Genomic DNA, 55,522 nt, shown 5'->3' on the forward strand with positions numbered 1-55,522 from the left:
AACCAACACACCCGCGGTTTTCAACGAATGCATTAAAGCAGCAAAAGAATACCGTTCATCAGCAAGAAACTTTTTAGGCTTGCATTTAGAAGGTCCGTTTCTTAATCCAAAGCGGCTTGGGGCACACGTTCCTGCATATGTGAGGCAGGCATCTCTTGAAGAAATTAAAGCGTTGCTGGATTTTGGTGATGGCGTAATTAAAATGATTACCATTGCCCCGGAATGTCAGAATGAAAAAGTTATCCAGCACTTATTGGATAACGACGTATTGGTTTCTCTAGGCCACAGTAACGCCACCTTTGAAGAGGCAACCAACGCATACAACCGTGGAATACAAACCACAACGCATCTTTTTAATGCAATGAGTCCTATCCACCACCGCGAGCCCGGAATACCTACAGCTGTTTTTAACCACGACAAAGCAATGGCAAGCATCATTGCCGATGGCCAGCACGTAGATTATGAAGTTGTAAAGTTTGCGAAGAAGCTCCTTAAAGAAAGATTATTTTTAATTACGGATGCGGTGACTGCATGCAGCGTGGGGCCTTACCAGCATATTCAAGACGGCGACAAGTTTGTAATGCCCGATGGTACGCTTTCAGGTTCAGCGCTTACCATGTTGCAGGCTGTTAAAAATTGCGTAGCACACTGTGGTATTCATTTGCCGGAGGCTGTAAAGATGGCAACAGTTTATCCTGCTAAGTTGATTAAAAAAGACAATCAAATCGGAAAAGTTGCAGCAGGTTATCAGGCCAACTTGCTCGTTCTGGATAAGGATCTGAAATTAGAAAAGGTGATTTTCAATGGTGAAACGCTATCAATCTAAATAATTACATCATTTGTTAAAAAGCATAGCGGGTATTAAAAAATTGTTGATATTTTTGAGGTCATGAAATACAAACGCATCCTACTAAAGCTCAGCGGCGAATCGCTAATGGGCGATAAACAATACGGTATTGATAATGAACGTGTTAAACAATATGCTGAAGACATTAAAGCAGTACACGACAAAGGTTTAGAAATCGCAATCGTTATTGGCGGAGGAAATATTTTCAGAGGCCTGAGTGCCGAGAAAAGTGGGATGGACAGAGCACAGGCAGATTATATGGGTATGTTGGCCACGGTAATCAATTCTATGGCTTTACAAGATGCCCTTGAAAAAGTTGGTATAAAAACCCGTTTGTTAACGGCAATAAAGATGGAACAAATTTGCGAACCTTTTATTCGCAGGAGAGCTGTAAGGCACCTGGAAAAAGGCCGTGTGGTTATATTCGGAGCTGGAACGGGCAATCCGTACTTCACAACAGATTCTGCAGCTGCACTTAGGGCGATTGAGATTAAGGCTGATGCAGTGCTTAAAGGAACCCGTGTTGATGGCATTTACACCGCCGACCCGGAGAAAGATCCGCTGGCGACTAAGTATGAAGAAATCTCTTTTAAAGAAGTTTACGCGAAAGGTTTGAACGTAATGGACATGACCGCATTTACTTTATGCGAAGAAAACCAGGTTCCAATTATTGTGTTTGATATGAATAAACACGGCAACTTTATGAAAATTGCCAACGGCGAAGCTATTGGTACATTAGTAAAATAGCATTTAAAAATTTATTATTTTTGTAGAAATACACACAATTATGAATGACCTAATACAATTGCAATTAATGGATGCTCAATCTGCGATGGATAGAGCTATCGATCATTGTGAAGCTGAATTAACCAAAATCAGGGCTGGAAAAGCATCTGCAGGAATGCTTGATGGCATTTTTGTTGACTATTATGGCGCCGCTACAGCGCTTTCGCAAGTAGCAAGTATCAACACACCCGATGCACGAACAATTGTAATTCAGCCTTGGGAAAAATCTCTTTTAACAGTTATTGAAAAAGCGATTCAAGTTGCTAATATTGGTATCAATCCTCAGAATGACGGAATTGTTATTCGCCTGGTTGTACCGCCTTTAACTGAAGAGAGAAGAAGAGACCTGGTTAAAAAAGTAAAAGAAGAAGCAGAGCGTGGCCGGATTACTGTTCGGAATATACGTAAAGATGCCAATACCAAAATCCAAAAGCTAAAGGGTGAAGGCGTTTCTGATGATGAAATTAAAACCGGCGAAGCTGAAGTACAGAAATTAACTGATGCATATATTATTAAGGTTGATAAGCACGCTGAAGCTAAAGAAAAAGACGTTATGACTGTCTAATATCTGATGAACATAAATTTTTGAGGAGCAAATTAATTTGCTCCTTTTTTGTTTAATAGCATTTTTAGAAATCCTGTTAAAAAGAAAAAGAGCAACCCATCCGGGATTGCTCAATTAACTAACTTATTATTCATAAAAAATGCTGTTGGGGAAGGAGTCGAACCTTCAAGGGGTAGTTAGCTACAGTTCAAAAAATTAATTGTGGTCAACCCAATAAACTGCGTTTGTCCCATTATTCCCCACCACCGAGACAAGGAGGCGTGTCTGCCAATTTCACCACCCAACATTCTAATTAAGTTTGAGGCTGCAATTTTCAGTTTTCAGCCGGGGCCTTCTACTCATAATCGCGAACTCCAAACTAGCTGTAGGGGAAGGAATCGAACCTTCAAGGAGTAGTTAGCCGTTACCGGTTTCCCATATTCTCCACCACCGAGACAAGGAGGTGTGTCTGCCTGTTTCACCACCCTACATTATGTTTAGCAAATTGTTAAAGAACGTCCCTTTTTCTTACTTGCTTGATACAAATGTAAAGGAACAATCAATATCTTGCAAATATTTTAAACATTTAATTTTATTTTTATAATATTGATAATTTTTATTATATTCGCTTATCAAAATTCGAAAATATGCTTAAAAAAGACAATTCCAATTTAGAAATTGACAACCTGGACATTGACATTTTAAAACAACTGATGCTTGATGCCACGAAACCTTATACTGAAATAGCAAAAGATTTGATTGTTTCTGGTGGCACTATACACGTTAGGATGAAAAAACTGCAGGAAATGGGTATCATTAAAGGCTCACACCTGATAATCGACCCTCAAAAGGCCGGCTATGATATTTGTGCATTTTTGGGGATATATCTTGAAAAAGGCATTCAGTATAAAGATGCGGTTGACCAGCTAAGTAAAATTAAAGAAGTTGTAGAGTTACATTATACAACGGGCGCCTACAGCATGTTCGCGAAGATTATCTGTAGAGATACCAATCACCTCCGCCACGTTTTAAATGAAGAAATACAGGCTGTAAATGGTATTCAAAGAACTGAAACCTTGATTTCGCTTGAAGAAAGTATTAAGAGACAGATTGAACTTGGCTAGAATGATGGCTTAATTGCCTTAGTTGTAACGAAAGCTTTTTGTAAGACTTTTACATTTCACCAATAATATCTGGTTCTGTTTTGCCACTTAGACCCGATTGCAGTGAACACGTAGCCCCAGCCTTTTCTGCTGTGGGCGCAGTAAAACGAAAAGCGGGAAGAGACCTGAATAGTTGCAGAAAATTGCTCTTCGAATAGCTAAAATAAGTTTATTTAAGTATCTGGTAAGCAATTAATGCTGCAAAATAGGCCATGGCGGTCATGTAAACCAGCTGAATAACGGGCCATTTCCAACCTTTAGTTTCGCGGTAAACAATTGCAACAGTGCTCATACATTGCATGGCGAAGGCATAAAACAACATGAGCGAAATGCCCGTTGCGAAAGAATAAACCGGTAAGCCTGTACGACTATTTACCGATGCAGCCATCCTTTCCCTGATGGTAGTGGTATCTTCATCGCCGCCATCTACACTGTAAATGGTGGCCATGGTGCCTACAAATGCCTCGCGTGCGGCAAATGAAGTAATTAAACCGATGCCAATTTTCCAATCGTAACCTAAAGGCCGGATTGCCGGCTCTATCAGATGGCCCAAAATGCCAACATAAGAATTTTCGAGTTTCTCGGTCGCAATTAAAGTTTTAGTATGATCTGCCTTTGTAGAATCGAGCATGGCGCTCTGATACTTTTTATCGATATTTTCGAAACGATTTCCAGGGCCGAACGAGGCCATTACCCATAAAATAATAGAAATTGCGATGATTACCTTACCTGCTTCAAAAACAAAGGTTTTTGATTTCTCATACATGGTGTAAAAAACATTTTTCCACCGAGGCATGCGGTAAACGGGTAGCTCCATGATAAAATATGCCCGTTCTTTTGTTTTGATGATGAATTTCATTACCCAGGCTACAAGAACCGCAGCGATAATACCAACTAAATACATCACCATTAAAGCGAGGCCTTGCAAGTTAAAAATACCTAAAATCGTTTTTGAAGGGATGATGAGCGAAATGATTAAAATGTAAACAGGAAGCCTGGCCGAACAACTTACCAGGGGCGTAACCATTATCGTTATCATCCTATCTTTCCAGTTTTCGATATTTCTGGCAGCCATAATTGAAGGTACAGCACAAGCCAAACCACCAATCATTGGTACCACTGATTTACCATTGAGGCCAACTTTACTCATAATCTTATCCATCATAAAAGTAACGCGGGCCATGTAACCGGTGTCTTCCAGAATGGAAATAAAGGCAAATAGAATGGCGATTTGAGGAATAAAAACGAAAATGCCACCCAGGCCTGCAACGATGCCATCAAGCACTAAATCGGTAAGCATGCCAGCCGGAAGATATTGATGGCCTGTGGCTGTTATAAAACCAAAACCACTTTCTATCCAATCCATAGGATAAGAGGACCATGCAAAAATTGCATTGAAAATGGTAAAAAGAATGGCAAGGAAAATGGCAAAACCCCAAACTTTATGTGTTAAAACTGCATCTAACTTATCGCTGAATGAAAATTTCTCTGCGGTGCCTTTATCCACTACTACATCGGCCAAAACTGTGCCCAAATGCTTGTAACGTGCAATTGTTTCTGCAGCCTGCACCTTTGAAGATTCGAAGTTGTTGGATACCTCGATCTCTTCGATTTCCAGCTGCTCCTTTTCTGTAAAAAAAGTTAAATGTTCGTGCTGATGCAAAACCTGAAGCGCATAGTAATCGTTGCTGGAATTTAGCTTCGATTTGATGGCGTTAATAGCAGCAGGTGCAAGTATGTTAACATCTACATCCTGTAACTGCGTTGGAACTTTATTTGTGTTTCCTATCGCCTGCTTAAGTGTATCTATCCCAATATTGTTCCTGGCCGAAATTGACACCACCTGAACACCCAGTTTCTGAGCTAGCTTATTCAGGTTTATGTCTATTCCCTGTTTGGCTGAAAGATCTATCATATTTAAAGCCAAAACCATTGGAATACCTAAATCAGCAACCTGAGAATATAAAAGTAGGTTACGTTTAAGATTCGAAGCGTCGGCAATCAAGACAATAACATCAGGAAAACTTTTGTTGTTCTTATCTGCCAAAACCTGAAAAACGATGCTCTCGTCACTGCTTTTCGGGTATAGACTGTAAGTGCCGGGTAAATCAATAATCTCCACATCTTTTCCGTTGGGAAGTTTCATATAACCTGTCTTTTTATCGACGGTTATACCCGGGAAATTTCCAATTTTTTGATTTAAGCCGGTTAAGCGATTAAACAGAGTAGATTTACCTGTATTGGGATTACCAACTAATGCAACTTTAATATCCAAAGCAACTATTATTGAATGATAATGACATCTGCTTCGCTTTTACGCAAGCAAAGCTGATAACCTGCAACACGAATAGCCATTGGGTCGCCTAATGGCGCAAAACGTTCCACTTCTACAACTTCGCCAGGCAAACACCCCATCTCCATTAACTTAACAGATAAATCAAGATCTGTAAAAGCCATTATTGTTCCTTTTTCGCCAACTTTTAAGTGTGAAAGTTTCATGTGCTTAATTTGTCTGCAAGTTACCCTTTCTTTAGATTTATTCCAAATAAGACAGTGATAACTGTTAAATTTTAACGCATGATTTACAGGAAAATGATTTTAGTTCCTTCTTCCACCGCCAGCTCCAAATCCTCCGCCCCGGTTTCTGTCGCCCATTCCGTTACTACGCAGATTATTTCTGTTTTTCCCACCCATTCTGTTAAGTGTGTAAGTAAAGGAAAACATGAAATAGCGTTTGAGCACATTGTAACTAACATCCTGAATGGTATTGTTATTTGCCGTTCTGGTAATGCCCTGATTTTCGTTTAGCAAATCGTTAATGGCCGCTTTGAAAGTACCCCGATTTTTGAAAAACTGCTTACTGATGTAAGAATTTACGAGTGTAAACTTCGTGTCGAAGCCCTCTCCTCTCCCGGTATTTTGGTTATAATCGGCATCAACATACCAGCGAATATCTCCGGGAAACATATAACTTACAGAGATATTCGGGCTAAAGGTGTAATACCTGGTGTTCGAGTTTGGCTGAACTGAATAGGTAGATCGGTTAACAGAACCGCTTACACCTGCCGTAAGCTCGAGCTTCTCAAGATTTGAAACCAGCCGGTAACCATTTGTAAGCGACCAGCTGTTGGTAATATTTTTTAGCGAGTTGGTAAAATTTACGTCTCTGTCATAACTGCCATTTGCACTTATCTGGAAATTTAATTTATTCTCAGCCATAATTGGAAGGCTTAAAGATGAAGCGATTGACCCCGTGTAAGTTCCGCTCACATTTACCGGAAGGACTGCAATTTTACCCTGATTTATTCCACTTTGAATTAAGCTGCTGCTATTTGCGATTTTATTTGAGGTTTGTGTAAGATTAAGATTGATAAACAACGACCTATTTTTACCAGCGGTAAAAGTATTGTATGCAACCCTCAAAGTATTGTTAAACTCAGGCTTTAAATCCGGATTGCCAAGCGGAATACTTTGCGTGTTAGTATTGTTCGGAATTGGCTGTAGCTGCTGGATGGTGGGTTGAGTAGTGCTTCCTCTATAATTGATTACGAGCCGTTTGCTATTACTGAAATTATAGCGATACATGGCCGATGGTGTGTAGTTGAATACATTTTGTTTCAGCACATAATGCTGTGTTAAATTATTGTTAGTTCGGTCTGTATTCTGAACCGCCATCCCAATATTCCAATTGTACTTTTTTCCATTTCCATTGAAGCTGAAACCCGCCGAATTTGTTAAAATGGTATTTTCATAAGAGTTACTGTAAGTTAAATCGAGTAAATCATATTGCAGCGTTGCCGGATTGTAATTATAGGTAAACCTATCGGATGTATTATGATTGTAGCCATTCTGGTAGTTAAATTCCAAACTAAGAATTTTAGATATTGGCTCGGTGTAAACCAATCGCGAACTTTGATTAATTGATTCTGACTGCTGATCGTTAAACTGATTGGTTACTTTTTGTGTCGTCGTCACTCCATTTATCGTATTATCAATAATGTTATTGTAGTTATCAGCGTCGTTATTATTAATACTTGTATTAAAGTTTAGCGATAGGGTTCTGCCTCTGCGCATAAATTTTCTTCGAAGCAATATGTTGTTGCTTATTGATGGAGCAGTAGAATGATTGTTTAAAGCCTGTGTTCCGTTCGTTACATAGCTGCTGTAATCTCTGGTGTAAATACTATTATTTAAACTTTCGTTATTGGTGTAGCTTAAGGTAGGTTGAATACGTAGCGATGTTAGTGAATCGATTTTAGTATCAATCATAAAATTTAACCGGTGATTTAACCTATCAGAAACATTATTTTGGTTGTTGTTGAATACAGTTGTGATATCGCCCAAAAGGTTTTGTGTAATGCTGTTTCTTAAAATAAGATTTTCGGTTTTATTGAAAAAGTAACTTGCACTAAGCTGAGTTTGGTCTGAGTAAGTATCTGCGAAGTTAAATCCTAAAGCATTTGTGGTGGTTATACCTGCGCTTCGGCCGCCTGTACCACCGTTGCCACCCAAACCACCGCCAAAATTTTGTTTATTTACATTGTTAAATTGAGCAATAACACTCATTTGCTGGTCTTTATTAAACCGGTTTACGTTCGCGTTCACGTCGTACCTGTCATTAGAGCCGTAACCTGCGCTGCTGTTTCCAAAGTAGCCGTTCTTTTTGTCTTTCCTCGTGGTTATATTAATGATTTTCGTGCGTGTGCCATCATCTATACCGGTAAACTGTGCCTGATCGGAAAGCTCATCAATAATTTGAATCTTATCAACCATATCTGCAGGGAGGTTTTTAGTTGCAAGCAAAGGGTCGTTTCCAAAAAATTCCTTACCGTCCACTTTAACTTTTGTAATGGTTTCACCTTGTGCCTTTACCGCCCCTGCTTTATCAACTTCAACGCCTGGTAATTTTTTAAGCAAATCTTCAACAACAGCATTTTCTACCGTTTTAAACGAACTTGCATTAAATTCTAGCGTATCTTTTTTAACCACGATAGGCGGCACCTCTGCCTTAATTTCTACCGTTTGTAAATCGATGCTTCCTGTGGCCAATATAATATCGCCAAGGTTCACATCTGCTTTATCTGCAGCAACGGTAAAATCTTTATTTGCATTTTTTAAGCCCAGAAAAGCGGCGTACAAACGGTAGCTGCCGGGTTGGAGGTTTTTAAAAATAAACCTGCCATCTGTCGCCGTGGTTGTAGCACCAACAACGCTCGAATCTTTCAAATTTTTAATGGCAACAGAGGCGTAATCTAAGGGTTTCTTATCTTGAGATTGAATAACTCTTCCACTAACCGATCCCGATTTTTGCTGGGCATAAACAAAAGAAAAAGAAAGCAGGAGCAGGCTGGTAAAAAGTATCTTCATTTGGTTACATCGTGTGTTCTTTATCTAAGACCTTAAACTCTGGCGAGGGTTTGTTTAGGTCAGGTAACAATTGAAATACAAAAGCAATTAAACAAAAAAGGCCCGTTCGAATCTCGAACAGGCCTTTTTGTAAGCATCAAGTTTTTTTCACTTAAAACCGAGGACGGCCTCCACCCTGGCCACCCATACCTGGCATTTGAACATCGTTACCGATATTTCTACCGCCAATACGTGTAAGTGAGTAAGTGAATGAGAACATATAATAACGTTTCAAAACGTTGTAATTTAAATCGGTAATTGTATTTGCTGTAGCTGTACGACTAATACCCTGGTTTTGATTAAGCGCATCATTAACGGCGATTTTAAATGTACCGCGGTTTTTAAAGAACTGGCGACTGATGTAAGAATTTACCAGCGTGTAGTCTGTGTTATAAGCATCTCCGCGACCTGTGTTTTTATAGTAATCAAGATCTATTGCTAAGCGAATGTTTCCTGGTAAAACATAAGAAACATCAAAACTCGGTGTAATGGTGTAAAAAGTATTGTTTGAATTGGGTTGTGCAGAATATGTTGCACGGTTATATGTTCCGCCAATTCCTGCTGTAATGTCCCATTTATCCAAATTGGTCACAAACCTATACGTATTTCCTACCGTGAGCACATTCGTGATGTTTTCAATACCGCTGGTAATATTTGTTCCTCTTGAGTATTGTGTAGTTAACGTTGCATTTAAATTCAATTTGTTATTCGGGATAATGGGCTGGCCTAATACAATATTTGCATTGCCACTATAATTTCCGTTAACATTAATATATTGAGAAGCAATTTTGCCATAATTAACATCGTTCGGGTCGGTAACCGCAGATTGACTTGAAGCAAAGGCGTTAAACGTTTGTGTAAGGTTTAAAAACACCGCAAAGAAACGCATTTTTGCGAAGGCAAAATTATTGTATCTAACGCTCAATGTGTTGTTAAAAGCAGGCTTTAAGTTCGGGTTACCGATAATTACTGATTGGGTATTTGTATTATCAGGAATTGGTTGAATCTGATCGATTGTTGGTTGCTGCGTTGTTCCTCTATAATTTATTGTTAATCTTTTACTATTACTAAAGTTATACCTAAACTGCGCAGATGGCGTTAAATTCACAAAGTTTTGAGAGAACACCACGCCAGTTGTAAGGTTAGTGTTTTCTCTGTGAGTTTGCTGACCGGCAACACCAATATTGAAATTGTACTTCTTTTGGTTAACGGTATAACTCAAACCGGCAGCATTTGTAAGCGTTTGGTTTTCGTAGTGATTTGAATAAGTATTATCAACAATATCGAAGTTACCTGTAATGCTGTTAAAGTTTAAAACATTCCTATCAGATGTGCTATTGTTTATTCCATTCTGATAATTCAATTCTAAACTTGTTGTTTTAGACAATGGCTCTGTATAAACAACCCTTGTCGAATTTGTGATGTTATGGCTGTTCAAATCGTTCAACTGATTTGTAAGTTTCTGTGTAGTTATGCCATTTACAGTATTGTTGTCGAGAATATAATTGATGTTGTCAGAATCGCTATCATTTATCGATGTGTTTACATTTAACGACAATGTACGACCTCTGCGTTTGAATTTTTTCCTCACTAAAATATTGTTATTAATCACCGGCGTGGAATTACTTGTTGTGTAACTTTGATTACCAACTGTATTCGAAGCACCGGTAGCAATTACGTTATTTCTAACATAATTATTCAGGCTAAGCCCATCATTTTCAGTATAGGCAATATTTGGCTGAATCTTAATACTTGTAGAAGAATCCAGTTTGGTATCTATCATAAAATTCAACCTATGGTTAGACCGATCACTATTACTGTTTAAGTAATTATTTACATTCTGAGAGGTATTACCCAACAGCGTTTGAGTACTGCTGGTTTGCTCATTAAACACAGAAGACTTATTGAAAAAATAACTTCCCTGAATCTGAGTACCATCTTTGTAAGTATCACCAAAGTTCAAACCAGCTGCATTAGTTGTTGTAATACCGCCACCAGCAGATGTGCCACCGCCACCGCCGCCGCCGCCACGACCGTTACCACCACCGCCAAAACCATTGCCCTGACCGTTACCACCGCCAAAGTTCTGTTTATTTACGTTATTAAACTGTCCGATGAAACTAAATTGCTGATCATTATTAAACTTGTTCACGTTTAAACTCGCATCGTAACGATCATTGGTTCCATAACCAACAGTGCTATTGCCAAAGTAGCCTTTTTTCATACCGCTTTTGGTTGTGATGTTTAAGATCTTGGTTCTTGTACCATCATCAACACCGGTAAATTGCGCTTGTTCGGATAGTTCATCGATCACCTGAATTTTATCTACCATATCCGCAGGAAGATTCTTGGTCGCCAATAATGGGTCACTACCAAAAAACTCCTTACCATCAACCTTAACTTTTGTTACGGTTTCACCGCCCGCCTTAATGCTACCATCTTTCGCAACTTCAACGCCAGGCAGTTTCTTCAACACATCCTCAACCACAGCATTTTCTCGAACTTTAACCGATTTTGCATCATATTCAAGCGTATCCTTTTTTACTACAACGGTTGGCACCTGCGCAGTAACGTTTACGGTATTTAAATCTAAGCCATCATCAGCCATGGCAACATCGCCAACATTTACGGCTGCCTTTACCACAGTTACATTCTTGTTTGTGGTTTTTAAACCAAGGAATGCGGCAATTATTCTGTAATTACCTGCCGGGATATTTTTAAAAGAGAAAGTTCCATCAGAATTTGATTGGCCAGATGCGACAACGCTCGAATCTTTTAAACTTTTAATTGCGATTGTAGCATAATCTACAGGCTTTTTATCTTTGGCATTAATTACCCGGCCATTAACCGAACCAGTATTCTGCGCCTGTGCAAAGTATCCACAAAAAATTAGAACAAGAAATATTGCTCCGCGAACGTAAATTTTCATCAAAATATAAATATAAGTATTACTAAACTATGCTATCAGACTTAAGGATTGCCCAAAGGTTTGTTAAGGAGTGTTAAAAGTTCGGTAACATTTTAAATACAGCGCCAAAATCCAAGGTTATGCTGTAAATTAAACGGTATAATAGTTTATTTGCGGGCAGCAGGGTAAGATTTGTAGTAAACCTTAGGGCAGTTACAGCCTTTTTTAAAAATACCGCAACCATTTAAACCCAACAGGACAACTAAGCAGATTAAACTAATTTTTCTTTTCATCGAAATTTAACTTATGCAGTAAAATGTAGCTAAATACAGCCATAAAACAGCCTAACATGTCGCAGGCAAAGTCCCACCACTCAGCAGAACGATAAGTAAAAACTTTCCATTGCAATAACTCAATTCCTCCACCAATTAATGCACTGATTAAAATGATTTTGAAAATTGTTAAGGTTCTAAATCCAAAATTATTCTGGTATTTTATCTTTCCGTAAAAAAGAAGTACCGATAGAATAAAGAAGAATCCAAGATGGGTCATTTTATCAAAACCCTCAAAAAAGAAACCGCCACTTTTGGTTTCGGGCATTCTGATATTGCAAAGCACTAAAATTACCGCAGTCCAGAAAATGGCCCACTTTTGATGTTTTAGTGCTTTGAACACAGTATTCGAACTAGGCTCCAACTAAAGATTGGTATGCATCTGCAGATAATAAATCTTCCACTTCTGCTAAATCAGATAATGAAACTTTCACCATCCAACCTTTACCATAAGGATCAGAATTTACCAATTCAGGATTATCATTTAATTCAGTATTAATTTCCAAAACTGTTCCGGTTACGGGCATAAATAGGTCAGAAACTGTTTTCACGGCTTCAACTGTGCCAAAAACTTCTTCTTTTGCAACTTCCGAACCAACGCTGTTTATATCGACATAAACAATATCGCCTAGTTCGCGTTGTGCGAAATCTGTAATGCCGATTAATGCTTCACTGCCTTCTACCTTAACCCACTCGTGGTCTTTGGTGTATTTTAATTCTGATGGAAAATTCATTTGTTTCTAATTTGTTTGTTCCAAAGTTAGTTAGGATTTTCAAGATTTCAGTTTTTTAACGCTAAAAATGTTAAGGTTTACCATTTTTAACCAAAAAAGTTATCATTAATTTAAACTAAATCTCAAACTAAGTCCAAAATTACTAAATGAGTATTGAAGGTTCGACCGGTATAAGGCTTTGTAATGTTAGAGTTTGATATTAAACTTCTGATTTAACATAATCAATGCTAAGTCTCAAGGTGATATTTCTAGCGCTAGTTCCGTTTTTTAAAGATAGAAACATATCGTAAATAACTGCGGTCCCAAGTGTCTGCGCTAAGACGCTGTACGCTTCGGTTTTGAGCGTAACTGCGTCGGACTGGCAATAAGTAAAGAGTTCTAGATTAAGCGGCAATTGACCCTCTTGCGAGGTTATTTATTTCTTTAATAATTGAGGCTTGAATCTTAGCGTCATCAACTGGCACAAGAAACCCATTACGCTCTATTAGGCATCCTTTTTCTATGCCATCAATAAATACACGACACTTATCAAGGCCATCTTGAATTTGATTGAGGATAACGACATCCCCATTTACAAATAAAATTCGGGTTTTATATTTCTTAAACATGTTCTCAAAAGTTAGGTTAACCTCTTTTTACAACATGCGTACCATTTTCATTAATAATCTGTCAGCACCTTAAACACTGAAAGAATAAACCTGTTTTAAGCTCCTTAGTGTACATTATACACACTAGAAAAATAAAATATTTTGCTTGAGTATGTTATCGAATAATGCGACAAAAAATCAATATTCATGTCTTTATTTAAAGACACTAAACGTTCAAAATGTAGCTTAACCGACAGCGTTTTGTCATTTGGCGATTGACATATCAATGGCCTTTCAACTGAATTTAATGAATCAGCATTGGATAACGATATTCAAAATTTAAGTATCATGAACTTAAGGAGGAGAAGTTTGAAGGCTTTTCAGCCTTCTGGCAAATTAAAAAATCTCAATTTAGAGCGGACTTCAATTCCTAAAACATATATAAAAAATACATGGTAGCTAGCAATTTCAGAAAATAGACTTTTACAGGATTATTGGTCAAAATAATTTCTTCGATATACTAACAACTGAAGAACCTATGATTGAGCGGAAAGAAGATGAATGACAATTTTTTTCTCACCATAAATATCACCATTAATTTAAAGTAAATCTCAAACTAAATCCAAAATTACTAAATGAGGTATTGAAGGTTTGAGAGGTATAAGGCTTTGTAATGTTAGAGTCGTAGAAAAGTTTGATATTAAACTTTTGATTTAAAACATAATCAACGCTAGGTCTTAAGGTAATGTTCTTAGCGCCAGATGAAATTTCGGCTTCCTCAACATCTGCCCGGTAAATAACTGTTTTGTTATCTCTAATGGCAACATCAAGTTTAAAATCCATATTGTTATCCATCTTTAAACTTTTAAACCAACCAAAAGGAAAACGGAATTTTGTGGTACGATAGCCTAAACCTAACACCACATTATTTTCTGATAACTGTGCGAGCTGGCTATTTGACAAGCTTAAACCCAGCAACCGCGAACGATTTAATTCGAAAGTTGCAGTAAGGTTGTTTTTTAATCTTGTATCTACACCAATTAGTGGCGAAAAGTATTCTGAAACCGTAACCTGAGCAAACTGGAACTGAGGAAGAAAATTATTATTGGCATCTCTTGCGCTCGAATAGCCGTTATTTTCCTGATAGCGAAGCAGCGAATTGTAGCCGTTGATATTATATGCAGAACGATAACCATGTTTAATATCGATTGAAGAAAATCTATCTGCAATAAATGGAATGCTCGTTAAACCGCTATAGGTTAAACTCCAGTTTGGTAGGGGGATTTTAGGGAACGAGTTCATTGAGGATGTGCTAGCATCTTTGCCGGAGTACGCTGCTAAAAATGCCGAGATAACTACATCCTGACTTTCTTTGCCATACCCGTCGGCAAATCCATTTGCTTGTCCGGCTGAATTTGGATTTTGACCACCCAAACGCTGCGAAATTATCATTCTGTTAGACATGAAGCGGTTGTACAATGCAGAAACCGTATTGGCATTACTTTCTTTGAATGCCGTACCCAGGGTGATGTAAGAAATGCTGTAGTCGCCGGTTGTAATTGCACTCAAGTTCTCGAAAGAAGAAACACTGGCAACGTATCTGAAATTGGTCGAGAAATTTCTCGTTTGTGCACGGTTCGCCCTTAACGTAATTCTTAAATCCCTTATCGGCTCCAACTGTCCGGTTAATTGAAAATCTTCCCGAAGCGTGTTCACGTACATTTGCGTTTGCAAAGTATCAGTTGTTAGCCAACCGTTGTTTAAGGCCATGTCTCTTATATCCCGCTGACTGCCAAAAACAAAGCCCAATCCAGGCGCTCCGCTTACATTATCAATACCAAAATACCTGCTTCTTGGCAAGTAACCAGGCAAAAACGTACCCTTTGTTTGCACGTAGTTTATGTTTACATTTTTTAAACTGGTTACCAGATTGATGAAGAAATTCTTTGCTTTACTGCCCCCCTGAATGTTGCCCGCGTTTCTGATGAAACCAAACTTGTTATAAAGGGTAGTTAAGTTTAAGGTGGGGTTTACCTGGATATTTCTGCTATTTTGTATGGTATTACCTAAATTTATATTCGGATCAATAAGGGTTGCCAGAGGTTCAGTTTGCCAGTTAAAGTTTGTTCCGTATTTTGTTAATAAAGTAATCCAGTTTAAACCCGGAATTTTATTAATCGGAACCGCATAGGTAACATTTAAATTGTGATTATAATCTGTCGTACGGCCTAAACGTTTCAAGTTTTCCCAAACTGTATCGCGTTTCAAACCATCAATCCTGCCGTCTGGTTCATCTATAATGGAGTAATTGGTCGCATTAAAATCAAGCTGCAATGAGCGGGTTAAATTCCAGGCAATGCCATAAATGCGGCTCATGCGGAAATTTTTGTTAAAGGTAGTTCCGTAACCACTTTGCAATAATGGAATTGCATTATTAGGATCGTTATTTCTCAACGTATTTTCCGAATAAAGTCGATCTACATCAACCCTGAAATTAATTGCGCTCGGCAAAATACTGAAGTTGAAATCCTTCAATATGGCGAGCATATTCGATTTGATGATTTTTTCAAATGGCGCATAACTCTTCGCTTCCCGCGAATAACTGTATTGCAACGAGCCCCTATACGTGTTTTGAATACTGCTTTGGTTGATAAAGTCGCGGTGATCGTATTGCGTGTAAGCGTAACTGGCAGAGAAATTCTCGATGTCCCAAAGCCTTACCGGCTTGCTATTATTTATACGTTCTTTGCGAACATTGGTAAAATTTATTCCCCTTCTAACCGTATAATCTTGTGCAAAGTTTAAAATCGAATCCTTTTCTGCCTTTGTAGCTTGCTCCAGCGCATTTTTTAATTCTATATCCGGTGTTTTAGGATTATACTGAGGAGTGGAAACCTGCTTTGAATAACTTACATACATCGGAATTTTAACGCCTGATTTCTGAGGTAAAAATTTACCCAATTCTACGGCTGATGACACATCTAACAAAGTATTGTCGGCCCGGTTGCGCTCGCTGACTTTTGAATCTATCGAACCGAAACCTATGGTAGATTTGCTGCCTGAAATATTAACGTCTGCAAAATCGGCTAATTTTAGATTTAAACGCCCGGTTGCAGCCCAGCCACCACGTTCATCAAATTCAGTTAACCTTAACTCATTAAACCAAACTAAAACATTTTTATCCAGCCCATCATCGCCCTCGGGATTAACCTGGCTTCGCAATGGGTTTTTAACACCCAACATATAAACCCGAACCTTACTCATATCTGGCTGGCCTTTTACGATAATCGTTCTTACACCATCAGAATACGTAAACGGTACATTTATTGGCCATGGTGAACCATTTGCCTGCTTTGCCGAATTACGGGCGAGCTTTGCATTTTGAAACAATGTTAAGTCAATGTCTATCTGGTTTGCTGCAGGCCATATCGCATCAGGGTCTGTGGTGCCTGGAGAAGTTACCTTTAATGGTAAAACATATTCGTAGTAATTATCTTGGTTATCCGTTCCGATCCTCAAAAAAGCGGCAACGTCATTATCGTTTAAAACCTGATTGTTCACCGCCTCGGCATGCACAAACATTTCTAAATGCTTATAGGAACGGAAATCGCTATAAGCTGTTTTAAATGCAGCTCTTCCATAGCCGTCTCTCAACGTTTTTACGGTTACAGATAACGATTGTTCATTTAAGCGGGTATCGCCACGGTAATTACTGTAATCGCGTTCGCGGATGATTCCCGGAGGTGTAACATATGGAATTGGAGAACGTTTGCCGTTTTCCTCAATATTAACAGTAGAAACTTCTATCGAAGAATTATCTGGCGTTAATAACGGCAGCGATGGATCTACAATAACCTGGTCGGCTGTATTTGTAGCGTTAAATTCCCGCCACTCGCCTCTAATTAACTGCAGTTTTGCAAAACGCATTACGGTAGTATCGGCGAAGTTGGTCATAAACATCCTGAAAAAACGGATGGATTTAAAATCCTGAATTCCGCCAACTCTTTGCTGGTAATCGCCAATTGGAATTCGAACCTGATACCAGGAAACCGCCTGCGTATTACCATTTGCAAGCCTAACCTGCGAGGTTACTTTATCGGTAATAAAATTCTGGCCTACAACTAAATCCGCCGGGCGCATCGAGAATTTATACTGAAAGTACTCATCGCTCTGCGTCATATTATTATCGCGGTTGATGTCTTCACCATCAGGCAATGATGTTGAAGCTGAATTCTCTATACCCAATTCTTCCTGAGACTGCTGAGCGGTTTTCGAATTCCCTTCCGGACCGTTATATTTTTCGTACCGTTTTAAAATTCCTGCATTCAGCTGATCAAGCGCCGGACCTCTAAAATATGTGTAGTCATCGGATGATGGATCGGCATCTATCATGGCTGCTGCAGCAGCGCTCAACTGTCCTTTAATTAAGTTAATCGCCGCTGCAAATTTAGCCCTTTCGTTTTCATTCGATAAACCATCTAGACCAACGTCTTGCGCCTTGCGGGCATCAGGACTATTATCAAAAGCCTGAACAACCGGCTGCAATTTTGGTACCCGTCCCCAGGTTGTTTCATCGAACTTAGTCGGGTCGTTAGTTGCGGGCAATCCATTCTCCAAAGCTTTCCTGCCATCCTTTAAAATGTCTTCAGAAATATTTCCCAAATTGAAATACAGATCTCCACCCGAAGAATTTGGTTTATAAATAAACGGGTCCATCACCCAAAACTCAATAAAACCAATATTTAAAGCCTCAAAATCGTTTGTTTCTATTTTGCGTTGAAATCCTGCCCAGTTATTTCGCGGGTTTAATAGAGTACCATCTCTGTTAAAGCCAGTTGTTCTAAAATTGTATGGGCCGCGAAGCGTTGGATAATACGCAACATCAAGCGTTGCAATGTTTAGGGCCTGGCCTGTTGCCGTTTGTTTGAACGGAAATACTTCCTGCTCAATTACTTCCCTAACATAGTGATTAGAAAGTTCATTTCGATTGTTACGAATATTTGCAGGCGTTGTAGATGCCGCCGAATTATAAAAAGTTGGGTCTATATTGTAAAAGGCTACTCTAGCCCTGTTGTAGCCATAAGCTAAATCATTTACCAACTGTGATTCGCTAAACAACTGAGGCGTACCAGAAAGTTGCCACGAAATAGCACTTTTTAAATCAATAACCGACCTCGAAGCTTCGAAATCATCGAGATAACTTACACCATTTTTACTCCCTGCAAAATTTAGAGCTTTCGGGTGACCAGGAATCAGTTGCGCAAATTCTCCGTAAAAAGTAACACTTGACGGTGCTTTGGTTGATATTAAAGGCAACTTATCTACAAGCTTGGTTAAAAACCTTGAAGGTGAGCTGTAGTTGATATCAGCACCCCAGATGGTGTTTGATATAGGTTCTTCACCAATATTTACCTTTTGTGTAAGTGGTTTCTCGGTGAGGTTCATAATGGTACCGCCGAGGTTAAGTTTATTATTAAGGCGATAATCTAGCCGCGTTCCAAACAAAGACCTTTGCTGTAAACCAAAAAGTTCGTTGTTTTCTGTCGTAATCCTAATGGGCTGACCAGAAGTTAGAAGCGCCTGGTTTATAATACTTACGCGGCCGCCCTGATAGTCGACTGTAAAATCGACGCCTTCAGTTAGAGGCATGGTACCCGCAAAAACTTTTACAGAGCCTTCGGGAACGTTGATGGCATTTAAAGTAAATTCTGAAGAAACATCAGATTGATAATTACCTTTGATAATGTACCGATTCTTGTTCTGAAACAGTTGTTTAGCAATGGTTTGAGTAGAATCGTAAAGCGCTGTAAAAGTGTATTTATCAACTAACGCTTGTTCGGATGGAAGAAATTTAGTTGCTAAATCTTTACCAAATGGTTCGATAATAGGAAAAATTATGCGACCGTTTGCCGGATCGATGGTTATGTAACCCGTATTGGTGTTCGTAATTAGAGAGGATAATCCTGAAGCGGAAAAGTTTGAACCAAATGTTGCGGAACTGTTTGCCGTATAAGAATTTGTTGCGGAACCGAAAGCATTATTTGCCGGCACAAAGTCGAAAACACCATCCGATTTCCGCTCGTTTTGCTGATTTAACCTATCAAATTCGACCAGTCTTATCCACTGCTTATTTGCGGTGTTCTGCCCTTCCGTCATAACCGGATTTTCCACCCCGGTTTCGTTGTCAATTCTGTAAATATCTAATCTAAAATTCTGGCTGCTAATTTGATAACCTCCAATTGAATAGATGTTTTTCATCATCAAATCCCAGGTTGGCAAATTAATTTTTGTGGTTTCATTCTTTAACAACTTTGCGAACAAAACTTTCGGGTTGGTTGCATCAAAAGTTACATCGGTTGAAAACTCACCCACCTGATATTCTACTCCATTGTATGTATAACGATAGGCAACAGCCAAAACTTCATCAGAATTAAGTGCATTGTTTAATGAAATGTAGCCGAGCTGAGGCTGAAAAGTGAACTCCCGTTCGGTTAATTTTCTCGCGTAAGTAAGCTTCGCAAAGTTATCAGTAGCACCATTTGCCTGGAAATACGAGATTACATCATTTGAGTTGGTAAACCGAGCTCCCGGAGGCAAATTCTGCAATAAATTGTTCGATTGTTGCGTAAATCCCGTTGCGGTCGTTCCGCCGGGTAAGGCAGACCCGCCACCAGTGATTTGGGCAGTATTGTAGGGTACGTTCTCACCTAAATCCAGGAAGCCTAAAACATCTCTCGAATCTGTAGTGCTACCAGATTTATTTGTTATCCAGACCTCGATTTTTGTTATCTGAATTGGAGAGGTAATAACGGGCGCATTTGCGAGATTTTTGTTATAAGTATTTCTGAAATACTGTGATAAAAAATAGTGCCGGTTTGCCTCATAGTTATCAGCGCTCAAACGGAACTCGTTAGATTGTGCACCATTGGTAATTTTAATTTCTCTCGATTGAGATTTCTGCTGCGTGTAAACACTGGTTACATTCAATTTACCAAACTGCAACTGTGTTTTTAATCCAAACAGCGCCTGTGTTCCCGTAATTAAACTTGTATTAAGTGGCAAACTTACGTTTCCGGCCTCAATTTTTTTAATGATATCATCCGGGCCGCCGGTATAATCTAATTTAATCTGGTTCTCAAAATCAAACTGCGCCTCCGTATTGTAATTACTCTTGATTTTCAATTTTGTTCCGATATTTCCAACCAAATCCATTTGAATGCGCTGGTTAAAATCGAAATTGGTTTGAACCCTTTGCCTTTCATTAAATAGTGGATTTTCATTTTTATTTACCCGACCTAAGAAAGTAAGTTCTGCTTCTCCACGAGGCTGAATATCGATAGTCGTACCGCCAAAAAGCTTTTCAAATGCCTTGCTATTTACCTGAATTTTAGGAATAATGCCCGTGTTCCGAAAATCGCTAACCTCCGCATTAGAAATACTGCGCCAGTTTCCCCTTTTAATCTCACTGTTCACCAGGCGCTGGTATTCGTCAACCGTTAAATATTGAGTATTGGTAACGTATTTATCGCCGACTAAATCTTTAACAACATACCGTTTATTTTTGGCATCGTATTCCACCACCCTTTTTAAAACGTTAGGAAGCGGATAAAACGGGTTTGTGGTAGGGCTTAATCCAAGAAGCTGTTTTTCGCGAAGGCTAAAGTTGTTTTTAGACATAGCGGTGTCCGCTTTGCCTGTAACAACCTGTGATATGGCGTTTTCAGAAGCAAATAAAAGTGGGATGAGAATTAGTAGGGTAAATATTCTCTTCAAAGGCGGTTAGATCTATAAATTTTTCAAAGCTTGTTTAATTAGCTGCTCTACCGAAAGCGTTCCTTCTGTTACTTTTAAAATCTGATCGATAGTTTTTTCGGCAGTTTGTTTGGCGAAACCGAGCATTACTAATGCAGATAACGCTTCATCTTTAACGGTATTGTGTTGAGGCATAGAAATTAGTGAATCTACGCCCTCCTTCTTCAGTTTATCCTGTAATTCGAGCACCAACCTTTGAGCGGTTTTCGCTCCAAGCCCCTTAATACGCTGGATTAGCGCATAATCGGCCTTAACAATTGCGGTTTGTATCTCTACCGGCGTAATAGACGACAAAATCATCCGGCCGGTATTTGGGCCAATGCCAGAAACTGAAATCAGGTGTAAAAACAATCTGCGTTCACCTTCATCTGCAAAGCCATACAAAGTATGCGCATCCTCTTTTACATGAAGCCATGTATAAAGTTTGCAACGCTCAGCATCACCCAGGCTGCTGTAGGTATTTAGCGAAATATTAATGTGATAGCCTACTCCTCCGGCTTCTACAACAACGTAAGCCGGGTTTTTAAAAGTTAATTTACCATCAATGTAAGCGTACATCCGTTTTACGGTTTTAAATCTGTGTCTTTATGCTTGTGGGGAAAATCTAAAATCAATTTACTTCTTTGCGGGCGTTTTTGCAAAAATACCTTTGCGTTTTGAAGTTCCGGCGAGGTCTTCCTTAGCCTGAACGTCTACAACTGCTATCGTAACCATATTTACAATTTCGCGTACAGAGCTACCAAGTTGTACAATATGCACCGGTTTGTTTAAACCAAGCAATATTGGCCCAACTGCTTCGGCGCCACCCAACTCCTGTAATAGTTTATATGCAATGTTACCCGATTCCAAGTTAGGAAAAATTAAAGTATTAGCAGGGGCATTTACCAAAGTACTGAACGGGAAATTATCTTTCAACAATTCATTGTTTATTGCAAAATTACCTTGCATTTCGCCATCTACTACAATTTCAGGATGTTGCTTGTGCAGGATATTTACTGCTTTCCGAACTTTTTCAGGCACAACGCCATCATTAGATCCAAAATTGGAGTAAGACAGAATTGCAACCCTTGGTTTGATGTTGAATTGTTTAACAGATTTTTCGACTAACAAAGTAATGTCTACTAGTTCTTCAGCAGTCGGATCTACATTTACAGTTGTATCTCCAAAAAACACTGGCCCTTTCTTGGTCATCATCATGTACATACCAGCTACACGTTTCACCTCAGGATCTGCACCGATAACATGCAATGCAGGTTTTATAGTGGAACCATAATCTTTGGTTAAACCAGAAATCATAGCATCAGCTTCGCCAAACTCAACCATCGAGGCACCGAAGTAATTACGATCTCTGAGAAGTTTAATGGCATCACGCTCAGAAATGCCTTTACGCTGACGCTTTTTGTATAAAGCATTGGCGTATTTTTTGGTTTTCTCAGGCTCCTGCATCTGGTCGATGATTTGAACACCATCCAGCTCTAAAGCATGTCCATCAATAATTGCCTGTATTTTTTCCCTGTTACCGAGCAGTATCGGGATTGCGATTTTCTCATCACGAACAATTTGCGCTGCTTTTAAGATTTTATAATTATCTGCTTCAGCAAAAACCACACGTTTAGGGTCCGATTTGGCTTTATTGGTTATCGAGCGCATAATTGCGTCGTCTAATCCTAAGCGTTTTCTAAGTTCTTCACTGTATGCATCCCAGTCGGTTATTGTTTTCCGGGCCACGCCACTTTCAATAGCAGCTTTCGCTACCGCGATAGAAACCTCAGTAATTAACCTAAAATCTACAGGTTTTGGAATGATGTAATCTCTGCCAAATTTTAAGTTTCTTGCATTGTAAGCTAAATTAACAGCCTCGGGAACGGATTTTTTTGCCAGTTCGGCAATTGCTTTAACTGCAGCAATTTTCATCGCTTCATTAATTGTTGTTGCACGAACATCTAAAGCACCGCGGAAAATATAAGGGAAACCTAACACATTGTTAACCTGGTTCGGATAATCAGACCGGCCGGTTGCCATAATCAAATCTTTGCGGGTTTTAACTGCAAGTTCGTAAGCAATTTCCGGATTCGGATTCGCCATTGCAAAAACGATCGGGTTTTTCGCCATACCAACAAGCATATCTGGTTGTATAACGTTACCTGCAGAAAGGCCGATAAATACATCAGCACCCTTCATTGCGTCGCCAATGGTTTTTATATCCGTTCTAAATGTTGCGAAGCTCATCCGCATATCATCTAAATCAGTGCGGTGAATATCAATTAAACCATTGATATCGAACATTACCAGGTTTTCCCGTTTTACACCGAGCGACAAGTACATTTTCGAACAGGATACCGCCGCTGCACCCGCACCGCTTACCACAACTTTAATTTTATCTATTTTTTTCTTCTGAATTTCACAAGCATTCAATAATGCCGCACCAGAAATAATTGCTGTTCCATGCTGGTCATCGTGCATTACAGGGATATTCATCTCCTGTTTTAGCCGACGCTCTATCTCAAAGCACTCAGGTGCCTTAATGTCTTCTAAGTTAACGCCCCCAAAAGTTGGCTCTAAAGCCTTAACAATTTTTACAAAATCATCAACATTTTTGGTATCGAGTTCCAAATCAAAAACGTCGATATCGGCAAAGATTTTAAATAGCAGACCTTTACCTTCCATCACCGGCTTGCCGGCTTCAGGACCAATATCACCTAAACCCAAAACAGCCGTTCCATTACTAATTACTGCAACAAGGTTTCCTTTTGCGGTATATTTGTATACGTCTTCTTTATTTTCGGCTATTTTTAAACAAGGTTCTGCAACACCAGGCGAGTAGGCCAAAGTTAAATCGCGTTGTGAATTTGTTGGTTTTGTTGGTACTACCTGTATCTTTCCCGGCCGCCCTTGCGAGTGGTAATCAAGGGCATCTTGCTTTCTGTTCGTATTACTCATTAATTGTAACTAACTAGTGACGGTGCAAAGGTACAATTCTTTTACGGAGGGTTGAAATAAATACGAAAATGAATGAAGTGGCGAAGCAAATCGTTTACACAAATCCTTTTTGCATCAGCGCCAGTTTTGGCTCGAAGCTAATATGCTAAAAACTAGCCTTTACTAATCTTCAAAACCATACCAACCTGCAAACCGGCTCTTGCCAATCTGTTATCTCTTTTGATGTTCTGAACCGTAGCACCATCAAACTTTTCAGCAATTTCTGATAGTGTATCGCCACGTTTTACGATATAGCTCGAGTATAAAAGAGGAGCTTTTAGAACAGTCTTTCTTGCGGTATAGATCTTAAGCTTTTGGCCGGGCACAATATTTTTGCTCTTCAGGTTGTTCCAAACCTTTAAATCCTGCACTTCAACACCGTATTTTTCGGCAACAGTATTTAAACTTTGCCCTGGCGACACTTTGTAATAAACAATAGCCGACGAGCTTACAGAAGCAGGTTTTTTCTTTCTAAGTTCTCTAGCATCATCGGTATTTGCCTGGATAACCTGCATTTTATTATCGAGATCTTCATTGTTAAGTACATCGTACATTGCAGCCAAATCGGCGCCTTTTATTTTTGGCAAAACCAACCGCTTTGGTAAGTCTGATGTGCCGTTGACAATTTTCTTTTTGTATGATGGATTCAATGCAAAAAGAGAGGCATCTTCGATATTTAAAACCTTGGCTAACGCAGATAAAGACACAAAGTGATTTACCTGCATGGTATCTGTTTTTAAGAATAAGTTGCAGGCCTGCTCCGTAATCTGATGTTTTGAAGAATAGTTCATCACGTAAACCGCAGCAATAAACGCCGGAACGTAGTTGCGTGTTTCCTTTGGCAGATACTGTCTGATTACCCAAAAATCTCTCGAACCAGCTTTATCAATCGCCCGGGTTACATTTCCCTTACCGCAATTGTAAGCAGCAATGGCCAATAGCCAATCCCCCAACTCTTCAAATGCATCGCGAAAATAAGCAGCGGCAGCATAACTGGCTTGAACAGGATCTTTGCGTTCATCAACAAAATTATCCATTTTAAGGCCGTAAGCTTTCCCGGTACCAAACATAAACTGCCAGATTCCCGTAGCGCCAACTCTGGAAACCGCATGCGGATCCATTTGAGACTCTACAATAGTTAAATATTTTATTTCTTGCGGAATATTATAATCTTTTAATGCTTTTTCAAATATTGGAAAATAGTAATTCGATAGGCCAAGCATTTTGCCAAACATATCTTTACGTTTTGCATAAATGTCAATGTATTGCTGCACATACTCATTGTGCGGCAAAGGAATTGATTTCGTAATTGAATCTAAACGAAGCTTGTAAATGTAATTTTGGCTGAGGAGTAAAGGATTTTCAATAACAGCCGGAACCGTTACCGTATCATTATTTACGAAAATGTTATTTGATTTCTTGTAGAGGCTGTCGACTTTTAAAATTTGCTGTCCAAAAGAAAAAGACACGAATGCGGTTAAAGCACAAAATGTAGTAAAAAGTAGTTTTTTAATCATGGGCCATTTGTTATTAAAACCGCAGCTCACTTTTATGGACGGGATTGAACCAAAAAAGCAGAAAACACAGAGAAGCAATTTTTTAGCTGGCTCCGATTTTATAACGACGGTTATAGTGATAAAAATGCCTGAGAAAAGGCTAGTAACTGCGCTTCCTCAAAATGTTTGGCTATAAACTGAATACTTAACGGCAAATTAGCTTTATTATTGCCTATTGGCAAAGCGATGGCAGGATTGCCGCTTAATGATGGCAAAACTGTAAAAATATCCGCCATGTACATTACCAAAGGGTCCTGCATGTTATCGCCAATTTTAAATGGTGGCGTTGGTGCCACAGGCAATAAAATTAAGTCGTAATCCTGGAATAAAACATCTAGTTTCTCTCTTATCAAGCGCCTAACTTGCTGCGCCTTCTGATAATAAGCATCGTAATATCCGGCACTTAAAACGAATGTTCCTAAAAGAATTCTACGCTTTACCTCTTCCCCAAAACCTTCTGCACGTGATAATTTATACAATTCGGTTAAAGACTTTGCTTCGGCATTGCGATGGCCATAATGCACGCCATCATATCTGGACAGATTTGATGATGCCTCTGCAGTGGTTAAAATATAATAAGCTGGAACCAGGTAATCGAGTAAATCGAACGAAACATAATCGATTACATGTCCCTGAGCCTTCAAACTTTCTATTGATTCTAAGATTGCCGATTTTATTTCCGGGTCAAGCGCTTCGCTTTCCATTGTTTCTTTTAAAACAGCTATTCTTTTAGGTTCTAGCTGATTTAAATTTGCAGAATACGCTGGAACGTCCAAAGGGGAAACCGTCGAATCATTTTCATCTGCGCCTGCCAGAACTTCTAAAAGCAAAGCAGCGTCTTCTACAGACGAGGTAATTGGGCCAACCTGATCGAAAGAAGAAGCATATGCGATAACACCATATCTTGAAATTCTACCGTAAGTAGGTTTCAAACCGATTTGACCACAAAAAGCTGCCGGCTGGCGAACTGAACCACCAGTATCTGTACCTAAAGCGGCGAGGCACATATCTGCCTGAACGGCTACTGCCGAACCACCAGAAGAACCACCGGGAACCAAATCAGGGTTTACTGCGTTTTTTACAGTCCCAAAGTAAGAGGTTTCATTAGAACCACCCATTGCAAACTCATCGCAATTTAACCGACCGATGATTACGGCATCTTCCTGCAATAAACGTTGTACAACGGTAGCAGAATATGGCGAAACGAAACCATCGAGCATTTTTGAAGATGCTGTTACGATATGATCTTTATAGCATATATTATCTTTAATGCCGATAACCATGCCCGCAAGTTTGCCGGCATTGCCTTCCTCAATTTTCTGTTGTACTGCTTTCGCCTGAACTTCTGCCGAATAAAAAAACACCTCGTTGAATGCATTGAGGTGTTCATTTTCTTTAATTTGCTTAAAATAATAAGCCAATAAATCGGGTAGAGTTAGTTGCTTTTGTGAAATGAGCGCTTGTATCCCTTTAAGAGAACTGTATTTCTTCAAAACTAAAAACTATGGTTATTAAACAGTCTTATCACGGTTAGACGGGTCTACTTGTTCTCCATCAACACCATCTTTACCATCTTTAAATTCTTTTACACCTTTACCTAAGCCACGCATAAGTTCAGGAATTTTTTTACCTCCGAACAATAACAATACTACTACTGCAATAATGATAATTTCGGGTGTGCCAAGCATTGCTGCTATTGTTGTATTTAACATAACTTTTTTGTTTAAACTTTTTGACTGTCAGTTACTATTTTCTCGTCGATGGGAGTGCTTGAGGGATAAGGAACATCTGCGCCGGTGTGTGTTACAGGCTCTGCTGCTGCCGCCGATGGAGTTGTTGCGGTTTCAGTTGGATGATGGTGTTCATTATTATTATTTGCAACGGTTTGCTCTGCTTCTTCTTTGTCTAAATCCATAGCATTAATGTTTCTATGAATTTCACGCTTTACACCATCAGATGCATCTTTAAATTCTCTGATTCCCTTTCCAAGTCCTCTGGCTAATTCGGGTAATTTTTTACCTCCGAATAACAAAAGTACCACTACTAAGATGAGTACGATCTCCGATCCACCCATGTTTAAAAACTCTAATAACGTGCCTTGATACATCACTAATCTATTTTATACAAATATAAACATTTAATTGCCTAAAGTTATTTACTTATCCAAGCTTCTGGGTTTAACTTGGTTTGACCCCGCATAATTTCAAAATGCAAATCGGCAGAATCAAATGTAGTGCCTAGTAAACCAATTGTCTGCCCCGTTTTCACATCGTCGCCTTTTGAAACACTGGCAGATTTCAAATTCTGGTAAATTGTAAAATAATTACCATGCCTTATAATTACCACATATTTACCGTAGATTAAACTAACCATTGTAACGTCTCCATCGAATACTGCCCTTACTGCAGCGCCGTTTACTGATGTTATATTTACACCATCATTAGTGTACGGTGCTTGGTCTACCATATGTCTCCCAAAAGTTTCAGTGATTGTTCCACTAACTGGATACGGTAATCTACCCCTATTATTTTCAAATCCCGCAGCCAATCTTGCCGATTCCGGCGTAGCCGTAAGTGCCTCACTATTAGTTTTAGCCTTAGCTGCAACCGGCGCAGCCGGAGCTGGTCTGTTTTCTGCTTTAGCCTTCGCCGCAGCCGCTTTTGCCTCCGCAGCAAGTCTTGCTTCTTCAGCTGCCCTCTTCCTCGCCTCTTCTCTTTTCGCTTCTTCAATAGCCCGTTGGATAGCAGCTCTGATTGCCCTGTCAATTTGCGCCTGCTGCTTCTTCTTCGAGGCAATATCCTGTTTAAAAGTGCGCTCCTGCTTGCTTAAATTATTCAGCACAGCCGATTGCTGGCTTTTATCTTTGCCTAAACGTTCTCGTTCACGCTCCTGCTCTTTAAGTAAATCACTTTTCTCCCTCAATGTTCTATCCAGAACTTTGATTTTTCCATTCAGATCTTGCTGAGTATTTTCTATATAGCCAGCCTGTTTTTTACGGTACTGACTAAATTGCTGTAAATATTTTATGCGTTTATACGCCTGGTTAAAATCTTTTGCGGCAAAAATGAACATCATTTTATCATATGAATTTCTATTTCGCTGGGCAAAACGAATCATGCCTGCATACTCCTTTTTCAAGTCGCCTAACTGGCCTTGCAAAGTATGTACGGTATTTGTGTTCTGAGAGATTTGATTATCGAGATTTTTTATTTCGGAATTAATCGCACCGATTTTATCCTGCCTTAATCTAATTTGCGTATTAATTACATTGATTTGTTGCAAGGTAAGTTTCTTGCCATTAGCAGTTTTATTAAGACTTTTTTGAAGTTGCTCAATATCGCGTTCTATCGCTTCTTTTTTCCTTCTGAGTTCGTTTGCAGTTTGAGCCGAAGCCGACAGGGCAAACACACTAAAAAACAGAATAAATACAAGTTTGTGTAGCTTCATTAAGCCAAAAGTATAAAAATTCGCAGTAAAAATACATTAAAATTGATATACGAATGGCATTATTGGCAGGTGAAGCGTGTTCTTCATCTAAACTTCACAAAAGGTGAGGGATTACTTATTTACCAGCGTATATCTCTTTGGTACAGTAAACGGAAAATCGACCGGAACATTGCCATCAATTTTAACATACTGCAAATCGATATTTATCTTTTTCGCACCAGAAAGGGTATTAATTTTTAAAGCGCCGGGAAATAAAGATTCATTTAGTTTTTGATAGTCGGAGTAGGAAACCTTTAAAGCCTGTCCGCTTTTAGCATCGTTTAGGTTGGTTTCGGCAACTTTAAGCAAGGTATTGAAAAATAATTTATAGTCTAAGTTTTCCTTTGCGCCAGAAACTACCCAAACACCATTTGCCTGCTTAACATCTGATTGCTCCGTTAAAAACTCACCCATTGCATTGCCTGTTAAAACAGCCTGGAGGGTATTAAAATTAACCTGCTTATTGGTAAAATTGTAAATGTAACTGAAAGGCTTTTTTAAGTATTCGCTTTTTAATTTATTTTGGATTTTAATACTATCGGGCGTAATTAAGGCCCTGGCAACCTCTGCCAAACCGCCAAGAGCGGTTATGCTTACCCAAATGGTTTCCTTGTCTTTCATTCGAAAGTTCATGGTAACATCATTTGCATCGCCGTTAATATCGAGCGTAGCTTTTGCTTTTAATGAAAGCGTATTAAATTTTAACTGTTTACTATTCAATAAAGTCAAAGCTTCAGCCTTAGAATTATCAGCCTTTGTTTCCTCTTTGGCAGGAGGTGCAGCCACAATTTCCTTTTTTGGCTTACAGGCGGTTACCGAAATTGCGGCAGCTAAAACAACCAGGCTATTTAAAATACTTCTTTTCATTTATTTTTTTATTTAATAATTCTGAACCGTTTCCGGCTTCTCTTGCTTTTTGCCATTGCAGCACCGCAGCCTCTTTATCACCCTTCATAAAAAGGATATCGCCAAAACGCTCCAAGTAAACACCGTTCTTACTACTATTGTTTTGCAAGGCTTTTTCTATCCAAACCTTTGCTAAATCGTACTTTTGCTGCTTAAAAAGAATGAAGGCATAAGTATCTGTTACCGAGGAGTTTTCAGGCAAAGCATTAGCCGCTGTTTCTGCATATTTGGCTGCCTTTTCAAGGTCGTCATTTTTTAATGCCAGATAGTAGGCATAGTTATTCATGATAAGGTAATTATCCGGCTCGGTTGCAATTGCCTTTTCGAAAGCAGTTTTCGCCAAAGCAAAATTGTTTTGATTGATGTAAATGTCGCCCTGCAAAGCATAAACCTGAGCCTGTAAGCTCTTATTTTCTACATCTAACTGAAGGGCATTCTTTAAATTGGTTTGTGCAGCATCAAATTTACCTGTTTTAAATAAAGCGTAAGCCATATAATAATACAAACTTCCCTGGTTGGGGTAAATCGTTAGCGCCTCATCTCCAACAGTTACCGCATCCGCATAATGACCAAGCAAAGTTTGAATGTTAATTACCTGCTCCCAAACGGCATAAACTTGTGAGTTGAGCTTTAAAGCGGCTTTATATTGCACCAATGCCTGCTCCAGCTTACTTTGCTGATACAATACATCGCCGTATAAAGCAATTATTTTCGCATCGCCAGGATTTTTTTCGGCCAGAAGCTTACTTAAATCGCTGACATTCTTTGCAACAATAGGTTGGTCCATTTTGGGCATTAATGCTGCAAGAATTTTGAGCTTTTCAGTAACCGGCATTTCTTCACTTTCGAAAGCAAGCTTCAGTGCCGCAAACGCTTCTGTATCTTTTTTTTGTCGGCGGTAAATATCTGCCAACCCTAAATTAACCTCGAAATTATTGGGCTCCAGACTTTGCGCTTTTTGCAATACTTTTAGCGCTTCCGAATCATTGTTTTTCTGCAAAAGTAATCCGGCAGCATATAAGTAATTTTTAGCATCGGCTTGGTTGCCTTCCAATAACTTTACAATGTCGCTGTCGCTGGCCGTTCCATTATTTTGAAAACGTCTTTTTGCGTTTGATAATTCCCTCGATTCGCCGAATTTCTTTTCAATGGTATCGTATGTCTTTTTCGCCTCTTCAGGTTGGTTGGATAAAAACTGGGCGTTGGCTTTATCAAAGTAATACGCATCATTATCAGGCTCTACGCGAATTAGCTGATTAAAGACGGCAATTAATTCAGGCATTTTATTGGTTCGTTTATAAACTTCTCCCTGCAGCCTTAAGTACCATTTATTGTCCGGATTAAATTTAACGGCCTGCTTAATATTTAGTTCTGCCTCGGCCATTCTATCCTGGCGCAGATTTGCGTTGGCAAGCTCGAAATATGCGGCATGATTGGCGGGATCGATACTTAAAACCTTATTGAAATTCGTTGTCGCTCCAACAAAGTTATCAGCCATTTTTTCTTTCAAACCCGCAAAAAATAATTGCTTAACCACGTTGCTATCGCTGGTTAAAGCATAAGCTGGCCTTACCTGCGCATTGGTTTTGCAGCAAATAACAAACACTAAAAGAAAAACATATCCTCTAATCATATTTATTTGGATGCGTAATTATTTGAATTTGCGGTTGTATAACTGAATGTTCGACTTGCGACCGTAATGATGCTTTCAATCAAGCATTCCTAATTTTCCCTAAAGGTTCCCGGTGTGCCCGTAGCCTCCTTCGCCCCTGCCTGTTTCGCCAAGTGCGTCTACCGGTTGCCAAATCACTGTTTCATGTTTAGCGACGACCATTTGAGCAATTCTATCACCATTAACGATTTTAAAATCGGTATCTGATAAATTTATTAATAAAACTTTAAGTTCACCGCGGTAATCCGCGTCTATGGTACCCGGAGCGTTTACAATACTGATTCCATGCTTGTAAGCAAGCCCGCTTCTCGGCCTGATTTGGGCCTCGAAACCTACAGGCAATTCGATAAACAAACCAGTTGGAATAAGTTCACGCTGCATAGGCTTTAAAATAATTTCTTCGCTTATTGATGCTCTCAAATCCATCCCCGCAGCATGTGCAGTTTCATATTGTGGCAATGGGTGTTGAGATTTATTGATAATTTTAATTTCCATATTAAAAATGAATGAGTTCGAATGTTCGATTTTTTACCTTTTCAGGATTTTCATCAAATCTTTCTTTTCAAAATAAGCGATACCAGCAATGAAGGCAATAAGCATTGCGTTGCCAATGTAAATATTTCTGTTAAAAATGAAAAATGAAGAAAAAACGATAACAGTAGAAACGATAATGTAAGCTAAAATCTTTTTTAGGTTGTAAGGAATTGGGTAATATTTTTGCCCGAGGATGTAGGAAATTATCGTCATCGTTGCGTAGGCGGCCATTGAAACCCATGCAGAACCCATGTAACTGAACCTCGGAATTAAAACAAAATTTAAAACGATGGTAATTATGGCCCCGATTACAGAAATGTATAAGCCATACCGTGTCTGGTCTGATAGCCTGTACCAGATTGACAAATTCATGTAAATGCCTAAAAAAACATAGCCCATTAACAGGTAAGGAACGGCTGGCAAACCAACCCAATATTCTTCTGTTCTGATAAAAAATTTCAGAACTTCAATGTTGGCAATCAGGGCAACGAAAAGAACAGTAAGCGCAATTACGAAATATTGTAAAATGGTAGCATAAGTTTGCTTTGCATTCGAATTCTTTGCATGACTGAAGAAAAATGGTTCTGCACCTAAGCGAAATGCGGTAATAAAAATGCTTAAGAAGATGGCGAGTTTGCAAACCGCTCCATAAATGCCGACTTCTTCATTGGCGATGTTAGCAGGAAGCAGGTCTTTTAAAACAATCTTATCTAAATTTTCATTTACAATAAAAGATAAGTTAGCAATTAGAATAGGCCAGCTGTAAGAAAACATATTCGAAAACAGTGCCTTGTCGAATTTCAACTGCAGTTTTAAAAACTCGGGGATTAATGCTACAAGTGTTACCAAACTAGCAATAAGATTTGCAACAAAAACATAGCCTATCCATTGGTGGCGATACCACGTTTGCAACCATGATGCTCCAATCCAGTTATGTTTTATTATTGCCGGAAGTACAAAAATAAACAGGAGGTTAAACCCAACAAAACAACCGATATTCAAAAATTTAACAACACTATATTTCATTGGCCTCCCATCGGCACGCAGCTTGGCAAATGGGATTACGCAAATTGCATCAACAAACAAGATCCATAAAAAGAAGCTAACATATTGCTTATAGTCTGGTATTTCAGCCGCTTTGGCAGCCAGGTATGTTGCGATTCCATTAGAAAAAACCAATCCCGTTATTAAAAAAAGTGATGAAACAAATGCAATGCAGATGAAGGAATTATTATAAACTTCCTGTTTTTTATCTTCAAATTTATTTAAATATCTAAAATAGGTACTCTCCATACCGAAAGCCAATATTGCATTAATTAGCGAAGCATTCGCATACATATTGGTAAAAATTCCATACACACCTTTTTTATATACCGAAGTGTAAATAGGTGTTAAGATGAAATTGAACAACCTGGAAAAAACGGTACTAATGCCGTACACCATTGTTTGCCCAAGAAACTTTTTATATACAGACAATTGATTTTAGATTTTAGATGCTGGATTTCTTGTTTAATTTGTTTTCATCGGGATTTTCCAGGGATTAAATTCCTGAATTTACAGCCGCAAATCGCTTTACTTTCTTAAGACTTCAAAATTACGATAGTTTTTCATATCGCCTTCTGTAACAGCAACATTTTCCACGCGGGAGCGATCTGGCCCTTCGTTGCACCAGTTTACAAATTCTTCTAAAAATACATCTTCGCCTTCCGCTTCTATAAAAACAGAACCGTCTTTTTCATTTCTAACAAAACCATTAACCATCATTTGATTAGCTACAATTTTAGTGGTTTCTCTAAAACCAACGCCCTGAACTTTTCCGGTAATCGTAATATTAAGGTGTTTCATATCGATACAAAGTTAACAATGTTAGGCTTGTTTTTTTAATTGATGCCCTCCAAACGAAACTAAACCAAAAGCAATAGCGAAAATTAGATAAATAATTGTTGGCACTAATAAGATGGAATCAGCAGGATGCTTAGAAAAGTATTTTGCGAGCGCCAATCCACCCGTTAAAAAATGAAAAAAGTTGCCGATTGAAACTGGTTTACTGTAAATACCACCAATTAAATTTCCTTTCGCCATCCAGTTTAACAAAGCAAACCCAAGGTATAGTGCACCAAGAATTTGTATTATCATTTGTACTAATTCTGCTTCAGCCAATCCAGCGTAAATCATGATTTCACGCGGAGCGAAACTACAAACAAGACCAGCCGCAGCCAGGCAAATACTGCTGGCAGCCATTAAATATTTTGTATTCATTTACTATCACTTAAAATTTTAAATCTGAAATTCTGTTTTTTTCCAGATTGAAATTTTCCCAAATTTCTTCCAAAATCACTTTCGCTGGCTTAATTTCGCTAAGCATGGCGGATATCTGGCCAATTTCGAGTTCGCCATTTTGCATATCGCCCTCAAACATGCCAAGTTTTGCCCTAGCTTTTCCGAGCATTTCTAAAAGCTGGCTACTGTTGGCGCCATCTGCCTCTGCCTGCGAAACGGCATCAGCAAATTCATTTTTTAAGAGCCGCACCGGAATCAGCTTCTTCATCGCCAATTTGGTATCGCCCTCCACTGCTGAAATAATTTTTTGCTTAAACGCCGGGTGCGCCGATGATTCTTCGGCAACCGCAAATGCAGACCCGATTTGAACGGCATCTGCCCCAAGTGCGAAAGCTGCCAACATGGATTTCCCGCTGGCAATTCCTCCTGCGGCAATCACAGGAATGCTAACCCTTGCTTTTATCAACGGAATTAAACACATGGTGGTTGTTTCCTCACGGCCATTATGTCCGCCGGCTTCAAAGCCTTCGGCAACTACCGCATCAACACCGGCTTCCTGGGCTTTTAATGCAAACTTTGTGTTGGCAACCACATGAACAACGGTGATTCCCTTTTCTTTTAAAAAGCTGGTCCAGCTGGCAGGGTTACCCGCTGAGGAAAAGACAATTTCAACTCCTTCTTCTACAACAATATTAATAATTTCCTGGATGTGGGGGTACAAAAGCGGAATGTTTACCGCAAATGGATTTTTTGTCGCTTCCTTACACTTTTTAATATGTACACGCAAAACTTCCGGATACATGGAGCCAGCCCCAATGATGCCTAATCCTCCGGCATTCGAAACAGCCGAAGCCAGTCGCCAGCCACTACACCAAACCATTCCGGCCTGGATGATGGGATACTTTATGTTTAAAAGTTTACAGATTGGATTCATCACTTATACTATTTTAACCACTTTTTCGCTTTCGATGATAAAATCTTTTGATAGCTGAACGAGGTTTAAACCAGGCGTTTTACCAACCTCAATTGTTCCAAATTTCTCTTGGCAACCTAAAAACTCGGCGCCATTAATGGTTGCCCATTGCAAAAGCTTTTCGAAAGTAAGCTTTTTATAGGTTTGAATTGTTTTCATCTCCGCCAGAATATTTAGCTGATGATTGCTCGCCAAACTATCGGTTCCTAAGGTAATCTTTAAGTCTTCTTTAATAAACAGCTCAACATCGGGTAGTTCATTTTCTATGTAAAGGTTGGCCTGCGGACAAAGGCACCAATATAAATTTTGGTTATTTCGGTTCGCAAATTCAACATCTTCCTGGCTCGAAACGGTATTGTGTACCAATAATGTTTTCCGGGTTTTGATAAACGGCAGCCAGCTTTGTAACGATGTTTTGCCTGTAGGTTGGAAAAATTCAATATCCAAGCCCAAAAATTTATAGAGATTTAGAAAACCACCTGATTTAGATTTAAAAAAATCGTTTTCACTGCTCGTTTCCTGATTATGGATGCTCATAAAAGCATTTTCGCGTGCTGCATGCTCCGTTATTAAGCTGAAAAGTTGCGGTGAAACTGAGTATGGTGCATGCGGTACAATCGACGCCGGTAACGGGGAAAAATCGTTTTTCAGGCTAATTGCAAAATCCATTATCGTATTTGCCCTTTCCGGATTAAAACCCATTGCTTCTACAAAGGTGTGGTAAAATATTCTACTGTTCTGTTTAATTTCTTTCGATACGAGTTGATTAGAGATATCGCCAACAGCTACGATTCCATTATCAAACATCTGTTTATCGGCATTTTGCATGGCTAAACTAACCTTTTCAGCGTCAGCCTGCCTGCTTTTAATAACGCTTTGCACAAATTCTACTAAACCGGTTTGCACAGGTATCTGGCCTAGCATGTGCGATAGTTCTAAATGGCAATGTGTGTTTACGAAGCCAGGAACAATCGCACCCTCATACTTAACAATTTCCACGTTAAGGTTTTGAGCAGCGTTTTCGGTTAAAACAGCGTCGACTTCTCCGTTTGCCTTAACAGCTATTACTGCGTTTTGCATTGGAGGTTTATTCACCGGAAAAATCCAATCGGCTGAAATGTATTTTAGCATGCAGCGAATTTAAGATTTTTGATTTACGAATTATGATTTGTGATCTACGTAAATAAACGCGATTGAGTAGTTTTAGATTTTTAAGGAACACTTAACCAGGACTGAAAAGCGTAAATTAAAAAGAGCCTCCTATCGGAATCGAACCAATGACCTACTGATTACAAGTCAGTTGCTCTACCAGCTGAGCTAAGGAGGCTTTTATCGGGCTGCAAGTATAGAAAAAAAATTCTTTCGGTAAAAAAGTTTTTTAAAATTTATCCTTAACAGGATGCCTTTTTGGTAGCGTATGCAAAGCTAAATACCTATTTCAATCTCTCCTCTACAGGCATTTTATTTGGCATTTGGTTTTTCGTAAATAGTAGCATCGGCAGTAGTTAAATAAACCCGATATACGTGAATGCCGCTTTTCGCGGCAGCAACATTAGCGGGACGGACAAAAAATTTTACTTCCGACCCTGCTTTTCGAATCTAAATTTGTCTTTATAGTGTTTTTACTATGGGTTTATTGGCAAATATGATGTTAATACCCACAACCTGTGGAGAAAGTCTACAGTTTATCATTCCGAAATAAAATGCAATAAACTGATATTGAATGTTTTAAGATTTTGCTCAAGCTTTGGCATCATTATGAAACATGGAAGAGTATTGTTACACATATTAATTTTTAAAAATCATATACTATGAAAAAGTTCATTTTATCAGCTACATTCTTAGCGTTCGCAGGGTTCTCAGCAGTACAAGCAAGTGAAGTAAAAGATTTCAAAACTACTGCAATTGTTGCAGTTCAAGATAGCGCAGTTAAAACACCAGTAAAATTGGAAGAGTTGCCAGAGCCAGTAACAACTGCTTTAAAATCTGACGCTTACAAAGGCTGGACCGCAACTGAAGCGTGGTCGGTTAAAGAAGGCACTAAGGAGTATTACTTAATTAACGTTAAAAAAGAAGCAGAAACTGGATCTGTGAAAATTGATAAAGACGGTAAACCAGTTCAATAAGATAAGCCCGATTAAGGCATAATCAACATAAGTGCAGCCTTTGGCTGCACTTAATTATAAGAACCACAAAATTGTTTCGGCAATTAACATATAACATTTTGAAACATAGTAGTTGAACTATTAATAATCAGTTACGCAACATTGTTTTATCACCTCAAAAAATAAAAAAGATGAAAAAGTTAATTTTATCAGCTGCATTCCTGGCATTTGCAGGATTCTCAGCAGTACAAGCTAGTGAAGTAAATACATTAAAAACTGCTGCTGTAATTGCAGTACAGGATAGCGCTGTAAAAACGCCCGTAAAATTAGAAGAATTACCGGAGCCTGTTACCACCGCGTTAAAATCTGATGCTTATAAAGGTTGGACCGCAACCGAAGCGTGGTCTGTTAAAGAAGGCACAAAAGAATATTACCTTATCAATGTTAAAAAAGAAGCAGAAACAGGTTCTGTGAAAATTGATAAAGATGGTAAACCAGTTCAATAAATCCCAAATATTACATCTACCTAGTATTAGAAAGGCCAGTTTTTAACTGGCTTTTCTTATTTTTGTTGTATGGCGAAAATCCTGATTTTAGAAGATGATACAACATTTGCCCAGTTACTTGAAGGTTTTTTAAGTAAAAACAGCCATGAGGTTACGCTCGTAACCCACATTAAACAATCTTTAAAATTAATTGAAAATGAGTCTTTTGATCTGTTTTTAATTGATTACCGTTTGCCCGACGGGATCGGTTTTGACTTAATCAGTCATGCCAGAAACCTTGGCCTCTTTACCCCCATTATTGTGATGACGAGCTTCAACGATGTTCGTACAGCTGTAAAATCCATGCAATTGGGCGCTTTCGATTACATTACCAAGCCGGTTAATCCCGATGAACTTTTGATGGTGATTAAAAATTCTTTGAATAAAAAAGATTCGAAAGAAATAAAGCTTGAGGGAAATGATGCCGATTTCATAAAAGGCAAAAGCGCCATCGCAGACCGATTATATGAACATATTGCCTTAGTGGCACCAACAGATATGTCGGTAATTATTCAGGGAGAAAGTGGAACAGGAAAAGAATTTGCCGCCAGAACTTTGCACCAGCAAAGTAAGCGGGCAGACAAACCTTTTATAGCGATTGATTGCGGTGCTTTATCAAAAGATTTGGCTGCAAGCGAGTTGTTCGGGCACATAAAAGGTGCTTTTACTGGCGCATTGAACGATAAGAAAGGCCAGTTTGAGGCGGCTAATGGCGGCACATTATTTTTAGACGAGGTTGGAAATTTAAGTTACGAGGTGCAGATTAAATTACTTCGTGCGTTACAGGAGCGGGTGATTTTACCTCTAGGAAGCACCAAACAAATTGCCGTCGATGTACGGATTATTACTGCAACAAATGATGACTTAGTAAACAGCATTGCGGAAGGCGAGTTTAGGGAGGATTTATACCATCGGTTAAATGAATTTAAAATTCAGCTGCCCGCTTTGAGGGATCGGGGTGGCGATTTGGAACTATTCATTAACCATTTCATCGGTTTATCGAACCGAAATTTGGAAAGAAATGTAAAAAGCATCTCTGCCGAAGCCAAAACTTTATTACTAAACTACGATTGGCCCGGAAATCTTCGCGAATTGAGCAACGTAATTAAGCGCATGGTGTTGTTAACGCCTGGCGATGTTGCACAGGTAAATGCCTTGCCCGATGAAATGATGATTTCCGTTAACCAGCAAACCTTGCCGGGAAGTTCTTCAGATTTAAAAGCGGTTAACGAGCAGAATGAAAAGACTTTGATTGCCGAGGCTTTACTCAAAGCAAAGCATAATAAATCCAAGGCAGCGAAAATGCTAAATATCGACAGAAAGACGCTTTATGCAAAAATGGAAAGGTACGGTATTGATTAGAACCGGTTGCTTAGGGGCAGAATTTGGCAACCTGCTTGCCCGGCTAATGGAAACCAAAGTCAACAAATGCAATAAAAATTTTTGCTTTACCAAATAAAATGGAGGAAAAGGGCGATTTCCTTAAAGCATATGTTTTTGCTTTAAGCGTCTAAATTCAGTTTAAACAGGCGTTGGTTCTGTACCGATCGAAAGTTTAAGAAAAGCGATGCAGCGAAGAGGTTTAGCCAGCAAACTCCATTTCTTCCATCATTTTAATTAAAGCATTTAACTTTTTAAGTTGTATAACAACTTCAGTTTTAATGGTTGTTGACAAACCCTCTTCAGCAATTTCAAGCTCGAGCAACCTGAAAGATTGGGCGAGGGTTTTAGAGCCCATTTGTGCCGTTCTACCGGCAAGGCGATGTACAATTAGCCGGCTTTTATCGTGATTATTTTCTTCAAGGTAAATTTCCAGTTCTGCAGCATCGTCAACACAATCCTGCCTAAACCTGGTTAGAATTTTCTCGAGCATTTTTTGGTCGCCAAAAGTCATTTTCTCAATTGATGAAAAGTCGAACTCGGGCTGTTCGGTTAATATTTCTGTTTTATCAAAAATAGAAAGTAAATCTGCGGCTCTGAAAGGTTTCATTATTAAACCATCAAATCCTTCGCTCAAAACCACTTCCCTTTCTTCTGGCAAAACCTGTGCGGTTATAGCATAAAACTTAACCTCAGCAGGAAGCTTTTTCTTCAGCAAATGGCGGAGTTCCAGGCCAGTCATTTCGGGCAGGCGCATATCTACAAGCACATACTTCAAATTTTCATCAGGCTCCTGACGCAAAATATCGGCAACCTCATTGAAACTTCTGTATGGAATTTCATTTTTTTCGAATATTAAACCACAAAGGTCGAGGATAAGTTTGTCATCATCGATAACCCAAACCGTACCAGGGTTTACAAATGCGTAATGCTCCAAATCAAGCGCATCGGTTACCTTTTCGTTAGTTTGCTGGTAGGTTAGGTAAACGTTAAAGGTTGTACCCTTTCCTGGTTTACTTTTTACGTGAATTCTTCCACCCTGGGCCTCAATCAGCGACTTTACAATCGGCAAGCCCAAACCTGTTCCGGTTTGGTTGAGCACATATTGCTCCGGCGATTCTATCTGCTCAAATTCATTAAAAATTCTCGACATATCTTTCTCCTCGAAACCAATGCCTGTATCTTGTATCGTAAAATTAAAATGCAGATTGTCTATTTGTTTCTTGCACGAAACCCGAAGATTAATTTCGCCCCTCAACGTAAATTTTACAGCATTACCGAGCAAGTTGAAAAGTATCTGTTTTAACCGGAAGGCATCACCTTTTATAAATTCTACATCTTCCAAATCAAAATCGGTAACCAAAAGCAACGATTTTTGTTCTGCCAATGGCCTAACCACAGACGTTACTTCCTCTAAAATTTTTCGAATATCGAAAACCTGGTTATTAAAGCTAAACTCACCAGAAATAATTCGGTTATAATCCAGTACCTCATTTACAATCTGAAGTAAATGTATAGACGACTGGTAAATCGCATTTATATCTTTCTTTTTCGGGTTATCCTGTTGGGCAATGAGTTCTGCATAACCTAAGATAGACTGCAAAGGTGTTCTGATTTCGTGGCTCATATTAGAAAGAAACCGCTGCTTCGCCTTGCCATGGTATTCGGCTTCGTCTTTAGCCATTTCCAATTCCTTCCGATAGCGATTACTCTTTGTAATGTCGGTCAAAATTAGATAAAGGAGTATAACCGTAAGCAAAAAGAAGGCGATGATAATTGTTGTAATTTGGGTAATTCCATCGTTTACCACCTCTTTCGCCTGTACGCCATTAAAATCGACCTGGGCAACGGCTTGCCCCTCAACTTCGCGTAAAATTTGTAAAATCTGATTGGTTAAAGCATTGCTTGCATTTGATAAATCGGCCTCGCGTTTTAAAAACTTCTGACTTTTTTGCCTTTGCTCTACCTCAATATTTTTGAGTGAGCCAGTCATGCTTTTCATAAGGCTGTCTTCGGCCCTGGCATTCAGCGTATCGCGTTTTACCTTAAATTCTTCATTAATAATTTTATAAACGTCAGCCTTTTTTTTGCCAAAGAGCTTACTTAGAAAACCCCGCGATTTTTCTTCGTTATCTGGTGCAACTGTGGTGGTGGAGGTGGTGGTTTCGGTGGTTAAAACAGCGCTATCAGTTTGGCGTGAACGGGTTGCAACAAGTACGTTGAGTTTTTTAACTTCATCAGAAAATGATTTAGTGTTTACCAAGGTTTCGCGAACCTGTAAGTAGGAGAGGAATTGTTTATCTCGCTCTACCAACAGGTTTCTTATGGATTTGATTCGTGCCAGCTGCAACGAATCGCCTTTATAAAGCTTGCGTAGTGTATCTAAACTTAAACGTAATTTTCTCGATTCTTTTAAGAAACTCGAATTGCCCTGCTTGTTAAAAGCTTCGTCTCTTTGCAACTGGTCGAGCCTTGCAATTTTGTGCGACAGGTCGTTAACGATTCGCAATCTATCATTCGGTGCAGATATTTCCTCAACGGTATTAAGCATCCGCGTGAAAGCAAACTTACTGATGCCCCAGGCCAATACCAAAGCAAAGCAGGCGAATAAAAAGCCAATAATAACTTTACTTTTTACTGCCCTGAAGAAACGTTTTTGGATTTCGACTGCCATTAAATGTAAATTGTATTCTCTTATTTAAACGAACATTTTGCAGAAAACACATGTTTTAACTACTTAATACAAATAAGACAATGTGAAGTTTTGATTTTTTCTAGGCTTGCCAGCCAAAATTGAGTTACCTGCAAAATAAATCGTAAAGAAATTAAGACCCCTCAATTCAGAAAATATCAAAGCTTAAAAGAATAGTTTCTGTTGATTCCATGTTTTTCTGGCAATTTTTATACTTTTAACCAAGCCAAAACTAATGAACCGCATCGATCGCCTTTTTGGGATTTTAACGCTACTCCAGTCGAGAAAATACATAACTGCCGAGAAAATTTCTGAGCGGTTTTGCATAAGTATCCGCACCGTTTACAGAGATGTTAAAGCCTTACAGGAACAGGGCATCCCCGTTGGTTTTGAACAGCCTAAGGGTTATTTTTTAGTTCAGGGCTATTTTTTGCCGCCAGTTTCTTTTAATATGGATGAGGCAAATGCTTTACTGCTTGTAGAAAGTTTGGTTAATGGTTTTGCCGATAACTCAATCCGATCGCATTACGTGGCAGCCCTTACCAAGGTTAAGGCGGTTTTAAAAACGAGTCAGAAAGAAAAGCTTGAAATGATGAACCAGCACATTAAGTTGCAGGTTCCTGATCGTTTGAGATTTAATTATGAATACCTGTCGCTTATTCAACAGGCAATATCTGAAAGAAACATGGTAGCGCTCGAGTATAAAAATGCGAAAGACGAAACGAGTAAACGCGAAGTGGAACCCATTGGTTTAATATTCTATGCATTTAGCTGGCATCTTATTGCCTGGTGCCATTTCAGAAATCAATACCGTGATTTTAATTTAACCAGAATCATTTCTTTGCAAACGCTTAACAAAGCTTTCTTAAAAACCGAGCACATGCCATTAAGTGATTACATGAGCATGCTGCCAGTAAATTTTTAAACTCCCCTAACCTGGTTTGGGCACCTTTGCTGTACAGGCTTAACAGATGTGCATTAAATTGGCTTAAATAAACCCGACAACAGCGAACACGCAGTGTTAACCTTTTCGGTTAACAATGTTGTAAATCGAATGGCGGGAACTGACTAAGCGAAGAATTACCGAAAACTGCTTTTCTAAAAAAAAATTCCAAATAATTTTTACACTGCCATAGGGTTGTCACCCGCTCCTGTTTCTTTTGTATTACAAAACTTAAAACACCATGAGCATAGCAGACCTATTATTAATGGAATTAAATACAATTGAACGAACAAAACACAAGAACATGGACATTATTAAAGCATTACTGAAAGAATTCGAAGCCGAGTTTAACACTACAAAAAAATTTTTGGCGCTGGTACCTGTCGATAAATTTGACTGGGCACCGCATGAAAAAAGCATGAAAATGAAATCGCTTGCGAGCCACATTGCCGATTTACCAAGTTGGGTAAGTTTGGCCTTTACAACCGATGGATTAGACTTCGCAACAGCACCTTACGAAGAAAAAAAGGTAGAAAGCAATGAAGATTTGCTTAGGATACTAACAGAAAGCTATGAAAACGGAAAAGCTGAACTGGAAAAAGCGGACTTACAAGCCTTTGATAAACAGTGGATTTTAAGGAATGGCGAGCAAATTCTAGGCGATTTAACCAAATATGAAATGATGCGGATTGCTTTTAGCCAAACGATACATCACCGGGCACAGTTGGGTGTTTACTTAAGGTTGTTAAACATTCCGATTCCGGGAAGCTACGGACCAAGTGCAGACGAACAGAATTTTTAATTACCTGTAAGGGTTTAATTAGCTTATTTGCCACTGAAGCCGAGCAGCAGAAAAGGCATCCAAAAGCCTTTGATGGGAATCAGGGTTTCGGTGGCAAATTATTTTAGGCGTTGGTTTAACTGCGAAATCGCCGCCGAAACTCTGATTAATTAAACAATTTATTTCCGTAAAATTGCAGTATGAACAACAACTCTGCAACCCGGTTAAACAAATTTATTAGCGAAAGTGGTTTGTGTTCTCGCCGCGAGGCAGATAGATTTATCGAAAAGGGGACGGTTTTTATCAATGGTAAAAGAGCAAAAATCGGCGACCAGGTGTTGGCGGGCGACCGTGTAATGGTGAATGGACACAACATTGAACCGAAAGAAGCGTCGAACTTTATTCTTTTGGCTTTTAACAAGCCCGTTGGGATAACCAGCACTACTGAATCAAATGTTAAAGATAATATTGTTGATTATGTAAACCATAGTGAGCGGATTTTCCCGATCGGTCGTTTAGATAAGGATTCATCTGGTTTAATTTTTTTAACCAATAACGGCGATATTGTTAATAAAATTTTAAGGGCCGGCAATAAGCATGAGAAAGAGTATTTGGTTACCGTTAACAAACCGGTTACCGAAGATTTTATATTCGAAATGAGTAACGGCGTACCGATTTTAGGCGTAAATACGCGTAAATGTAAAGTGCGCCAAGTTGGGCCTTTTGTGTTCAATATTATTTTAATTCAGGGGCTGAACAGGCAAATCAGAAGGATGTGCGAACATTTTGGCTATGAAGTAACTAAACTGGAGCGTACCAGAATTATGAATATTAACCTCAAAGGCATCCCAGCCGGAGAGTTTAGGGAACTTTCGGAAGCGGAACTGAACGACATCATGAAAAGTGTTGAAAAGTCTTCATCAGAGGCGGCATCAAAACCGAAAAACACCAAAAAGAAAACCAATTCCTGGGAAGAAATATCTGAAGAGAAACAAGAACAGCCCAAAAAATCTTTCAAACCCTCAAAACCTGCCCATAAACCAGGAGCAAAAAAATCTTCAGGAAATGCATCTGCAAAAGCGGGCGTTAGAAAGAGTTCTTCAAGCAGAAATGCGAAGCCTGCGCAAGGCAGGGCAACAGGAAAATCAAACGGCAAACAAAGAGGAAGATAAGCCAAAAATTTGTAAAATTCTGAATTTCAAATGTGTGCATTACGCATTACTGTTTCAGCTTAGAGGCTTTTTAAGTACCTTTGCATGAATCATTTGTCGCGACACAAAGATTCACCAGGCGGAAAGAAACGATGAAAGATCTTCATAATTTCCGCATCGGGTTATTACAGGGAAAATAAAATGTTAGAAAGAACAGCAAAAAAAACTGATATCCGCTCATTAGATTTGCCACAGCTCCAGCAACATCTGGTTGCAATGCAGCAGCCTGCTTTCAGGGCGAAACAAATTTACCAGTGGTTATGGGAAAAATCGGCAACTAATTTTGATGAAATGAGCAATCTTTCTAAAGATTTGCGCAAAGCCTTAGATGAAAGTTTCGCCATTAACGCTGTTCAGGTTAACAACTCGCAGTTTAGTAACGATCATACGATTAAAAATACCTTTCGCTTAGCAGATGGAAATATCGTAGAGGGCGTTTTGATTCCTCTGGAAGACCGGATGACGGCTTGTGTAAGTTCGCAGGTGGGCTGTAGCTTAACTTGCAAATTCTGCGCAACCGGTTATATGGACCGTAAACGCAACCTTAATGCCGACGAAATTTACGATCAGGTTGTATTGATTGATAAGCAGGCAAAACAAAACTACAATAACCCATTAACCAATATTGTTTACATGGGCATGGGCGAACCGCTTTTAAATTACGCAAATGTACTTAAATCAATAGAACGCATTACCGCTCCAGATGGTTTAAACATGAGCTATAAACGCATTACAGTTTCAACAGCCGGAATTGCGAAAATGATTAAAAAGCTTGGTGATGATGGTGCTAAATTTAATCTGGCACTTTCGCTACACGCCGCTGACGATAAAAAACGAAACGAGATTATGCCAATTAATGAGGCAAATTCTTTAAAAGCGCTGGCTGATGCATTGAAATATTATTTTGCTAAAACTAAAAATCCGGTGACTTACGAATACATCGTTTTCAATCATTTTAACGATGAAATTTCTGATGCGATGGATTTGGCAAAGTTTTGTAAACACATTCCCTGCAAGGTTAACTTAATTGAGTATAATCCAATTTCTTTTGCTGATTTTACTAATGCCGAAGGTGATAAAATTGATGCCTTTTCAAATTACCTGAAAAGCCAGGGCATAAATACCAACATTCGCCGTAGCCGTGGAAAAGACATTGATGCCGCATGTGGGCAACTTGCCGTGAAAGAAGAAGCGAAGGCTTAATTTAGTTTCGGTAAGCGAACATGCTTACATTTTGGAAATGTTGCCGGAAATGTTATATTTAATATAGCTAATAGCATCGCTTCACCATGGAAATTCTAAATTCAAACAAATCAATATTCAGGCATTGGGGCGCTGATTTGATTGCGCTTTTGTTTCCAAATTTGTGCAACGCCTGTGGAAATACCTTGTTTCGAAATGAAAGTCTGATTTGTACCAAATGCCTTTACGATCTGCCCTATACAGATTATCATATCCATGCAGATAACCGCGTTGCCAAACAGCTTTGGGGACGATTACCATTGAACGCCGCGATGGCAATGTTATATTTTAGAAAAGGTGCTAAAGTTCAAAACCTGATTCATAACCTAAAGTATAACAGCAAAACTGATGTTGGGCTAATGCTCGGCAGCCTGCTGGGCGCACGGCTAAACAGTAGTCCGCTTTATAAAAATATCGATTTGATTATTCCGGTGCCCTTGCACCAAAAAAAACAGCGTTTGAGAGGCTATAACCAAAGTGTTTTTATTGTACAGGGCATTGCTGAAAAGATGGATGTGCCCTTTAGTGAAGATACGCTAATTAGAACCATTTCAACAGAAAGCCAGACAAAAAAGAGCCGATACAACCGGTATGAAAATATGAAGCAGGTTTTTGAGGTACAGAACAAAGAAGCAATTAAAAACAAACACGTTTTGCTTGTTGATGATGTTATTACGACCGGCGCCACACTTGAAGCATGCGCAAATGTATTGCTCCAAAATGGTGCCGCAATGGTAAGCATTGCAGCTTTGGCATTCGCAGAATAATTTCCTCATATTTGATGTATGTCTAAACTCGTTAGCCTATTATTTCTGATTGTGATTATGATATCGGCTTGCCGGAAAGATGAGCGCATTACTACAGATACTGATGCCAAACTTTCGTTTTCAGCAGACAGCATACTCTTCGACACCATTTTCACAAGCATTGGCTCTACAACCAAAAGAATTAAGATTTTAAATAAAAATGCTGGTGCACTTAATATTTCGGAGATTAAGCTTTCAGGCGGAAACGCATCTTCATTTAGGCTAAACATTAATGGGCAAAATACTTTAGGTACAACCAACCTAATTTTAAACGGACAGGATTCGATAAACCTTTTTGTTAAAGTAACTATAAATCCCGATGCCAAAAGCACAGCTTTTTTAGTTCAGGATTCTATCATCCTGACCTCAAACGGAAATAAAAAAACAATCCAGCTTTTAGCTTACGGACAGAATGCGGTTTTTATTAATAATGGAAATATTGATAAATCTACCAGCTGGACTAAAAACCTGCCATACATTATAAACGGAGCAGTGACGGTAAAGAACGGTGCAACTTTAACGGTAGAACCCGGAGCAAAGGTTTATTTCCACAAGGATGCGACAATGAATATCGAAGGCTTTTTAAGTGCAAATGGTTCGCCTAATGCGCCGATAAATTTCTGTAGCGACAGGCTGGAAGACGCATATGAGGATGAACCCGGACAATGGCAAGGGCTATATTTTAAACAGAATGGTGGCGGTGTAATCAAGCATGCAATTATCAAAAATGCATCCGTCGCAGTTACTTCAGATTCATTATCGGCCAATGCAAATCCAAAATTAATATTAAGCAACAACGTAATTAAAAATATGCAGGTTGCTGCCTATATTGGCTACCATTCAGAATTAATTGCTTTTAATAACTTGGTTTACAATTGTGGAAATTACTTAATTTACGCCATCGGTGGTGGAAAATACAACCTAAAACAAAACACTTTTGCTGGCATAAATCCTAACTTTCCACGCAAAAATGCAGCCTTAACCTTTTCTGATTATTTATCAGCGAAAGCATACAATAAGTTAGAAATTGAGTTAACAAATAATATAATCTGGGGAGATTTGGAGAACGAACTGAGCATTCAAAATAAGCCCGGTATTGCTCCGCAGAACAAAATTATTCGCAATCTAATTAAAACAACTGCTACCAATTTCACTGCAGAAAACATTATTAATGCCGACCCTAGGTTTACATCAAAAACGTCAGCAAACTTCAGGGTTTCTAATGGAAGTGCGGCATTAAAGCAAGGTGTGGACTTAAGTGGAGATCCTTACTTTAACAGCTATCTAAATAAAGATTTAACAAATACAACCAGAACTTTCCCTTCCACGCTAGGATGTTATGAAAACTTTTAGTTTTTTTTAACTTTCTAAAACATTTTAGAATTCGCTGCGTTATATATTCGAGAGCGTTAATTTAGATGGTAAGGGTCGATATTTCTTCAAAAGAATATCGGCCCTTTACTTTTTACAAGGCTTCTAAAATTTAGGGCAAACAAAAACGCCCTGCATAAAAATACAGGGCGTTTTCTTAATTTATCTAATTTCAAAACGAGCTAATATCTGCTCAAAAAATCATCATAGGCTAAAGCAATTCCTTCGGGCAACTCAATTTTATGTTTCCAACCTAAGTTATGAAGTTTGCTAACATCCATTAATTTACGCGGCGTGCCATCTGGTTTGCTTGCATCAAAAACCAGCGTTCCCTCGTAGCCCAAAACATCTTTAATCAGAAGCGCTAAATCTTTAATGGTTAAATCATGACCAACACCAATATTTATCAAATTTGGCTCATTGTAGTTTTCCATCAAAAAATAGCAGGCATCTGCTAAATCATCAGCGAAAAGAAATTCGCGCATCGGCGAACCAGAACCCCAAACGGTAACCTGCTCTTCATTGTTAATCTTTGCCTCGTGTACTTTACGAATTAAGGCTGGCAAAACATGCGAATTTTGTGGATGGTAGTTATCGTTATAGCCATATAAATTGGTTGGCATAACGGAAATAAAATTACAGCCATACTGGTCGCGGTAGGCATCACACATTTTTATACCCGCAATTTTTGCAATGGCATAAGGTTCATTTGTTTCCTCCAGCGTACCGGTTAACAGATAATCTTCTTTTAACGGCTGCGGAGCCATTTTTGGATAAATACAACTCGAGCCTAAAAACATCAGTTTCTTAACGCCAGTTAAATAGGCGTTATGGATAACGTTGTTTTGAATCGCCAGATTTTCAAAAAGGAAATCGGCCCGATAGGTATTATTTGCAACAATGCCACCAACTTTCGCAGCAGCAAGAAAAACGTAATCAGGCTTTTCTTCAGCAAAGAAATCACCTACCGCCTGTTGGTTACGAAGATCCAATTCTGCCGAAACCTTGGTTACAATATTGGTGTAACCTTCTTTCTGCAACTTGCGATAAATGGCTGATCCAACCATGCCGCGGTGTCCGGCAACGTATATTTTAGAGTTTTTTTCCAAGAGACTGTCTTATTTAATTTTCAGTTTCAACCTTTCGGTGAATGTTTTATTTATAAAGTGGAAATGCACTTACCAAACGCTCAACTTCAGCTTTAACGGCGCTTAAATTTGCTTCGTCGTCCGGATTAGTCAAAACCTGGTCAATCAAATCAACGATTTTTTCCATCTCTGTTTCTTTCAAGCCCCGGGTGGTAATTGCTGCCGTACCTACGCGGATACCAGAAGTTACGAAAGGTGATTTATCATCGAAAGGAACCATATTTTTATTTACGGTAATTTCCGCTTTTTCAAGCGCATTTTCGGCGACTTTACCAGTTATGTTTTTATTACGAAGGTCGATTAACATCAGGTGATTATCTGTTCCGCCTGATATGATGCCGTAACCTTTTGCAACAAAGGCCTTCGCCATAGCTTGGGCATTTGCGGCAACCTGCTTAATGTAAACACCGTATTCATCACTTAGCGCCTCGCCGAAAGCAATCGCTTTAGCTGCAATAATGTGCTCTAATGGTCCACCTTGCGTACCCGGGAAAACTGCCATGTCGAGCAAATTACTCATCATTCTCGGCTCGCCTTTTGGTGTTTTTAAACCCCACGGGTTTTCAAAATCCTGTCCCATCATAATCATACCGCCACGAGGACCACGTAAAGTTTTATGCGTTGTAGTGGTTACGATATGGCAATGTGGCAGCGGATTAGCCAAAAGCCCTTTTGCAATTAAGCCCGCAGGGTGTGAAATATCTGCCAGAACCAATGCCCCAACTTTGTCGGCTACTGAGCGAATAAAAGCATAATCCCACTCTCTCGAATACGCTGAAGCACCACAAATAATCAATTTAGGTTTTTCTGCAAGGGCAACTTCTTCGAGCTTTTTATAATCTATTAAGCCTGTTTCTCTATCTACACCGTAGAAAAATGGCTGGTACAATTTCCCTGAAAAGTTTACTGGAGAACCATGCGTTAGGTGACCACCATGCGACAAATCAAAACCTAGAATTTTATCGCCCGGCTGAATAACTGCAAGCATTACCGCAGCGTTTGCCTGTGCACCAGAATGCGGCTGTACATTAACCCATGCTGCACCAAATAATTGTTTAGCCCTATCGATAGCAATTTGCTCTACCACATCTACAACCTGGCAACCGCCATAGTAGCGTTTACCTGGCAAGCCTTCGGCATATTTATTTGTAAGTACGGAGCCAGCGGCCTCCATAACCTGCTTGCTCACAAAGTTTTCTGATGCGATAAGCTCTAAGCCGTGCTCCTGGCGGTTTAGCTCTTTATCAATAAGTTCAAAAATTTGGTTGTCGCGTTTCATCCTTATATTGGGTTTGTTATTTTTTTGGCAAAAGTAAGAAATTACAAGTTAATTAAGCGCCTATTAGGCCATTGCTTTTACATTAAAGTTATTAAAGCCACTACCAATGCTTATCTCAACGATTTGCTGTTGCAGCATTTCTAAAATCGCCAAGAAATTATAAACAAAGTGCACCTTATTTTCTGAGTTTTTTAATACAAGCGCAAAATCGAGTTGTTTATTAATGTTTAAAAGATTGGTGATAAAATGTTTTTGCTGCTCGATAGTGTAAGGATACTGGATAACTGTGTGTTTAACCTCCTGGCTCCGCAGCTCATATTTCTCTATCGTTTTTTGATAAACCATCAATAATTTGTACAAATCGAGGGATAGAAGTTCATCCTGGTGGACAGACGATTCTGCAGCCAGCGTTAAATCAAGCTCAATATTTCCCCTTCGTTCTTGCTGCATTCTTGCCTCTTCGAAAACTTTCAGTTCTTCGGCTACAGATTTAAACTTCTTGTATGCAATGAGCCTCGCAATTAAATCCTCCTCAGGATTAATTTCGTTCCCGGAATCATCTACCTCGATTCTTGGCAACAGCATTTTCGATTTAATGCGCATCAGCGTGGCGGCTACGAGGATAAACTCGCTCGCAACCTCAACATTAAGGGCCAGCAACTTGTGAATGTAGGCGAGAAAATCATTTGTGATTTTGGCAATTTCAATGTCCTGTATGTTTAACTCGTCGCGTTCTATAAAAAACAGCAACAGGTCAAACGGGCCTTCAAAAACGGGAAGTTTTATTTCAAAATTTTCTGCTTGCATTGCTAAAAACAAACATACTGAAATATCAAATACATTTTAATACCTCGAAATTTAAAATGCATGTTAAGCAAATGTTTGCATTAAATTAAGCCTACATTTTACTAACATGGGCCTGGTTGTGTTTATTGAACTTTTTTTTCTTAAATATTAGAACAAAAATACCTTTCTTTGTATCTTGTTTTTTACCCAAAATACCGAATGCAAGTAAAAGCTGGCCCCCTATTATCTAAAATTAACTATCCTGCTGATTTAAAGCAATTTAGTGAAGCTGACTTAGAACAAATAAGCCAGGAATTACGTCAATATATTATTGATATTGTGAGTGTAAACGGTGGCCACTTTGGCGCCAGTTTAGGTGTTGTAGAGCTTACGGTTGCACTTCATTATGCCTTAAATACACCTTATGATAAACTTGTTTGGGATGTTGGGCACCAGGCTTACGGGCATAAAATATTAACCGGCCGCCGCGATCTTTTCCACACAAACCGTATTTACAAAGGCATTAGTGGTTTTCCTAAAATTAGCGAAAGTGAGTACGATACATTTGGTGTTGGGCACTCTTCTACTTCCATTTCGGCAGCGCTGGGTATGGCTGTAGCTTCGCAGATTAAAGGCGAAACCGACAGGCAACACGTCGCGGTAATTGGCGACGGCGCCATGACCGCAGGCCTGGCATTCGAAGGGCTGAATCATGCAGGAATCGAAAACAGTAATGTTCTGGTAATTTTGAACGACAACTGCATGTCTATCGACCCCAATGTTGGCGCCTTAAAAGAATACCTTACAAACATTACAACTTCAAAATCTTACAATCGCTTTCGCGATGATATATCTCAGGTATTAACAGGACTTTCGAAATTAGGACCTAATGCCCATAAGTATGTTAAGAAAATCGAGAAAAGCATAAAAGGCACTTTATTAAAGCAGAGCAATTTATTCGAATCGCTAAACTTTAGGTATTTTGGACCTGTTGACGGGCATGATGTTAAACGCTTAGCTGCCATTATAAAAGATTTAAAAGATATTCCTGGTCCGAAATTACTGCACTGTGTTACGGTAAAAGGTAAAGGCTTTGCATTGGCAGAAAAAGATCAAACGAAATGGCATGCGCCAGGTTTGTTCGATAAAATTACAGGAGAAATTAAAAAAAGTATTCCTGATAAGCCACAGCCGCCAAAATACCAGGATGTTTTTGGCCATACAATGGTTGAATTGGCAGAGGCAAATGATAAGATTGTTGGTATTACGCCGGCAATGCCATCCGGTTCATCATTAAATATAATGATGAAAGCTATGCCAACACGTGCTTTTGATGTGGGTATCGCAGAACAACATGCAGTAACTTTTTCTGCAGGTTTAGCCGCACAGGGACTCGTCCCTTTCTGTAATATCTACTCAAGTTTTATGCAAAGGGCTTACGATCAGGTTATCCATGACGTTGCCATACAAAAGCTTAATGTTATTTTCTGTTTAGACAGAGCAGGCTTAGCTGGTGCCGATGGCGCAACCCACCATGGCGCTTATGATATCGCTTTTATGCGTTGTATCCCGAATTTAGTTGTTTCTTCACCGATGAACGAGGAGGAGCTGCGAAACTTAATGTATACCGCACAACTTGACAATGCAGGGCCTTTTGTAATCCGCTATCCCCGTGGAAACGGTGTTATGCCGGACTGGAAACGACCATTCAAGGCGCTTGAAATTGGAAAGGGACGGAAAATTTGTGATGGTGAGGAGGTTGCCTTACTTACAATTGGCCATGTCGGAAACTTTGCAGTAGAGGCGAGAGCCGAATTAAACAGCGAAGGCCTTTACCCTGCACATTACGATTTACGCTTTGTTAAGCCATTAGATGAGGAAATGCTTCATGAGGTTTTCTCAAAATATAAACATATTATTACTGTAGAAGATGGAACGCTTCAAGGCGGCGTAGGTTCTGCAGTGTTAGAATTTATGGCCGATAATGGCTACACGTCCAATGTAGTTCGCCTTGGTATTCCTGATCAATTTATTGAGCATGGCGAGCAGGCAGAACTTTGGGCAGAATGTGGTTATGATAAGGCATCGATAATTGAAGCCGTTAGAAAAGTTGGCGTTAAACGTACAACCAATACGATGGTAGGCTAACAGAATTAGCTTCAATAATAAAAAAAGGCCTCATTTGATTTATAGACTGCCCCCCAAATGTTAGACGAAATTAGTAATTAATTATTTAAGGCATGAACCCGATATTCGATTGGGCTCATGCCTTTTAGATTCAGTCTTATNATAGACTGCCCCCCAAATGTTAGACGAAATTAGTAATTAATTATTTAAGGCATGAACCCGATATTCGATTGGGCTCATGCCTTTTAGATTCAGTCTTATCCTGTCATTATTGTAATAGTTAACATATTCGATTATTTCTTTCCTTAATTCATTGACCGACCTGTACTTTTTCAGATAGAACAGTTCCGATTTAATGGTGCCGAAGAAGTTTTCTATAATTGCATTATCTAGGCAATTACCCTTTCGGGACATGCTCTGAACAATTCCATGCTTCTTGAGCGTATTGCTATATGCCCTCATCTGGTATTGCCAGCCCTGGTCTGAATGTAGTCCAACCTGGTGTGTTTCTTTACCTTTGCCAGCCCTTTTTTCAACATCTCTGTAATCTGTTCGAAATTGGGTCGTTCAGAAAGCGAATAGCTTATGATCTCCCCGTTGAACAGGTCAATAATTGGAGACAGGTAAAGTTTCTTTCCCGATACACTGAACTCGGTAACATCCGTTGCCCACTTTTGTAAAGGATGATCGGCTTTGAAGTTCCTCTCTATAATATTGGGCGCTATCTTGCCCTGTTCGCCCTTGTAAGACCTATACTTTTTGACCCTTATGATACTCTTCAGCCCCAGCAGGTTCATCAGAGACAGAACGGTTTTGTGGTTGATCGCATAGCCCTGTTTCCGTAGGGCATAAAGGATTCGTCTGTAGCCATATCTTCCCTGGTGCCTGGCGCAGAGCCCTGTAATGGCAGCTTTCACAGCCATATACTTGTCTGGAAACTTGCTCCGTTTTATGTAATAGTAGTAACTGCTACGGGCCATGGCGGCAACCTGCAGCAATAATGCGAATTCGTGTTCTTGCCTTAATTCAAGGATGATCAGTGCTTTTTCCTTTTCTCTGCTTCTTCTCTCTGGATCAAGGCTCGTAACTTTTTTAAAAACGCGACCTCCGCACGTAAACGCTTGTTTTCTTCCAAAACCTGTTCATGCTCGGTTAAGTCTTTTTCTGCTGCTTTTTTCGAAATCTTTGGCTTCATAAGATGTTTAATCCCTCTTCTTTCCTCGGAAAGTCCCTCAGCTCCATCGGACGCGTATATCCGCAACCAGTTGGACAGAACGCTAGTTGCCCTGATGTTAAATTGAAGACATGCCGCTCTCAAAGATACTTTATTGTCCATAAAGTAACGGATAACTTCAAGTTTGTTCTCTAAGGAATAAATYGTTGACTGTGGTTTAAGTCCAGCTTCGCCAAAACGTTCATAGAACTGTAACCATTGACTTAGCATCCGCCTTTCAAGAGCATTTTCTCTTGAGATCTCGACCACAGACCTATCTCTTTTTAATACTTGATTGACAATAGCTAATTTAAATTCTAAACTATGCTTAACTTTTCTGCTCATAAAAATGCCCCCATAAAGTGTCTAACTTTTTGGGGGCATTGCA

44 protein-coding genes and 3 tRNA genes (1 of these 47 cut by a window edge) are annotated in these 55,522 nt (G+C 39.2%); 14 read left to right on the forward strand and 33 right to left on the reverse strand.

Annotated elements, in window-relative coordinates; all coding sequences use genetic code 11:
• The 3 genes from nagA to frr all read left to right on the forward strand — a co-directional run.
• Positions 1-826, forward strand: the 3' portion of a protein-coding gene (nagA, locus tag ASG14_RS15830) for an N-acetylglucosamine-6-phosphate deacetylase (RefSeq protein ID WP_056872033.1). Its footprint begins 269 nt before the window's first position; the window shows 826 of its 1,095 coding nt (coding positions 270-1,095); its start codon lies beyond the left edge, outside the window; it ends in the stop codon at positions 824-826.
• A gap of 63 nt (positions 827-889) precedes the next feature.
• Complete coding sequence (gene pyrH / locus ASG14_RS15835; protein ID WP_056872034.1) at positions 890-1,594, forward strand: UMP kinase; 705 nt, start codon at positions 890-892, stop codon at positions 1,592-1,594.
• Positions 1,595-1,634: 40 nt separating this feature from the next.
• Positions 1,635-2,198 carry a ribosome recycling factor gene (frr, locus tag ASG14_RS15840; RefSeq protein WP_056872035.1) on the forward strand — a complete coding sequence of 188 codons (564 nt, stop codon included), beginning with the start codon at positions 1,635-1,637 and terminating at the stop codon, positions 2,196-2,198.
• A 142-nt stretch (positions 2,199-2,340) separates the two neighbouring features.
• On the opposite strand, the gene ASG14_RS20305 is transcribed toward frr, so the two are convergent.
• Both ASG14_RS20305 and ASG14_RS20310 read right to left on the reverse strand, forming a co-directional pair.
• Positions 2,341-2,484: transfer RNA gene (locus ASG14_RS20305), tRNA-Asp, on the reverse strand.
• 76 nt (positions 2,485-2,560) lie between these two features.
• Positions 2,561-2,668, reverse strand: a tRNA-Asp gene (locus ASG14_RS20310).
• Between the two features lie 156 nt (positions 2,669-2,824).
• Here ASG14_RS20310 and ASG14_RS15845 point away from each other — a divergent pair.
• Positions 2,825-3,301 (forward strand): Lrp/AsnC ligand binding domain-containing protein, encoded by a 477-nt coding sequence (locus ASG14_RS15845; protein ID WP_056872036.1) that lies wholly within the window; start codon positions 2,825-2,827, stop codon positions 3,299-3,301.
• Between the two features lie 208 nt (positions 3,302-3,509).
• Here the strand turns inward: ASG14_RS15845 and feoB are convergent, their stop codons facing one another.
• The 24 genes from feoB to ASG14_RS15965 form a co-directional block, all read right to left on the reverse strand.
• Positions 3,510-5,615, reverse strand: a complete 2,106-nt coding sequence (feoB, locus tag ASG14_RS15850; RefSeq protein ID WP_082491639.1) for a ferrous iron transport protein B — start codon at positions 5,613-5,615, stop codon at positions 3,510-3,512.
• Positions 5,616-5,623: 8 nt separating this feature from the next.
• A complete protein-coding gene (locus ASG14_RS15855) occupies positions 5,624-5,839 on the reverse strand; it encodes a FeoA family protein (RefSeq protein WP_056872037.1) in 216 nt (71 codons plus the stop codon).
• A 99-nt stretch (positions 5,840-5,938) separates the two neighbouring features.
• Entirely contained in the window at positions 5,939-8,707 is a 2,769-nt protein-coding gene (locus ASG14_RS15860) for an outer membrane beta-barrel family protein (protein ID WP_056872038.1), read from the reverse strand.
• A gap of 151 nt (positions 8,708-8,858) precedes the next feature.
• Entirely contained in the window at positions 8,859-11,675 is a 2,817-nt protein-coding gene (locus tag ASG14_RS15865) for an outer membrane beta-barrel family protein (protein ID WP_056872039.1), read from the reverse strand.
• A gap of 255 nt (positions 11,676-11,930) precedes the next feature.
• On the reverse strand, positions 11,931-12,329 hold the full coding sequence (locus tag ASG14_RS15870; protein ID WP_056872094.1) for a VanZ family protein: 399 nt from the start codon (positions 12,327-12,329) through the stop codon (positions 11,931-11,933).
• A gap of 10 nt (positions 12,330-12,339) precedes the next feature.
• Positions 12,340-12,720, reverse strand: a complete 381-nt coding sequence (gene gcvH, locus ASG14_RS15875; RefSeq protein WP_056872040.1) for a glycine cleavage system protein GcvH — start codon at positions 12,718-12,720, stop codon at positions 12,340-12,342.
• 383 nt (positions 12,721-13,103) lie between these two features.
• Positions 13,104-13,328, reverse strand: a complete 225-nt coding sequence (locus ASG14_RS15880; protein ID WP_056872041.1) for a hypothetical protein — start codon at positions 13,326-13,328, stop codon at positions 13,104-13,106.
• A gap of 573 nt (positions 13,329-13,901) precedes the next feature.
• Positions 13,902-21,080 carry a cell surface protein SprA gene (gene sprA, locus ASG14_RS15885; RefSeq protein ID WP_056872042.1) on the reverse strand — a complete coding sequence of 2,393 codons (7,179 nt, stop codon included), beginning with the start codon at positions 21,078-21,080 and terminating at the stop codon, positions 13,902-13,904.
• 12 nt (positions 21,081-21,092) lie between these two features.
• Positions 21,093-21,677 (reverse strand): Holliday junction branch migration protein RuvA, encoded by a 585-nt coding sequence (gene ruvA, locus ASG14_RS15890; RefSeq protein WP_056872043.1) that lies wholly within the window; start codon positions 21,675-21,677, stop codon positions 21,093-21,095.
• Positions 21,678-21,734: 57 nt separating this feature from the next.
• Positions 21,735-24,059, reverse strand: coding sequence for an NADP-dependent malic enzyme (locus tag ASG14_RS15895; RefSeq protein WP_056872044.1), 2,325 nt, complete (start codon positions 24,057-24,059; stop codon positions 21,735-21,737).
• Between the two features lie 152 nt (positions 24,060-24,211).
• Entirely contained in the window at positions 24,212-25,615 is a 1,404-nt protein-coding gene (locus ASG14_RS15900) for a lytic transglycosylase domain-containing protein (RefSeq protein WP_056872045.1), read from the reverse strand.
• Between the two features lie 110 nt (positions 25,616-25,725).
• Positions 25,726-27,147, reverse strand: a complete 1,422-nt coding sequence (gatA, locus tag ASG14_RS15905; protein ID WP_056872046.1) for an Asp-tRNA(Asn)/Glu-tRNA(Gln) amidotransferase subunit GatA — start codon at positions 27,145-27,147, stop codon at positions 25,726-25,728.
• An 18-nt stretch (positions 27,148-27,165) separates the two neighbouring features.
• Positions 27,166-27,366 carry a twin-arginine translocase TatA/TatE family subunit gene (locus ASG14_RS15910; RefSeq protein WP_029287719.1) on the reverse strand — a complete coding sequence of 67 codons (201 nt, stop codon included), beginning with the start codon at positions 27,364-27,366 and terminating at the stop codon, positions 27,166-27,168.
• 11 nt (positions 27,367-27,377) lie between these two features.
• Positions 27,378-27,761 (reverse strand): twin-arginine translocase TatA/TatE family subunit, encoded by a 384-nt coding sequence (locus tag ASG14_RS20715; RefSeq protein ID WP_056872047.1) that lies wholly within the window; start codon positions 27,759-27,761, stop codon positions 27,378-27,380.
• Between the two features lie 44 nt (positions 27,762-27,805).
• Positions 27,806-29,101 carry a murein hydrolase activator EnvC gene (locus ASG14_RS15920; protein WP_056872048.1) on the reverse strand — a complete coding sequence of 432 codons (1,296 nt, stop codon included), beginning with the start codon at positions 29,099-29,101 and terminating at the stop codon, positions 27,806-27,808.
• 111 nt (positions 29,102-29,212) lie between these two features.
• On the reverse strand, positions 29,213-30,007 hold the full coding sequence (locus tag ASG14_RS15925; RefSeq protein ID WP_056872049.1) for a DUF4292 domain-containing protein: 795 nt from the start codon (positions 30,005-30,007) through the stop codon (positions 29,213-29,215).
• On the reverse strand, positions 29,985-31,679 hold the full coding sequence (locus tag ASG14_RS15930) for a tetratricopeptide repeat protein (protein ID WP_056872050.1): 1,695 nt from the start codon (positions 31,677-31,679) through the stop codon (positions 29,985-29,987). Before ASG14_RS15930 ends, ASG14_RS15925 begins: the two co-directional genes overlap by 23 nt.
• A gap of 99 nt (positions 31,680-31,778) precedes the next feature.
• The gene (gene dut, locus ASG14_RS15935; protein WP_056872051.1) at positions 31,779-32,213 is read right to left on the reverse strand and encodes a dUTP diphosphatase; all 435 of its coding nucleotides are present in this window, start codon (positions 32,211-32,213) and stop codon (positions 31,779-31,781) included.
• A gap of 33 nt (positions 32,214-32,246) precedes the next feature.
• Positions 32,247-33,728 (reverse strand): lipopolysaccharide biosynthesis protein, encoded by a 1,482-nt coding sequence (locus ASG14_RS15940; RefSeq protein WP_235528605.1) that lies wholly within the window; start codon positions 33,726-33,728, stop codon positions 32,247-32,249.
• A 96-nt stretch (positions 33,729-33,824) separates the two neighbouring features.
• On the reverse strand, positions 33,825-34,097 hold the full coding sequence (locus ASG14_RS15945; RefSeq protein ID WP_056872053.1) for an acylphosphatase: 273 nt from the start codon (positions 34,095-34,097) through the stop codon (positions 33,825-33,827).
• A 21-nt stretch (positions 34,098-34,118) separates the two neighbouring features.
• The gene (locus ASG14_RS15950; RefSeq protein WP_200940358.1) at positions 34,119-34,511 is read right to left on the reverse strand and encodes a hypothetical protein; all 393 of its coding nucleotides are present in this window, start codon (positions 34,509-34,511) and stop codon (positions 34,119-34,121) included.
• Between the two features lie 10 nt (positions 34,512-34,521).
• On the reverse strand, positions 34,522-35,466 hold the full coding sequence (locus tag ASG14_RS15955) for a nitronate monooxygenase family protein (protein ID WP_082491651.1): 945 nt from the start codon (positions 35,464-35,466) through the stop codon (positions 34,522-34,524).
• A gap of 3 nt (positions 35,467-35,469) precedes the next feature.
• Entirely contained in the window at positions 35,470-36,636 is a 1,167-nt protein-coding gene (locus tag ASG14_RS15960) for an amidohydrolase family protein (RefSeq protein ID WP_056872055.1), read from the reverse strand.
• Between the two features lie 123 nt (positions 36,637-36,759).
• Positions 36,760-36,832, reverse strand: a tRNA-Thr gene (locus tag ASG14_RS15965).
• A gap of 484 nt (positions 36,833-37,316) precedes the next feature.
• On the opposite strand from ASG14_RS15965, the gene ASG14_RS15970 reads away from it, so the two are divergent.
• The 3 genes from ASG14_RS15970 to ASG14_RS15980 all read left to right on the forward strand — a co-directional run bounded on the left by ASG14_RS15970 (position 37,317) and on the right by ASG14_RS15980 (position 39,517).
• A complete protein-coding gene (locus tag ASG14_RS15970; RefSeq protein ID WP_056872056.1) occupies positions 37,317-37,631 on the forward strand; it encodes a hypothetical protein in 315 nt (104 codons plus the stop codon).
• A gap of 170 nt (positions 37,632-37,801) precedes the next feature.
• Positions 37,802-38,116, forward strand: coding sequence for a hypothetical protein (locus ASG14_RS15975; RefSeq protein WP_056872057.1), 315 nt, complete (start codon positions 37,802-37,804; stop codon positions 38,114-38,116).
• 69 nt (positions 38,117-38,185) lie between these two features.
• A complete protein-coding gene (locus ASG14_RS15980) occupies positions 38,186-39,517 on the forward strand; it encodes a sigma-54 dependent transcriptional regulator (protein WP_056872058.1) in 1,332 nt (443 codons plus the stop codon).
• 220 nt (positions 39,518-39,737) lie between these two features.
• Here the strand turns inward: ASG14_RS15980 and ASG14_RS15985 are convergent, their stop codons facing one another.
• Positions 39,738-42,209, reverse strand: coding sequence for an ATP-binding protein (locus tag ASG14_RS15985; protein WP_056872059.1), 2,472 nt, complete (start codon positions 42,207-42,209; stop codon positions 39,738-39,740).
• A 253-nt stretch (positions 42,210-42,462) separates the two neighbouring features.
• Between ASG14_RS15985 and ASG14_RS15990 the strand changes: the two genes are divergently transcribed.
• The 6 genes from ASG14_RS15990 to ASG14_RS16015 all read left to right on the forward strand — a co-directional run bounded on the left by ASG14_RS15990 (position 42,463) and on the right by ASG14_RS16015 (position 48,563).
• Complete coding sequence (locus ASG14_RS15990; protein WP_056872060.1) at positions 42,463-43,152, forward strand: YafY family protein; 690 nt, start codon at positions 42,463-42,465, stop codon at positions 43,150-43,152.
• Positions 43,153-43,411: 259 nt separating this feature from the next.
• Positions 43,412-43,972 carry a DinB family protein gene (locus tag ASG14_RS15995; protein ID WP_082491641.1) on the forward strand — a complete coding sequence of 187 codons (561 nt, stop codon included), beginning with the start codon at positions 43,412-43,414 and terminating at the stop codon, positions 43,970-43,972.
• A gap of 179 nt (positions 43,973-44,151) precedes the next feature.
• On the forward strand, positions 44,152-45,123 hold the full coding sequence (gene rluF / locus ASG14_RS16000) for a 23S rRNA pseudouridine(2604) synthase RluF (RefSeq protein ID WP_056872061.1): 972 nt from the start codon (positions 44,152-44,154) through the stop codon (positions 45,121-45,123).
• 180 nt (positions 45,124-45,303) lie between these two features.
• Complete coding sequence (gene rlmN / locus ASG14_RS16005) at positions 45,304-46,365, forward strand: 23S rRNA (adenine(2503)-C(2))-methyltransferase RlmN (RefSeq protein ID WP_056872062.1); 1,062 nt, start codon at positions 45,304-45,306, stop codon at positions 46,363-46,365.
• Positions 46,366-46,451: 86 nt separating this feature from the next.
• A complete protein-coding gene (locus ASG14_RS16010) occupies positions 46,452-47,171 on the forward strand; it encodes a ComF family protein (RefSeq protein WP_056872063.1) in 720 nt (239 codons plus the stop codon).
• A gap of 18 nt (positions 47,172-47,189) precedes the next feature.
• Positions 47,190-48,563, forward strand: a complete 1,374-nt coding sequence (locus tag ASG14_RS16015; protein ID WP_056872064.1) for a hypothetical protein — start codon at positions 47,190-47,192, stop codon at positions 48,561-48,563.
• Positions 48,564-48,763: 200 nt separating this feature from the next.
• Here the strand turns inward: ASG14_RS16015 and ASG14_RS16020 are convergent, their stop codons facing one another.
• The 3 genes from ASG14_RS16020 to ASG14_RS16030 all read right to left on the reverse strand — a co-directional run bounded on the left by ASG14_RS16020 (position 48,764) and on the right by ASG14_RS16030 (position 51,815).
• Positions 48,764-49,690 carry a GDP-L-fucose synthase gene (locus tag ASG14_RS16020; protein ID WP_056872065.1) on the reverse strand — a complete coding sequence of 309 codons (927 nt, stop codon included), beginning with the start codon at positions 49,688-49,690 and terminating at the stop codon, positions 48,764-48,766.
• Positions 49,691-49,736: 46 nt separating this feature from the next.
• Complete coding sequence (gene glyA, locus ASG14_RS16025) at positions 49,737-51,008, reverse strand: serine hydroxymethyltransferase (RefSeq protein WP_056872066.1); 1,272 nt, start codon at positions 51,006-51,008, stop codon at positions 49,737-49,739.
• A gap of 63 nt (positions 51,009-51,071) precedes the next feature.
• Positions 51,072-51,815, reverse strand: a complete 744-nt coding sequence (locus tag ASG14_RS16030) for a ScpA family protein (RefSeq protein ID WP_056872067.1) — start codon at positions 51,813-51,815, stop codon at positions 51,072-51,074.
• A 198-nt stretch (positions 51,816-52,013) separates the two neighbouring features.
• On the opposite strand from ASG14_RS16030, the gene dxs reads away from it, so the two are divergent.
• The gene (gene dxs / locus ASG14_RS16035) at positions 52,014-53,942 is read left to right on the forward strand and encodes a 1-deoxy-D-xylulose-5-phosphate synthase (protein ID WP_056872068.1); all 1,929 of its coding nucleotides are present in this window, start codon (positions 52,014-52,016) and stop codon (positions 53,940-53,942) included.
• A gap of 177 nt (positions 53,943-54,119) precedes the next feature.
• On the opposite strand, the gene ASG14_RS20720 is transcribed toward dxs, so the two are convergent.
• From ASG14_RS20720 to ASG14_RS16050, 3 genes are read right to left on the reverse strand one after another with little or no spacing between them, the layout of a single operon-like run.
• Positions 54,120-54,383: an IS3 family transposase gene (locus tag ASG14_RS20720; RefSeq protein WP_082491643.1), complete on the reverse strand. Its 264-nt coding sequence runs from the start codon at positions 54,381-54,383 to the stop codon at positions 54,120-54,122.
• A complete protein-coding gene (locus ASG14_RS16045) occupies positions 54,380-54,961 on the reverse strand; it encodes an IS3 family transposase (protein WP_369817232.1) in 582 nt (193 codons plus the stop codon). The genes ASG14_RS20720 and ASG14_RS16045 overlap by 4 nt, the downstream gene beginning before the upstream one ends.
• Positions 54,958-55,479, reverse strand: coding sequence for a helix-turn-helix domain-containing protein (locus ASG14_RS16050; RefSeq protein ID WP_056872070.1), 522 nt, complete (start codon positions 55,477-55,479; stop codon positions 54,958-54,960). Before ASG14_RS16050 ends, ASG14_RS16045 begins: the two co-directional genes overlap by 4 nt.
• Positions 55,480-55,522 lie beyond the last annotated feature (43 nt).

It is taken from the genome of Pedobacter sp. Leaf194, assembly GCF_001423945.1.
Taxonomy (GTDB): domain Bacteria; phylum Bacteroidota; class Bacteroidia; order Sphingobacteriales; family Sphingobacteriaceae; genus Pedobacter.

Bases quoted from the DNA above. Each gene is read 5' to 3' on its own strand.
- pyrH (WP_056872034.1), top strand. From the start codon at position 890: ATGAAATACAAACGCATCCTACTAAAGCTCAGCGGCGAATCGCTAATG.
- frr (WP_056872035.1), top strand. From the start codon at position 1,635: ATGAATGACCTAATACAATTGCAATTAATGGATGCTCAATCTGCGATG.
- ASG14_RS15845 (WP_056872036.1), top strand. From the start codon at position 2,825: ATGCTTAAAAAAGACAATTCCAATTTAGAAATTGACAACCTGGACATT.
- ASG14_RS15855 (WP_056872037.1), bottom strand. From the start codon at position 5,839: ATGAAACTTTCACACTTAAAAGTTGGCGAAAAAGGAACAATAATGGCT.
- ASG14_RS15860 (WP_056872038.1), bottom strand. From the start codon at position 8,707: ATGAAGATACTTTTTACCAGCCTGCTCCTGCTTTCTTTTTCTTTTGTT.
- ASG14_RS15865 (WP_056872039.1), bottom strand. From the start codon at position 11,675: ATGAAAATTTACGTTCGCGGAGCAATATTTCTTGTTCTAATTTTTTGT.
- gcvH (WP_056872040.1), bottom strand. From the start codon at position 12,720: ATGAATTTTCCATCAGAATTAAAATACACCAAAGACCACGAGTGGGTT.
- ASG14_RS15880 (WP_056872041.1), bottom strand. From the start codon at position 13,328: ATGTTTAAGAAATATAAAACCCGAATTTTATTTGTAAATGGGGATGTC.
- ruvA (WP_056872043.1), bottom strand. From the start codon at position 21,677: ATGTACGCTTACATTGATGGTAAATTAACTTTTAAAAACCCGGCTTAC.
- ASG14_RS15895 (WP_056872044.1), bottom strand. From the start codon at position 24,059: ATGAGTAATACGAACAGAAAGCAAGATGCCCTTGATTACCACTCGCAA.
- ASG14_RS15900 (WP_056872045.1), bottom strand. From the start codon at position 25,615: ATGATTAAAAAACTACTTTTTACTACATTTTGTGCTTTAACCGCATTC.
- ASG14_RS15910 (WP_029287719.1), bottom strand. From the start codon at position 27,366: ATGTTAAATACAACAATAGCAGCAATGCTTGGCACACCCGAAATTATC.
- ASG14_RS20715 (WP_056872047.1), bottom strand. From the start codon at position 27,761: ATGTATCAAGGCACGTTATTAGAGTTTTTAAACATGGGTGGATCGGAG.
- ASG14_RS15920 (WP_056872048.1), bottom strand. From the start codon at position 29,101: ATGAAGCTACACAAACTTGTATTTATTCTGTTTTTTAGTGTGTTTGCC.
- ASG14_RS15925 (WP_056872049.1), bottom strand. From the start codon at position 30,007: ATGAAAAGAAGTATTTTAAATAGCCTGGTTGTTTTAGCTGCCGCAATT.
- ASG14_RS15930 (WP_056872050.1), bottom strand. From the start codon at position 31,679: ATGATTAGAGGATATGTTTTTCTTTTAGTGTTTGTTATTTGCTGCAAA.
- dut (WP_056872051.1), bottom strand. From the start codon at position 32,213: ATGGAAATTAAAATTATCAATAAATCTCAACACCCATTGCCACAATAT.
- ASG14_RS15945 (WP_056872053.1), bottom strand. From the start codon at position 34,097: ATGAAACACCTTAATATTACGATTACCGGAAAAGTTCAGGGCGTTGGT.
- ASG14_RS15950 (WP_200940358.1), bottom strand. From the start codon at position 34,511: ATGAATACAAAATATTTAATGGCTGCCAGCAGTATTTGCCTGGCTGCG.
- ASG14_RS15955 (WP_082491651.1), bottom strand. From the start codon at position 35,466: ATGAATCCAATCTGTAAACTTTTAAACATAAAGTATCCCATCATCCAG.
- ASG14_RS15960 (WP_056872055.1), bottom strand. From the start codon at position 36,636: ATGCTAAAATACATTTCAGCCGATTGGATTTTTCCGGTGAATAAACCT.
- ASG14_RS15970 (WP_056872056.1), top strand. From the start codon at position 37,317: ATGAAAAAGTTCATTTTATCAGCTACATTCTTAGCGTTCGCAGGGTTC.
- ASG14_RS15975 (WP_056872057.1), top strand. From the start codon at position 37,802: ATGAAAAAGTTAATTTTATCAGCTGCATTCCTGGCATTTGCAGGATTC.
- ASG14_RS15980 (WP_056872058.1), top strand. From the start codon at position 38,186: ATGGCGAAAATCCTGATTTTAGAAGATGATACAACATTTGCCCAGTTA.
- ASG14_RS15985 (WP_056872059.1), bottom strand. From the start codon at position 42,209: ATGGCAGTCGAAATCCAAAAACGTTTCTTCAGGGCAGTAAAAAGTAAA.
- ASG14_RS15990 (WP_056872060.1), top strand. From the start codon at position 42,463: ATGAACCGCATCGATCGCCTTTTTGGGATTTTAACGCTACTCCAGTCG.
- ASG14_RS15995 (WP_082491641.1), top strand. From the start codon at position 43,412: ATGAGCATAGCAGACCTATTATTAATGGAATTAAATACAATTGAACGA.
- rluF (WP_056872061.1), top strand. From the start codon at position 44,152: ATGAACAACAACTCTGCAACCCGGTTAAACAAATTTATTAGCGAAAGT.
- rlmN (WP_056872062.1), top strand. From the start codon at position 45,304: ATGTTAGAAAGAACAGCAAAAAAAACTGATATCCGCTCATTAGATTTG.
- ASG14_RS16010 (WP_056872063.1), top strand. From the start codon at position 46,452: ATGGAAATTCTAAATTCAAACAAATCAATATTCAGGCATTGGGGCGCT.
- ASG14_RS16015 (WP_056872064.1), top strand. From the start codon at position 47,190: ATGTCTAAACTCGTTAGCCTATTATTTCTGATTGTGATTATGATATCG.
- glyA (WP_056872066.1), bottom strand. From the start codon at position 51,008: ATGAAACGCGACAACCAAATTTTTGAACTTATTGATAAAGAGCTAAAC.
- ASG14_RS16030 (WP_056872067.1), bottom strand. From the start codon at position 51,815: ATGCAAGCAGAAAATTTTGAAATAAAACTTCCCGTTTTTGAAGGCCCG.
- dxs (WP_056872068.1), top strand. From the start codon at position 52,014: ATGCAAGTAAAAGCTGGCCCCCTATTATCTAAAATTAACTATCCTGCT.
- ASG14_RS20720 (WP_082491643.1), bottom strand. From the start codon at position 54,383: ATGAGGGCATATAGCAATACGCTCAAGAAGCATGGAATTGTTCAGAGC.